This window comes from Agrobacterium sp. fls2-241-TYG-188a (assembly GCF_030209845.1).
This window is the reverse complement of record NZ_JARVRD010000001.1, coordinates 1,036,940-1,094,610: the sequence shown is the minus strand read 5'-3', so window position 1 is coordinate 1,094,610 and position 57,671 is coordinate 1,036,940. Positions and strand designations below refer to the sequence as shown.

Annotated in this window: 48 protein-coding genes and 1 pseudogene (2 of these 49 running past the window's edge); 30 read left to right on the top strand and 19 right to left on the bottom strand. The window is 56.6% G+C overall.

Annotation, left to right across the window (positions count from 1 at the left end):
• The 6 genes and pseudogenes from QRN85_RS04710 to QRN85_RS04685 all read left to right on the top strand — a co-directional run.
• Positions 1–414: the 3' portion of a branched-chain amino acid ABC transporter ATP-binding protein/permease gene (locus tag QRN85_RS04710; protein WP_112962179.1), read on the top strand. The gene continues 1,359 nt to the left of window position 1, outside the view; the window shows 414 of its 1,773 coding nt (coding positions 1,360–1,773); its start codon lies off the left edge, out of view; it ends in the stop codon at positions 412–414.
• Positions 411–917, top strand: a pseudogene (locus QRN85_RS04705) (ABC transporter ATP-binding protein); the annotation flags it as partial. The gene QRN85_RS04710 and the pseudogene QRN85_RS04705, both read left to right, overlap by 4 nt.
• A 458-nt stretch (positions 918–1,375) precedes the next feature.
• On the top strand, positions 1,376–2,743 hold the full coding sequence (locus QRN85_RS04700; protein WP_284757076.1) for an enoyl ACP reductase FabMG family protein: 1,368 nt from the start codon (positions 1,376–1,378) through the stop codon (positions 2,741–2,743).
• 228 nt (positions 2,744–2,971) lie between these two features.
• A complete protein-coding gene (locus tag QRN85_RS04695; RefSeq protein ID WP_284757077.1) occupies positions 2,972–5,182 on the top strand; it encodes an EAL domain-containing protein in 2,211 nt (736 codons plus the stop codon).
• A gap of 138 nt (positions 5,183–5,320) precedes the next feature.
• Positions 5,321–6,133 carry an amino acid ABC transporter substrate-binding protein gene (locus QRN85_RS04690; protein ID WP_284757078.1) on the top strand — a complete coding sequence of 271 codons (813 nt, stop codon included), beginning with the start codon at positions 5,321–5,323 and terminating at the stop codon, positions 6,131–6,133.
• Entirely contained in the window at positions 6,130–7,029 is a 900-nt protein-coding gene (locus tag QRN85_RS04685; protein WP_284757079.1) for an amino acid ABC transporter substrate-binding protein, read from the top strand. Before QRN85_RS04690 ends, QRN85_RS04685 begins: the two co-directional genes overlap by 4 nt.
• 70 nt (positions 7,030–7,099) lie before the next feature.
• On the opposite strand, the gene pcaF is transcribed toward QRN85_RS04685, so the two are convergent.
• The 3 genes from pcaF to QRN85_RS04670 are packed head-to-tail and all read right to left on the bottom strand — an operon-like array spanning position 7,100 to position 9,722.
• Positions 7,100–8,305, bottom strand: coding sequence for a 3-oxoadipyl-CoA thiolase (gene pcaF, locus QRN85_RS04680; RefSeq protein WP_112962183.1), 1,206 nt, complete (start codon positions 8,303–8,305; stop codon positions 7,100–7,102).
• Between the two features lie 11 nt (positions 8,306–8,316).
• Positions 8,317–9,018 (bottom strand): CoA transferase subunit B, encoded by a 702-nt coding sequence (locus QRN85_RS04675; RefSeq protein WP_502870745.1) that lies wholly within the window; start codon positions 9,016–9,018, stop codon positions 8,317–8,319.
• On the bottom strand, positions 9,015–9,722 hold the full coding sequence (locus tag QRN85_RS04670; protein WP_284757080.1) for a 3-oxoacid CoA-transferase subunit A: 708 nt from the start codon (positions 9,720–9,722) through the stop codon (positions 9,015–9,017). Before QRN85_RS04670 ends, QRN85_RS04675 begins: the two co-directional genes overlap by 4 nt.
• 128 nt (positions 9,723–9,850) lie before the next feature.
• On the opposite strand from QRN85_RS04670, the gene QRN85_RS04665 reads away from it, so the two are divergent.
• Complete coding sequence (locus QRN85_RS04665; protein WP_284757081.1) at positions 9,851–10,609, top strand: IclR family transcriptional regulator; 759 nt, start codon at positions 9,851–9,853, stop codon at positions 10,607–10,609.
• On the opposite strand, the gene QRN85_RS04660 is transcribed toward QRN85_RS04665, so the two are convergent.
• Positions 10,606–11,487, bottom strand: coding sequence for a helix-turn-helix domain-containing protein (locus QRN85_RS04660; RefSeq protein WP_284757082.1), 882 nt, complete (start codon positions 11,485–11,487; stop codon positions 10,606–10,608). The two genes, QRN85_RS04665 and QRN85_RS04660, sit on opposite strands and share 4 nt — an antisense overlap.
• Positions 11,488–11,608: 121 nt before the next feature.
• On the opposite strand from QRN85_RS04660, the gene pobA reads away from it, so the two are divergent.
• On the top strand, positions 11,609–12,781 hold the full coding sequence (pobA, locus tag QRN85_RS04655; RefSeq protein ID WP_284757083.1) for a 4-hydroxybenzoate 3-monooxygenase: 1,173 nt from the start codon (positions 11,609–11,611) through the stop codon (positions 12,779–12,781).
• On the opposite strand, the gene pcaQ is transcribed toward pobA, so the two are convergent.
• Positions 12,778–13,707: a pca operon transcription factor PcaQ gene (pcaQ, locus tag QRN85_RS04650; protein WP_284757084.1), complete on the bottom strand. Its 930-nt coding sequence runs from the start codon at positions 13,705–13,707 to the stop codon at positions 12,778–12,780. The genes pobA and pcaQ overlap by 4 nt on opposite strands.
• 91 nt (positions 13,708–13,798) lie before the next feature.
• Between pcaQ and pcaD the strand changes: the two genes are divergently transcribed.
• The 7 genes from pcaD to QRN85_RS04615 all read left to right on the top strand — a co-directional run bounded on the left by pcaD (position 13,799) and on the right by QRN85_RS04615 (position 18,464).
• The gene (pcaD, locus tag QRN85_RS04645) at positions 13,799–14,596 is read left to right on the top strand and encodes a 3-oxoadipate enol-lactonase (protein ID WP_284757085.1); all 798 of its coding nucleotides are present in this window, start codon (positions 13,799–13,801) and stop codon (positions 14,594–14,596) included.
• 3 nt (positions 14,597–14,599) lie between these two features.
• Entirely contained in the window at positions 14,600–15,016 is a 417-nt protein-coding gene (gene pcaC, locus QRN85_RS04640) for a 4-carboxymuconolactone decarboxylase (protein WP_284757086.1), read from the top strand.
• Positions 15,013–15,753 carry a protocatechuate 3,4-dioxygenase subunit beta gene (pcaH, locus tag QRN85_RS04635; RefSeq protein WP_284757087.1) on the top strand — a complete coding sequence of 247 codons (741 nt, stop codon included), beginning with the start codon at positions 15,013–15,015 and terminating at the stop codon, positions 15,751–15,753. Before pcaC ends, pcaH begins: the two co-directional genes overlap by 4 nt.
• Position 15,754: 1 nt before the next feature.
• Entirely contained in the window at positions 15,755–16,375 is a 621-nt protein-coding gene (pcaG, locus tag QRN85_RS04630) for a protocatechuate 3,4-dioxygenase subunit alpha (protein ID WP_113091862.1), read from the top strand.
• A gap of 7 nt (positions 16,376–16,382) precedes the next feature.
• A complete protein-coding gene (locus tag QRN85_RS04625) occupies positions 16,383–17,435 on the top strand; it encodes a 3-carboxy-cis,cis-muconate cycloisomerase (protein ID WP_284757088.1) in 1,053 nt (350 codons plus the stop codon).
• Between the two features lie 215 nt (positions 17,436–17,650).
• The gene (locus tag QRN85_RS04620) at positions 17,651–17,872 is read left to right on the top strand and encodes a hypothetical protein (RefSeq protein ID WP_062588141.1); all 222 of its coding nucleotides are present in this window, start codon (positions 17,651–17,653) and stop codon (positions 17,870–17,872) included.
• Between the two features lie 31 nt (positions 17,873–17,903).
• Entirely contained in the window at positions 17,904–18,464 is a 561-nt protein-coding gene (locus QRN85_RS04615) for a DJ-1/PfpI/YhbO family deglycase/protease (RefSeq protein ID WP_284757089.1), read from the top strand.
• A gap of 65 nt (positions 18,465–18,529) precedes the next feature.
• Here the strand turns inward: QRN85_RS04615 and QRN85_RS04610 are convergent, their stop codons facing one another.
• Positions 18,530–19,696 carry an isovaleryl-CoA dehydrogenase gene (locus QRN85_RS04610; protein ID WP_284757090.1) on the bottom strand — a complete coding sequence of 389 codons (1,167 nt, stop codon included), beginning with the start codon at positions 19,694–19,696 and terminating at the stop codon, positions 18,530–18,532.
• A gap of 776 nt (positions 19,697–20,472) precedes the next feature.
• Between QRN85_RS04610 and QRN85_RS04605 the strand changes: the two genes are divergently transcribed.
• The 6 genes from QRN85_RS04605 to QRN85_RS04580 all read left to right on the top strand — a co-directional run bounded on the left by QRN85_RS04605 (position 20,473) and on the right by QRN85_RS04580 (position 29,407).
• Complete coding sequence (locus tag QRN85_RS04605) at positions 20,473–21,153, top strand: sugar transferase (protein WP_284757091.1); 681 nt, start codon at positions 20,473–20,475, stop codon at positions 21,151–21,153.
• 127 nt (positions 21,154–21,280) lie between these two features.
• Positions 21,281–22,555: a polysaccharide biosynthesis/export family protein gene (locus QRN85_RS04600; protein ID WP_284757092.1), complete on the top strand. Its 1,275-nt coding sequence runs from the start codon at positions 21,281–21,283 to the stop codon at positions 22,553–22,555.
• Between the two features lie 7 nt (positions 22,556–22,562).
• Complete coding sequence (locus QRN85_RS04595; protein ID WP_284757093.1) at positions 22,563–23,834, top strand: O-antigen ligase family protein; 1,272 nt, start codon at positions 22,563–22,565, stop codon at positions 23,832–23,834.
• A 119-nt stretch (positions 23,835–23,953) separates the two neighbouring features.
• Complete coding sequence (locus tag QRN85_RS04590) at positions 23,954–24,715, top strand: ImuA family protein (protein WP_284757094.1); 762 nt, start codon at positions 23,954–23,956, stop codon at positions 24,713–24,715.
• Positions 24,630–26,147 carry a Y-family DNA polymerase gene (locus QRN85_RS04585; protein WP_284757095.1) on the top strand — a complete coding sequence of 506 codons (1,518 nt, stop codon included), beginning with the start codon at positions 24,630–24,632 and terminating at the stop codon, positions 26,145–26,147. Before QRN85_RS04590 ends, QRN85_RS04585 begins: the two co-directional genes overlap by 86 nt.
• The gene (locus QRN85_RS04580; RefSeq protein WP_284757096.1) at positions 26,144–29,407 is read left to right on the top strand and encodes an error-prone DNA polymerase; all 3,264 of its coding nucleotides are present in this window, start codon (positions 26,144–26,146) and stop codon (positions 29,405–29,407) included. Before QRN85_RS04585 ends, QRN85_RS04580 begins: the two co-directional genes overlap by 4 nt.
• A 25-nt stretch (positions 29,408–29,432) precedes the next feature.
• Here the strand turns inward: QRN85_RS04580 and QRN85_RS04575 are convergent, their stop codons facing one another.
• The 5 genes from QRN85_RS04575 to ytfQ all read right to left on the bottom strand — a co-directional run bounded on the left by QRN85_RS04575 (position 29,433) and on the right by ytfQ (position 34,754).
• Positions 29,433–30,164, bottom strand: coding sequence for a FadR/GntR family transcriptional regulator (locus QRN85_RS04575; protein WP_062588127.1), 732 nt, complete (start codon positions 30,162–30,164; stop codon positions 29,433–29,435).
• 18 nt (positions 30,165–30,182) lie between these two features.
• Complete coding sequence (gene yjfF, locus QRN85_RS04570) at positions 30,183–31,163, bottom strand: galactofuranose ABC transporter, permease protein YjfF (protein ID WP_113097956.1); 981 nt, start codon at positions 31,161–31,163, stop codon at positions 30,183–30,185.
• Positions 31,160–32,203, bottom strand: a complete 1,044-nt coding sequence (locus QRN85_RS04565; protein ID WP_062588125.1) for an ABC transporter permease — start codon at positions 32,201–32,203, stop codon at positions 31,160–31,162. The genes yjfF and QRN85_RS04565 overlap by 4 nt, the downstream gene beginning before the upstream one ends.
• Entirely contained in the window at positions 32,203–33,726 is a 1,524-nt protein-coding gene (locus QRN85_RS04560) for a sugar ABC transporter ATP-binding protein (protein WP_062588123.1), read from the bottom strand. Before QRN85_RS04560 ends, QRN85_RS04565 begins: the two co-directional genes overlap by 1 nt.
• A 68-nt stretch (positions 33,727–33,794) precedes the next feature.
• Positions 33,795–34,754, bottom strand: coding sequence for a galactofuranose ABC transporter, galactofuranose-binding protein YtfQ (ytfQ, locus tag QRN85_RS04555; RefSeq protein WP_062588121.1), 960 nt, complete (start codon positions 34,752–34,754; stop codon positions 33,795–33,797).
• A 488-nt stretch (positions 34,755–35,242) separates the two neighbouring features.
• Between ytfQ and QRN85_RS04550 the strand changes: the two genes are divergently transcribed.
• Positions 35,243–37,063 (top strand): IlvD/Edd family dehydratase, encoded by a 1,821-nt coding sequence (locus QRN85_RS04550; RefSeq protein WP_062588120.1) that lies wholly within the window; start codon positions 35,243–35,245, stop codon positions 37,061–37,063.
• Positions 37,064–37,171: 108 nt separating this feature from the next.
• On the opposite strand, the gene QRN85_RS04545 is transcribed toward QRN85_RS04550, so the two are convergent.
• A complete protein-coding gene (locus QRN85_RS04545) occupies positions 37,172–37,906 on the bottom strand; it encodes a metallophosphoesterase family protein (protein ID WP_284757097.1) in 735 nt (244 codons plus the stop codon).
• Between the two features lie 166 nt (positions 37,907–38,072).
• On the opposite strand from QRN85_RS04545, the gene QRN85_RS04540 reads away from it, so the two are divergent.
• Together QRN85_RS04540 and alkB are read left to right on the top strand one after the other, a co-directional pair.
• Complete coding sequence (locus QRN85_RS04540; protein WP_062588116.1) at positions 38,073–38,708, top strand: hypothetical protein; 636 nt, start codon at positions 38,073–38,075, stop codon at positions 38,706–38,708.
• Positions 38,708–39,352, top strand: a complete 645-nt coding sequence (gene alkB / locus QRN85_RS04535) for a DNA oxidative demethylase AlkB (protein WP_284757246.1) — start codon at positions 38,708–38,710, stop codon at positions 39,350–39,352. The genes QRN85_RS04540 and alkB overlap by 1 nt, the downstream gene beginning before the upstream one ends.
• On the opposite strand, the gene QRN85_RS04530 is transcribed toward alkB, so the two are convergent.
• The 5 genes from QRN85_RS04530 to QRN85_RS04510 form a co-directional block, all read right to left on the bottom strand.
• Positions 39,347–39,838, bottom strand: coding sequence for a hypothetical protein (locus QRN85_RS04530; RefSeq protein WP_062588114.1), 492 nt, complete (start codon positions 39,836–39,838; stop codon positions 39,347–39,349). The two genes, alkB and QRN85_RS04530, sit on opposite strands and share 6 nt — an antisense overlap.
• Positions 39,839–39,944: 106 nt before the next feature.
• On the bottom strand, positions 39,945–41,297 hold the full coding sequence (locus QRN85_RS04525; protein ID WP_062588112.1) for an HlyD family type I secretion periplasmic adaptor subunit: 1,353 nt from the start codon (positions 41,295–41,297) through the stop codon (positions 39,945–39,947).
• A 4-nt stretch (positions 41,298–41,301) separates the two neighbouring features.
• Complete coding sequence (locus tag QRN85_RS04520; RefSeq protein ID WP_284757098.1) at positions 41,302–43,449, bottom strand: type I secretion system permease/ATPase; 2,148 nt, start codon at positions 43,447–43,449, stop codon at positions 41,302–41,304.
• Between the two features lie 21 nt (positions 43,450–43,470).
• The gene (locus QRN85_RS04515) at positions 43,471–45,483 is read right to left on the bottom strand and encodes a hypothetical protein (protein WP_284757099.1); all 2,013 of its coding nucleotides are present in this window, start codon (positions 45,481–45,483) and stop codon (positions 43,471–43,473) included.
• 160 nt (positions 45,484–45,643) lie between these two features.
• Positions 45,644–46,612 carry a fibrinogen-binding protein gene (locus QRN85_RS04510; RefSeq protein ID WP_284757100.1) on the bottom strand — a complete coding sequence of 323 codons (969 nt, stop codon included), beginning with the start codon at positions 46,610–46,612 and terminating at the stop codon, positions 45,644–45,646.
• An 849-nt stretch (positions 46,613–47,461) separates the two neighbouring features.
• Here QRN85_RS04510 and QRN85_RS04505 point away from each other — a divergent pair.
• The 3 genes from QRN85_RS04505 (at position 47,462) to QRN85_RS04495 (ending at position 50,492) form a co-directional block, all read left to right on the top strand.
• A complete protein-coding gene (locus QRN85_RS04505) occupies positions 47,462–48,238 on the top strand; it encodes a helix-turn-helix domain-containing protein (protein ID WP_502870746.1) in 777 nt (258 codons plus the stop codon).
• A gap of 160 nt (positions 48,239–48,398) precedes the next feature.
• Positions 48,399–50,150, top strand: coding sequence for a methyl-accepting chemotaxis protein (locus QRN85_RS04500; protein ID WP_284757101.1), 1,752 nt, complete (start codon positions 48,399–48,401; stop codon positions 50,148–50,150).
• Positions 50,151–50,258: 108 nt separating this feature from the next.
• Positions 50,259–50,492, top strand: coding sequence for a DUF2171 domain-containing protein (locus tag QRN85_RS04495; protein ID WP_062588103.1), 234 nt, complete (start codon positions 50,259–50,261; stop codon positions 50,490–50,492).
• A 73-nt stretch (positions 50,493–50,565) separates the two neighbouring features.
• Here QRN85_RS04495 and QRN85_RS04490 read toward each other — a convergent pair whose 3' ends face one another.
• The gene (locus QRN85_RS04490) at positions 50,566–51,735 is read right to left on the bottom strand and encodes an acetyl-CoA acetyltransferase (protein ID WP_284757102.1); all 1,170 of its coding nucleotides are present in this window, start codon (positions 51,733–51,735) and stop codon (positions 50,566–50,568) included.
• A gap of 65 nt (positions 51,736–51,800) precedes the next feature.
• Positions 51,801–53,420: an ABC-F family ATP-binding cassette domain-containing protein gene (locus tag QRN85_RS04485; RefSeq protein ID WP_062588417.1), complete on the bottom strand. Its 1,620-nt coding sequence runs from the start codon at positions 53,418–53,420 to the stop codon at positions 51,801–51,803.
• Between the two features lie 149 nt (positions 53,421–53,569).
• On the opposite strand from QRN85_RS04485, the gene QRN85_RS04480 reads away from it, so the two are divergent.
• From QRN85_RS04480 to iolD, 3 genes are all read left to right on the top strand, one after another.
• Positions 53,570–54,385: a MurR/RpiR family transcriptional regulator gene (locus QRN85_RS04480; protein WP_062588099.1), complete on the top strand. Its 816-nt coding sequence runs from the start codon at positions 53,570–53,572 to the stop codon at positions 54,383–54,385.
• 115 nt (positions 54,386–54,500) lie between these two features.
• Entirely contained in the window at positions 54,501–56,426 is a 1,926-nt protein-coding gene (locus QRN85_RS04475; protein ID WP_284757248.1) for a bifunctional 5-dehydro-2-deoxygluconokinase/5-dehydro-2-deoxyphosphogluconate aldolase, read from the top strand.
• Positions 56,423–57,671: the 5' portion of a 3D-(3,5/4)-trihydroxycyclohexane-1,2-dione acylhydrolase (decyclizing) gene (iolD, locus tag QRN85_RS04470; protein WP_284757103.1), read on the top strand. Its footprint extends 575 nt past the window's final position; only the first 1,249 of its 1,824 coding nucleotides appear in the window; its start codon is at positions 56,423–56,425; its stop codon lies off the right edge, out of view. Before QRN85_RS04475 ends, iolD begins: the two co-directional genes overlap by 4 nt.

The window sequence follows — 57,671 nt, the reverse complement described above, 5'->3', positions numbered from 1 at the left end:
ATGCTGCGGCTGGAGCGGGCTGAAGAGGCCACGCTGCTTGCCGAGGCCGCAAGACAGGTCGAGCGGGTGGGTTTAGGCCCGCTGCTGCACAGACCCGCCGGGGATCTTGCCCTTGGTCAGATACGCATTCTGGAAATTGCGAGAGCGCTTGCTGCCGATCCGGCTCTGGTTCTGCTCGACGAGCCCGCAGCCGGCTTGCGACACGCTGAAAAACAGGAGCTTTCCGCACTGCTGTCGAAACTGCGCGAGGAGGGCGTAAGCGTCTTGCTCGTTGAACACGATATGGGTTTTGTGATGGGACTGGTCGATCAACTTGTGGTTCTGGATTTCGGCACACTGATTGCAGATGGAAAACCGCAGGACGTGAGAAATCACCCGGCCGTCATCGCTGCCTATCTTGGAGGTTCGGCATGACCAGTTCTCTGTTGGACATGAAAGACATCCGCGTATCCTATGGTCACGCCGAGGTTGTACAGGGCGTTTCACTGACGATGACGAGCGGGAGTATCGTCACGGTGATCGGCGCCAATGGCGCAGGAAAGACGACCCTGCTCAACGCCGCCATGGGCGTAATCCCCAGCAGCGGCACCATCCTTTATGACGGAAAGCCGGTTCCTGGGTCGGTCGAGGCACGCGTCGCATCGGGTTTTTGTCTGGTGCCGGAGCGTCGCGAACTTTTTTCCACAATGACTGTGGAGGACAATATCGAACTGGGCGGCTTTCTGCGCAGCCGGGCCGAGCGTGCCGAGACGAGTGCCGAACTTTACGAGCGTTTTCCAAGGCTTGCCGAACGCCGCAAACAGCTCGCCGGAACGCTTTCTGGCGGGGAGCGGCAGATGCTGGCGCTGGCCCGTGCCCTGATGAGCAGGCCGAGATTGCTCCTGCTGGATGAGCCTAGCCTAGGACTCGCGCCGAGGATCGTTGCCGATATCCTCAGGATTGTCTCCGAATTGCGCGACAGCGGCGTTTCAATCTTGCTCGTGGAGCAGAATGCCCGCGCTGCACTGGAGATTGCCGACTTCGGCTACCTCATGGAGTTGGGTGAAGTAAAGCTGTCGGGCACCGCGTCCGATTTGGCCAATAATCCGGCACTCATGGAAAGCTACCTTGGAACGGCAAATGCCGGGTGAACGGCATTTGTCATCAGCCATGATGCCGACGCGTCAGTGCTCTCAGGCGCTCACGCCCAATCGCGACCGTTTGAATGACTGGGCGGCTTGCGCTGCAACGCCAAGCGCCGCAAATGGCCTTCTCTTCACGTTTCGATATATTTCGTCATTTTAAATGACTTTCCATTCGTCGCTCCAGCGTTCATGAAGTACTCAGCAAATGTCGGGTACCTGCCCGATGCCAACTTATCTGAAGAACTGAGCACATGAAAAAACCGATCGCGCTGGAGAATATCTCCGAAAACACAGTGTTTCGAAAAGGCGATGTCTTTGTTCTGTTTGGCGAATTGTTCGGTCGCGGCTACGCAACCGGTCTTCTCGACCAGGCACGGAAAGCCGGAATGCAGATCGTGGGAATCACGGTCGGACGTCGTGATGAAAACAACGCGCTTCGTCCGCTGACTGCCGATGAACTCTCCGAGGCAGAGCAGAGACTGGGCGGAACCATCATCAATATTCCCGTGATGGCCGGCTTTGATCTCGATGCGCCAGCCGGTGGACCCACGCCGACGGATCTTCTTGCAGGTCTGACGCTGGAAAGCTGGGAACGCGAGAAGTTCGATTGGGATTACATCGATCAGTGTCAGGCTGTCGCAACGGACCGGTTCACTTCCTCTGTCACCAAGGTCGTGTCCGTTCTGGACGGGATGATTGAAGGCGGTCGCAATGTCTTCTTCGCCCACACGATGGCGGGTGGCATTCCCAAAGCGAAGGTTTTCCTCGTCGTTGCAAATCGCATCTACAAGGGCACCGGCGCACGCCACATGTCATCACAGGCGCTCATCGATAGCGATATGGGGAAACTCATTCTTCGCAACTTCGATGAGGTCTCTGCAAACACGTTCCGCCACCTCATCGATTTGAGTGCCGGTATTCGTGAACGCGTGGAAGCCGCTGGTGGTCAGGTGCGCTATACGGCCTATGGCTACCACGGCACGGGCATCCTCATTGGCGGTGAATACCGCTGGCAGACTTACACCAACTATACGCAGGGCTATGCCAAGATGCGGCTGGAGGGGATTGCCGAGGACGCATGGTCGAAGGGCGTGAAGGCGAGCGTCTATAACTGCCCTGAAATCCGTACGAACTCTTCCGATGTCTTCACAGGCATCGAGCTTCCACTCATCCCACTCCTGCTTGCCTTGAAAAAGGAAGGCGGCGGTGCCTGGGCCGATGCTCAGTGGAAGTCTTGCGAGGCTTTGCTTGGCGAAGGCCATACGCTGGATGAGGTCATGAAGAAGATCAGCACGCTGCAGGCCAGCGATGTCATGGTTCCGTTCTATGATTTCTCAGCATGGCCAATGCCGAACAGCCAGGCGCAGGCTGATCTCACCATTGGCACGTCCAATGAGATCACAGCCATGCATCGCGACAACAAGGCCATGATCAGCGACCATTTGAGTGCGTTGGTGGTTGAGGCGACAGGTCGGCTTATCTTCGGTGCCTCGTCCAATCCTCAGACTCCGGTGCAATGGCTCAACCATGACGTTGTCGCGCGTTGTCTCAACAGCGCCCATGCAGACATGCCGGCAGAAGGCGCCAATTCATCGTCTGCCCGGTTGCAGGTCGCCTGAAAAGATTTGCTGAAGTGAAAAGATGACTTTGGGAGTTGTTCGGCCTTTTAGGTTGTGCAGCTCCCAATTTGTTTTTTGCACTTGGTCAAATTCGGGATGTTTTAGACTTTGTTTTCTATGTCGACTATTGGTTGGGCCGCTGTGCGCTTTAACTGAAGCTTTTAAAGTGTCAGTTAAGGCATCGACTTCTATGGTCTTGCAACTACGGAAAAAGGTTGCAGGCCAAAGATGGTCGATGATGCGGACAGGTTTGAGAGGGAGGCTGGCGAGCAAATTGCCGGTCAGGGTCGTCTTGTTTGGTATCATTCCCTTTTCTGGAAAATAAATGTCTTTCTCGTTTCCAGTGTCGTGCTTGCCTATGTCGTGGGCGCAACGATCGGCTGGGTCATGGTCGAGCGCGATTCTCTTGAGCAGTGGCGCAGGCAGGCGGCACAGAATGCTCAGGTCACCAGCTCTGCCATTCGTTCCATTTACACCTTCATAGCGATCGACAGCGCCGATGATGGCCAGATCACCAAGATCATCAGCGAGAGGCCCATCGGCGACGATGCGTCTATTCTGGACACGGGTTTCAACCCATCTGATGTGCTGGGCCTTGCGGCTTCGCAGACCAAGAACAACATCTGGCTGTTCCAGAAAACGCCCGGCCCTGAGGCCTTCACAAGCTCTGCAGAAGCGTTCGGTTCAAGCAATGGACTTGCACTGTCGCTTCCCGCCAGCGCAGATCCGTCTCTCTTCTTCGTTGGATTTGCTGATGTCGGTGACGTCACACATTTCGTCGCCTATGTTCCGGTGATCAATCTTATCGGTGAACTGCAAGGGGCCTTGGTCACGACAATTGGTGAGGCGGATGCCTTGCAGGAGAGCCAAAACAAGCTTCTGCGGAATTCCTTTTTGCTGCTGCTGACAATCCTCATCCTCACGGGTGTTACGGTCACGCTCATCATGCGCAAGGTCTTCAGGCCGGTTCCCGATCTCATTGGTGCGTTGAGCCGTATTGCGCGTGATGATACGCGCTCGGTCACGCCATTTCAGGATCGCCATGATGAAATCGGTCATTTTGCAGTCGCCATTGAGACGCTGCGAGAGGCTGTTGTGGAGCGCGAGCATCTGCGTCAGGTGCGGGACGTTGCAAAGCATATGGAACACCTGGCGCATCACGATGCCCTGACCGGATTGCCAAACAGGACCTTCTTCAACAAGAAGCTTGAGGAAATGATAGCGAAATCTCGGGAAACCAGCTTTCGCTTCAATCTCATGGTCCTGGATCTAGACCGTTTCAAATCCATCAATGATGGCCTAGGGCACGCGAGTGGAGATGCACTGCTCGTTTCCTTTGCGGAACGTCTGCTTTTGCTGATGAAGCCGGGCGATATCGCGGCGCGATTGGGCGGGGATGAATTCGCGATTCTGCAGATCGTTCGCAAGGATTCGCTGGTTGAAGCAAGCAAGCTTGCTTCGGCGATTATCCGATCCGTCGGCAGACCTTTCATCTTGCTGGGACGCGAGGTCACTGTCGGAACAAGTCTTGGCATCTGCACGGAAACATCATTTGATCTGGATATTTCGGAACCGTTGAAACGGGCGGATATTGCGCTTTACGCGGCAAAGTCCGAAGGGCGGGGAACATTCCGGTTTTTCAAACAGGGCATGGAGATGTCCGGCGAGCGCGGCCATGTTTTGCAGCATGATCTGGACGCAGCCTTGCGAGATGGGCAATTCGAACTGCACTATCAACCGATCTTCTCGGTTGATAGCCTCGAACCTGCGGGTTTTGAAGCGCTGTTGAGATGGCGTCACCCGCAACTTGGCTGGGTTTCTCCGGCAGACTTCGTTCCTGTCGCCGAAAAAACCGGACAGATCGTTCAGATTGGCGAATGGGTTTTGAACAAAGCCTGCTCAGATATTGCGCGGCTACCGACAGATACGTTTCTGGCGGTCAATGTTTCCCCCCTCCAACTGCAGCAGGGCGATTTTCCCAGGAAATTAAAATCCCTTTTGGCCACTCATGGGGTGCCGCCAAGCCGCCTTGAACTGGAACTGACCGAAAGCGAGAGAATTTGCGCTGGCGAATGCGAAGAAACCCTTGAAGCGCTTTATTCCATGGGTGTCGGCTTCGCACTGGATGATTTCGGGACGGGCTATTCGGGCATCAGTTACCTGCTTTCACTGCCCGTTACCAAAATCAAGATTGATCGCAGCTTCGTCATGGATGTGGAATATCGAGCCGACAGCCGGATCGTGATCCAAAATCTTCTGAGGCTTGCGAACGGTCTAGGCCTGAAGACCACTGCTGAGGGTATCGAAACTGAAAACCAGCTCGAATTCCTGAAGGAATCAGGTTGCGGGTTGGCTCAGGGTTATCTCCTCGGTCGTCCGTCCAAAATAGAAGACATTCAGAATACTTATAGCAATCTTTATCCCCGGAAGGTGTCATAACGAGGAGCATTTAACGTGCATTATCTTCCACTTAGGCGTCTTAAATCGATTTGTTCAAGTCTCGCATATGGCAGCTTGCTGTCCGCTTTTTTTCTCACCGCTTTTACGACGGCCTCATCTGCCCAAGATACGGACACGTTGGCCAAGATCGCCCGCACCAAAACGATAACCATTGGATATCGGGAAGACGAAGTTCCCTTCGCTTACAAATCGTCTGACGGTTCGGCTGTCGGCTACTCGGTAGACCTGTGCAATCTGATAGCGGAGCACGTGCGCGCGCAACTCAAGCTCGATACGTTGAACATCAACTATGCCGTCGCCACGCCAGCGACCCGTTTTCTGCTTGTGAAGTCCGGAAAGATCGATCTGGAATGCAGCGCTACCACCAACAACGCCGAGCGACGTGAGCAGGTGTCCTTTTCCTACCCACATTTCATCACGGCCACACGTTTCGTCGCGAAAAAGGCAAGCGGCCTGCAAAGCATCAAGGATCTTGCAGGCAGAACCGTGGCATCAACGACAGGCACTGTTAATGTCGAGCAACTGCAGGATCTCAATCGGGCGGACAAGCTCAATATTTCCGTTTTGCTTGCACGCCAGAATTCGGATGGTTTTGCTTTCGTGGAGAATGACAAGGCATCTGCATTCGTGATGGACGGCGTCCTCCTGGCGGCACAGGTGGCCTTCTCCAAAGCACCGGATGCTTACGTCATTTCAGCAGATACATTCGGGCCTCCAGAGCCATATGGAATTCTGATGCGCAAGGACGATGCTGCGTTCAAATCAATCGTCAATGACGCATTGAAGACCATATTCGTGAGCGGGCAGATCGATCAGATCTATGAAAAATGGTTCATGTCGCCCTTGCCGCAGGATGGTCGCAACTTCAATTTGCCGATGTCGGCAGAACTCAAGGCTGCCTTTCGCGAGCCTGCGGAGTATCTACAATGAGACAGGCACTCTCCATATTTCTTATGGTCTGCGCCTTGGGCCTGGCTGTCTCAGTTGAGGCCATCGCTGCGGATTTCACGACGCCAACCTTGCAACGCATCAAGGAAACGGGGAAAATCAGGATCGGATATGGACAGACCGCGCCATTCTCCTTTCCCTCAGGCAATGGCGAGGTGATGGGTTATTCGATTGATCTGTGTCGTCGCGTTGCGGAGAAACTGCGTGCGCGGTTGAACATGGATTCGATCGAGATCGAGTTTCTACCAAGAACCCCCAGCAATCGCATACAATTGTTGAAAGAGGGCACGATCGACATCGAGTGCAATTCCAGCACAAATACTGCCGAGCGGCGCAAAAGCGTCATCTTTGCCGTCAGCCACTTCTACGGTGCCACCCGCTATGTCTCGCTTGCGAAGAACAATCTCAAAACGCTTGCAGACTTGAAGGGCCGTTCTGTCAGTGTGGCTCTTGGAACTGTCAATGTCAGTGAGATCAACGAAGCAAATCGTTCCAAAAGGCTCAATATCTCGGTCGTGCCGGTAGAATCGCTACAGGCGGCCTTTGACATGGTGGCTGATGGGCAGGTGTCTGCCTTTGCGATGGATGAAGTCCTGCTGAGCACAATGATCGCGCGATCAGCACATCCGGACGACTACGCTATCTCGGATGAATTCGTGACAGAGCTGCAGCCCATTGGTTTTATGATGCGGCTGGGTGATACCGAATTTGCGGCCGCGGTAAACGAAGCCCTCGGTGAGATCTACAGAAGCCCGGAGATGGTCGATATCTACAACAAGTGGTTCGAGCAACCTGTTCCAGCGCTCGGAGTAAAGCTTGGAATTCCAATGAGCGACGTTCTCAAGCAGGCATTGGCAGATCCAAAGCCAATTGAGTAAGGGCGGGTTTTACATGGTGATGCATTTGGGAAGCAGCCGAAGCGGCCTCCCAAATGCGGCGGTGTGAAACTCAGGCCTTTTCAAGTGCAATGGCGATGCCTTGACCAACGCCAATGCACATGGTGGCCAGAGCCTTGCTTTTGCCGGTCAAAGACAGCTCCAGAGCTGCGGTGCCTGCTATGCGGGCCCCGCTCATGCCAAGCGGATGACCAAGCGCGATCGCACCGCCATTGATGTTGGCGCGTGCGTCGTCGTCGGCAATACCGAGCTGGCGAAGCGTCGCCAACCCTTGCGAGGCAAAAGCTTCGTTCAACTCGATGATGTCGAGTGCGTCTGCGGTCCAACCCAGACGGTCCAGAAGTTTCTGTGAAGCCGGAGCAGGACCGATGCCCATGACGCGCGGTGGTACGCCAGCCGTCGCGCCGCCGGAAATTCTGGCAAGCGGCGTTAGGCCATATTTCTTCACCGCTGCTGCGGACGCAATGATCAGGGCGGCGGCGCCGTCGTTTACACCGGATGCATTACCCGCCGTAACGGTGGCTCCATCCATGCGGTTCACGGGTTTCAATTTGGCCAACGCCTCGACGCTGGTTTCGCGCGGATGCTCATCCTTTGAAACAATGACCGGCTCGCCCTTGCGCTGCGGAATGGTGACAGTGGTGATTTCCTTTGCCAGTCGTCCATTGGCCTGCGCTGCGGCTGCCTTCTGCTGACTCCTGACCGCAAAGGCATCCTGATCTTCACGGGAGACTGCGTAGTCAATTGCAACATTGTCACCCGTTTCCGGCATGGAATCTACGCCGTAGAGGGCCTTCATGGCCGGATTGACGAAGCGCCAACCGATCGTGGTGTCGTAAATTTCGGCATTCCGGGAAAAGGCCGTTTCTGCCTTCGGCATGACGAAGGGTGCCCGGCTCATGCTTTCCACGCCCCCGGCAATCATAAGCTCGGCTTCGCCGGACTTGATGGCGCGGGCGGCGGTGATGACGGCGTCCATTCCAGAGCCGCAAAGCCGGTTCATCGTTGTGCCGGTGATGCCGACGGGAAGCCCGGCGAGCAGAAGGGACATGCGGGCCACATTTCGATTGTCCTCTCCCGCCTGGTTGGCGCAACCGAAGATGACATCGTCGATGGCGTCCCAGTCGATGGAGGCGTTGCGTTCCATCAGCGCCTTTAGCGGAACAGCGCCCAGGTCATCCGCCCGAACGGAGGAGAGGGCACCGCCGAAACGGCCGATGGGAGTGCGAATATAGTCGCAGATAAAAACGTCGGTCATGTATTTACGCCTCAGAGTTCGGGAGCGATAAGATCGGCGACAGCGCCATCGGTGCGGAGCTTTGCACCCGTCATTGCCTGCAAATCCTCAAATGTCATGCCCGGCAATTTCTCCCTCAGCACGAAGTGTCCGTCTTTTACATCAACCACGGCATGGCTGGTGTAGATCCGCGTGATGCAGGCAACACCGGTCAGAGGGAAGGCGCATTTTTCAACCAGCTTCGGCTCGCCCTTCTTCGTCACATGCTCGGTAATGACGAAGACCTGCTTGGCGCCGTGAACCAGATCCATTGCGCCGCCAACGGCGGGCACTCCTTTCGATCCGACGCGCCAATTGGCGAGATCGCCATTCTGCGCAACCTGATAGGCGCCGAGGATGGCAACATCCAGATGACCGCCGCGAACCATCGCGAAACTGTCGGCATGATGGAAGAAAGCTGCACCGGGTTTCAGGGTAACGGCTTTCTTGCCGGCATTGATGAGGTCCCAGTCTTCCTCGCCTTCCGGCGGCGCTTCTCCAAAATTCAGAACGCCGTTTTCGGTATGGAAAATCGCTTCGCGGCCGGGTGGCTGATAGCGGGCAACCATTTCCGGAAAGCCGATCCCCAGATTGACATAGGCACCATCGGCAATGTCCTGCGCTGCACGCCATGCGATCTGTGCGTTGGAAAGCTTGATGTCTTCAAAGGTGTTGAGAGCGATTGTATCGGTCATACGTAGGCCACTCCTGCGCGGATCAGGACTTCTTCCTGCTGTGGATCTGCTATCTCGACGACGCCATCGACGAATATGCCGGGCGTAACCACCTGTTCCGGATCGATTTCGCCGGCGGGCTGAAGCCGGGAAACCTGCGCTATCGTGGTCTTGGCGGCCATGCACATCAGCGGATTGAAGTTGCGACCGGCCTTTCGGTAGGTCAGGTTGCCGTGAGTGTCGCCCAAATGCGCCTTCACGATCGCAAAATCCGCTTTGAGCCAGCGCTCCTGCACGTAAGGCCGACCATCGAATTCGGCAATCGGCTTGCCTTCGGCAAGCTCGGTACCATAGGCGGTTGGCGTGTAGAAAGCGGGAATTCCAGCGCCGCCTGCACGGATCCGCTCTGCCAGAGTGCCCTGCGGCACCAGTTCCAGTTCGATCTGGCCAGCGAGATAGCGGTCGGTAAAGGCACGTGGATCGGATGAACGCGGGAAGGAGCAAATCATCTTGGCGACCATGCCGGCATCGATCATCGCGGCAATGCCGATACGACCGTTGCCTGCATTGTTGTTGATGACGGTGAGGTTCTTTGATCCCTTGTCGATCAGCGCATGAATGAGTTCGATTGGTGCACCGGAGCCCCCGAAGCCACCAATCATCACCGTTGCGCCGTCACCGATCGCAGAGACAGCATCCGCTGCGCTCTTGATTGTCTTGTCCATGAAGCCCTCCTCGACGGCCCTCTGTCTGCTCAGCATTGGCAAAGAGGTAAAGCGGAACAGCGCTCGACTGCAACTGGTTTGTGCGTTATATAAACTTTGTTCGTATATCGCACATCTGAGAGGCTGAAATGGTGAGTGAACGCGACCTGATGGGTGGACTTGCCAAGGGGCTGAAAGTGATCGAAGCGTTCAGTGCCGAACATCCGCGCCTTTCGATTTCACAGGCTGCAGAGATTGCAGGCCTTGATCGGGCCACCACCCGCCGATGTCTTTTAACCTTGGCGGAGCTTGGCTATGCCGCTTACGACGGCAAATATTTCACCGTCACGCCCAAGGTGCTGCGGCTTGGAACAGGCTGCCTGGCAACCATGCCACTGCCGCGCATCGTCCAGCCCCTGCTGGACGATTTGTCGATACGGATCGAACAAAGCACCTCGGTATCCATCCTAGACGAAACGGAAATAGTCTATGTCGCCCGAGCGGCGCAGCGCAGGGTCATGTCCATTGCCCTCATGCCCGGCTCCCGCCTTCCTGCCTATTGTACCTCCATGGGCCGTGTGGCGCTTGCCGCGCTGGATGCTGAAAAACGCAGAGCCTTGCTGGAAAAGTCTCATCTGGAAGCGCGAACGGAAAGAACGATCACGGACATCGATGCGCTGATGGCCGAGCTTGAGGCGACGAGCGCACGGGGCTACGCCATTATCGATCAGGAAGTCGAGATCGGCCTGCGTTCGATCGCCGTGCCGTTGCAAAACCTGCGTGGGCAAACCGTTGCAGCGTTGAATGTTGGTCTGTCGGTGACCTCGGCCAGCATGGAAGATCTGGTGAACACCTATCTGCCGCCGCTTCTGGCCGTTCAGGCGGATCTGCGCAGAATGCTGGTTTAAGCCTCGGGCGAAGGCGTGGCAGCGAACTTCGATTGCTCCGCGCTGCGCCATGCACCCGGCGTCATGCCTGTTTCCCTGACAAAAAACCTTGAGAAATAGGACGGGTCGACAAATCCCAGACCTGTTGCCACCATCTGCACCGTCGAGACCGTGAAAAGCAGCTCTTGCTGGGCGATTTCCAGCTGTCTTCGGGCGATGAGGCGTTGGAGGCTTGTTCCGCATTGCTGCCTGACGAGGCGGTTGAGGTGCGTCTGAGACATGCCGAGTTGCTGCGCGTAAAAGGCAGCACTCTTGTGGTCCCGAATATGACGCTCGATGAGGTTGAGCAGCATCTCGAACCGATTGCCGTTTCGGTCCGTTCCCGTTTGTTGAGCGGACGCCCTGTCGATCCGACAGAGATGCGCGATGAGGCTTGCAATCTGTCCCTCAATCATGGCGTCCCGGGCCAGACGATTGCCCGCAAATTCCTGGGAGATCAGTTCACAAGCCTTGACGACATCTCCAAGTGCATCATGGCCTTCAAGCGGGATGAGAACCGGGCGCGCCAGATGCTGGCGCGTGACCGTCTGCAACAGGGTCGATAGCGCAGAGGGGATAAGCGTGATGATGAGGCCCGCTATGTCCCGGGAAAAGCGGAACCCATGTTCGAAGCCCGGCGGCACGATGATGACGGCTGGCGGCTGAATGGGCGTTACTGCGCCTTCCAGAGTGGCATCACCATCTCCACCCGAAATATAGAGTATCTGGAGGAAGCTCTCATGCCTGTGCAGGCCAATTTCGAAGCGGTGCAGACTGCTGCGTGAGAACAGGGTTTCGCAGTGAAAACGGAACAGGCTCTGTGGTCCGGTACTCTCACCATAGAGCTTGTCTCTGGACATTTGCGCTACCCTGCACTTCAAATCATGGTCGGATAGTGCAATTTCTGCTCTGAAATGTCCATTGAAACCACGCTCCGTGGCCGTCATTTCTGCTCCCGGGAGTGTTGTGCAGGAGGGTTTAATGCGCACGAAAGTCGTTATCATCGGTTCCGGCCCGTCGGGTCTGCTGTTGGGTCAGATCCTGACCCGCGCTGGAGTCAGCAACGTCATCATTGATCGCGTCGGCAAGGAATACATTCTCGGGAGAGTTCGCGCCGGGGTGCTGGAAGAGGGGCTGGTCAAGCTTCTTGAAAATGCCGGCGTCGCAGACAGGCTCCATAAGGAAGGCCTGCCGCATGACGGCTTCTCGCTGGCCTTTGACGGTCGCGATCACCGCATTGATCTCTTTGATCTGACAGGCGGACAGCGTGTCATGGTGTACGGCCAGACGGAAGTGACCCACGACCTGATGGACGCCCGTGAGCGTGATGGCTCATTGACCATTTATGATGCGGAAAACGTTCAGCCGCATGATTTTTCCGGCAAGAAGTCCTATGTCACCTATCAGAAGGACGGCGTAACGCATCGCATCGATTGTGATTTCATCGCGGGTTGCGATGGCTTCCACGGTGTCAGCCGGAAAGCTGTCCCACAGGGTGCCATTCGTGAATATGAGCGTGTCTATCCCTTCGGTTGGCTGGGTATTCTGGCAGAGGTGCCGCCGGTCAATCATGAACTGATCTATGCGAACCATCCGCGCGGATTTGCTCTGTGTTCCATGCGCTCCAACACGCGCAGCCGCTATTACGTGCAGTGCCCTCTGGATGACAAGATCGAGGACTGGAGCGACGACCGCTTCTGGGACGAGATCCGGCGTCGCCTGCCAGCGCATCATGCAGAGGCAATGAAGACCGCGCCATCCTTCGAAAAGTCGATCGCGCCTCTGCGTTCCTTCGTTGCAGAACCCATGCGGTTCGGAAGCCTGTTCCTTGCCGGAGATGCAGCGCATATCGTACCGCCCACCGGTGCAAAGGGTCTCAACCTCGCCGCCAGTGACGTTCACTATCTCAGCCAGGGCTTGATCGAATATTACAATGAAGGCTCGCAGGCCGGACTTGATGCCTATTCGGGACGGGCATTGGACAGAGTGTGGAAAGCGGTTCGCTTCTCCTGGTGGATGACGACGATGATGCACCGTTTCCCGGATACGGGCGACTTCGGCCAGAAGATCCAGGAAGCCGAACTCGATTACCTCGTGCATTCCCGTGCCGCAGCGACGTCGCTGGCCGAAAACTATGTGGGTCTGCCCTACTAGGTTTTTGCGGATGCAAGCGATTCCGCGGTTTCGCGGATCGTTTGCATCAACAGAAGAAGCGGAAGCGATGGTTGCGTATCGGCGCGCATGGTCAGGCCGACTGGGCCGCTTGTGTCGCCCGTGTCGAGCGGTAGAACCACGAGCGTGCCATCGGCAATATCTGCAGCCACGACGCCTTCTGAAATAATCCAGATGGCGTCGCTGTTTCGCAAGAACGCCCTGCCAAACGCATCGGATACGGTTTCAATGCGTTTCGGCAAGGCGCCCACCCCGCGGGCGATCAGAAATTGCTCGACGACCGGGCCGATGACGGAGTTGCGCGTCGGCGTCAAAATCGGAAACTCGCTCAGCCTTTCGTAGATAGCTGTTCCTTCGCGCAACAGTGGATGGTTGGCGCGGACGACGAAGCGTACTTTTTCGGAATAGAGATGTTCGAAGGAAAAGCCGGTCATTTTTTCAGGCGCGGCCAGACGTCCAACAACGAGGTCGAGTTCTCCCACCCGCAATTGTTCGAGCAAAACCGCGTTTTCGCCCGTGACAATCTTGACCGTGCTGCCCGTATCTTCCCGCAGGAAAGTGCTCATCACGTCAGGCATGATCCTGACGGATACGGTCGGGAGCGCGCCTATCCGGACGGGTGTCCCGGTATTTGCAGCATCTTGCGACACGGAATCGACCGCCTGTCTCAAGGCGGTCATCGTCGCACCGGCGTGCTTGAGAAAGATTTCGCCGTAACGGCTCAGCTTGATACTCCGGCCGTCGCGCTCGAAAAGTGCCACTCCAAGCACGTCTTCCAGTTCCCTGATGGTCTTCGTCACAGCCGGTTGGCTTATATGCAAGGATGCAGCGGCCCTGACGACGCTTTTCTGTCGCGCGATCTCGACGAAAGTCTGGATATGACGAAATTTGACCCGGGTATCGACCATATTTTATAATCTGTGAGTTATGGATGATTGCAATAATCTCATTTTACTTAACCGGATCGACATTGCAATATCGTTGTCAGGAGGAAGCGCCATGCAATTTCTGATGTCTGGCTCTCAGACTATTCATTACAAGACAGTCGGCCTTGATGGCAAAAGACCCGTCATTGTCTTCATCAATTCTCTCGGTACGGATTTCCGCATCTGGGAGCAGGTGATGGCGGAACTTGGCGATTCATACGCCTATGTCCTGCACGACAAGCGCGGGCATGGCCTGTCGGATACCGGAAATACGCCTTACAGCATCGATGATTACGTTGATGATATCGAAGCCTTGCTGGCGCATCTGTCCGTGCGACGTGCCATTATATGGGGCCTGTCCATCGGAGGGTTGATCGCGCAGCGGCTATGCGACCGTCGATCCGACCTGGTAAGCGCGCTCGTGCTCAGCAATACCGCGCACAAGATTGGCACTCCTGCGATGTGGAATGACCGTATCGCCAAGGTTGAGCAGGACGGACTCTTCGCCATGGTCGACGGTGTCATGGAGCGGTGGTTCACTCCGGCTTTCCGCTCGCCAGACAATGCCGCCTATCTGGGCGCGAAAAACATGCTCGCCCGTCAGGATGCCCGGGGCTATGCGGGAAGCTGTGCTGCCATTCGCGACGCCGATTATACTCAGGTCGTCGCGGCATTCGATGTGCCGACCCTTTGCGTTGCCGGTGATGGCGACGGGTCTACGCCCCCGGAGCTTGTTGCAACGCTTTCCTCGCTCATTCCCGGCAGTCGGTTGGAGATCATCGAGGGCTGCGGTCACATTCCCTGTGTCGAGCAGCCTTGCGCCTATGCGGCTGCCGTCCATACATTCCTGAAATCATTGCCGGAGCTTTGACCCATGGCCGATGCCAACAAGACAAACAGGTTCGAGGGCGGGATGAAGACCCGTCGTGAGGTCCTTGGAAATGCCCATGTGGATCGCGCGCAGGCTGCCTCGACACCCTTCGACCAACCGTTTCAAACGCTGATCACCGAGTCCGCATGGGGTACAGTCTGGGCAGGGAGCCACTGGACCAAGCGAGAGCGTTCGATGGTCACCATCGCACTGCTTGCCGCGCTCGGACATGATGAGGAGGTGGCCATGCATGTTCGTGCCACCGCAAACACCGGCGCGACCGAAGAAGATATTCGCGAAGCTTTGATGCATGTCGCGATATATGCGGGTGTTCCCGCAGCCAACCACGCTTTCAAGATTGCGAAGAACGCACTCGCCGAGATGCGAGCCGCCTCTCCGCGTGAGGAGGAGAAGAAATGACCAACAGACCGCCAGAAACCGGACCATTTTTTGCCAGAGATCGCAGCATTCACCCGCCAGCCTATGCCCCGGCGTATAAAACCTCGATCCTGCGGTCGCCGCAGCGGGCGCTGATCTCGCTGGAAGGAACGAAGAGCGAAATTACCGGCCCAGTCTTCGGCCACAATATGCTCAATCCCTTGGATAACGACCTTATCCTCAATTACGCCCGTCCGGGTGAAATGCCTATCGGACCCAGAATCCTCGTACACGGACGTGTTCTGGACGAACGGGGCAGGGGTGTCGATGGGGCGCTGGTTGAGTTCTGGCAGGCGAATGCCGGCGGACGCTACCGTCACAAAAAGGAAACCTATCTGGCTGCCGTCGATCCGAATTTCGGTGGCGTAGGTCGAACGATCACCGATGCCGATGGCAATTACTGGTTCAAGACGATTTTGCCTGGTGCCTATCCATGGCCCAATGGTGTCAATGACTGGCGCCCGGCGCATATTCACTTTTCCATTTTCGGTCACGGTTTTGCCCAGCGTTTGATCACGCAGATGTATTTCGAGGGTGACCCGATGATCTGGCAGTGTCTAATTGTGAAAACGATCCCGGACAAGGCGGCCATTGAGCGGCTGGTCGCTGCTCTTGACATGAACGCGGCCCTTCCGATGGACATGCGCGCCTACAAATTCGACATTGTTCTGAGGGGACGCCGTTCCACCCTGTTTGAAAATCGCATGGAGGGCAACTGAGATGGTTCAACCGCTTCACTACCTTAAGGAAAGCGCTTCCCAGACCGCTGGTCCCTATGTCCACATCGGTTGCACGCCGAATTTTGTGGGTATCGAAGGCATCTTCTCGGAGGATCTGGGTTCCGGCGCGCTCTACAATGCCAATGCAAAGGGCGAGCGGATCTCCATCCGTGGCACCGTTTACGATGGGGGCGGCAATCCTCTCAAGGACGCTTTGATCGAAATCTGGCAAGCGGACGCGCAGGGTCTCTATAACAGCCCTAGCGAAACGCGTGGCGCTGCCGATCCAAATTTCAGGGGCTGGGGCCGCTCGCCGGGCAACATGGATACCGGTGAGTTCATCTTCGAGACGATCAAGCCTGGAAAAGTGCCGTTCAATAATGGCGAGTGGATGGCTCCGCACATCACCTTCTGGGTCGTGGCACGTGGCATCAATATCGGCCTTCAGACCCGCATGTATTTTCCGGAAGAGGCGGACGCAAATGCTGTCGATCCGGTTCTGGCCCGGGTGGAGCATAAACCAAGGCTTGCAACCTTGATCGCGAAGAAGGAAGAAGGAAACATCTATCGCTTCGACATCCATCTTCAGGGTGATGCCGAGACAGTCTTCTTCGATATTTGAGATCAAAATGAGCTTTTCCCCTTTTGAACATCCGGTGCTGGGCGGCCTTTTCGGTGATGTGGAGATCGCAGAACTGTTCTCTGCAGAGGCCGACGTTGCGGCAATGCTGCGGTTTGAAACCGCACTTGCCGCCGCGCAGGCGTCAGCCGGCATCATTTCAGAAGGGGAGGCGGCCAGTATTTCTCAAGGACTGGCCAAGGTTGATATCGATTACGCCGCGTTGCGAAACGGCGTAGCGAAAGATGGTGTCGTCATTCCCGAGCTTGTTCGCCAATTGCGGGCAGCCGTCGAAAAAACTGTCGCACCAAAGGTGCATTTCGGCGCAACCAGTCAGGATGTCATCGATACGAGCCTGATGCTGCGCCTCAAGGCTGCCGCGTTCATCCTCGGCACACGGCTGTCGTCCTGCATCGCCGGCATGGAGGGGCTGATCAAACGCGACGGCTCCAAGCCCTTGATGGGCTATACAAGAATGCAGGCAGCAATACCGATTACGGTTGCGGACAGGGTCGTCAGCTGGCAGGCGCCGCTGTGCCGACATGAAGAGCGGCTGCATCTGCTCCTGGAAAAGAACTTCGCAATCCAGCTGGGTGGCGCTGCAGGAACACTGGATTCCCTGGGTGATAAAGCCGCAGATGTTCGCGCGGAACTCGCCAGAAGGCTTGACCTGGCAGAAAGCGTCCAGTGGCATAGCCAGCGCGATGGCATCGCTGATTTCGCCCATTTTCTGACGCTTGTTACCGGCACGCTTGGCAAGTTCGGTCAGGACATTGCGCTTCTTGCTCAAACCGGCTCCGGCATTCGCCTTTCGGGCGGTGGTGGTTCGTCGGCCATGCCGCACAAGCAAAATCCCGTTGTGGCCGAAACCCTGGTGGCGCTTGCTCGCTTCAACGCGGTGCAGGTTTCTGCAATACATCAAGCCATGGTCCACGAGCAGGAAAGATCCGGTGCGGCGTGGATGCTGGAATGGTTGGTCCTTCCGCAAATGGTGGCCGCTACGGGTAGCGCGCTTCTGTCGGCCGAGCGCCTCATATTGCAGATCGAAGCCCTGGGCAGCTAATCGGCTTCCTCCCACATCTCCAGATTTTTTTAGGAACCATTCTCCAAAGGGCACGTTCATTTGGCAGGAGAGCCACCGTGTCAAACGGACATGATGGCGCTGGAGAACATCAGGATTTTTCCGTTTTCTTCTGATGGCCAACGAAATGGCAGACGAGCTTCTTACCCATCCGGTGCGCTCTCCGACACAAGTTCCTTCCGCCCAAGGAGACCACGATGGAAAAGACCGAAACGCGCAAGCTTGCGGAAGAATATATGCTGCTTGGCGGTACGCGTCAGGTGATGATCGACGATAACAAGACCTTCATCCGCCAATATGAGAACGAACCCGATGAAGCCGAGCGCTTCTGGCAGGAACGTATAGCCAGCCTCGAGCAGGCACGCAGGGAGGATGTCGAATTCTTTCTTCCATCCGTCAATTCAGACGAAGCGAACTGATATTCCAGACAATCAAGCAAAGGAGAAAGCCATGACAGCTATCAACGCTGCTAAAATCGTGATTCTTGCAACAGACGGTTACGAACGTTCCGAACTTCGGGTGCCCTACGAGGAACTGAAGAAGAGGGGGGCTGACGTAAAGATCGCGTCGGTCGAAAACGGCGAAATCAAGAGCTGGGACGAGAAGGACTGGGGCGACAGCATTAAGGTCGATATGTTGGCAAAGGACGTCAACATCGAAGATTTCGACGCCCTGGTACTGCCCGGCGGCCAGATCAACCCCGACGTCTTGCGTGCCAGCGATGACGCCATGCGTGTCGTCCGCCAGTTCGTCAAATCCGGCAAGGTCGTCGCAGCCATCTGCCACGCACCCTGGTTGCTGATTGAAGCTGATGCCGTCAAGGGCCGTCAGGTCACATCCTACGGCTCCATAAAGACTGACGTCATGAATGCCGGCGGTCTGTGGAAGGACGAGAAGGTCGTTACCGACAAGGGCATCATCACTTCGCGCTCCCCAGACGACCTTGATGCATTTGTTGCAAAGATTGTCGAAGAGGTTGAAGAGGGCCGCCACGAGCGCCACGCAGCCTGATCCGGCACAAGAGTTAGAAAGGCCGCCATCCTTTGGCGGCCTTTTTCATGCGTTGGTGGGGGCCATCATGGTGCCTGTTGTTCCATGAGTTCGCGCCCGATCAGCATTCTGCGAATTTCCGATGTGCCCGCGCCGATCTCCATCAGCTTGGCGTCGCGGAACATTCGGCTGACAGGCGTTTCATTCATAAACCCCGTTCCACCCATCGCCTGCACGGCCTGATGCGCGACGACCATCGCCTGTTCCGATGCGTAGAGTACGCAGGCTGCAGCATCCTGTCTGGTTACCCTGCCTGCGTCGCAGGCGCGGGCGACTTCATACATATAGGCACGCGCGGTATTGAGCGCGGTATACATGTCCGCGATTTTGCCCTGCATGAGCTGGAAACTGCCGATGCTCTGCCCAAACTGTTTCCTGCTTTTAAGATAGGGCATGATTTCGTCCAGACAGGCCGCCATGATCCCGGTGCCGATGCCGGAAAGAACGACGCGCTCGTAATCCAGCCCTGACATCAGGACGCGAACGCCCTTGCCCTCTTGGCCAAGGACATTCTCGATGGGGACCTCGACATTGTCGAAAACCAGCTCGGCGGTATTCGACCCGCGCATTCCAAGCTTGTCGAAATGCGGACTGGTCGAAAAACCCTTCATGGTCTTTTCAACGATGAAGGCGGTGATGCCGCGGCTGCCTGCGCCGGGGTCGGTTTTTGCGTAGACCACCAGCGTGTCGGCATCCGGCCCGTTGGTAATCCAGTATTTCGTCCCATTCAGCCGGAAATGATCCCCGTGTTTCTCCGCGCGCAAAGCCATTGAAACCACGTCGGAGCCCGAACCCGCTTCCGACATTGCCAAAGCACCCACATGAGCACCGGAAACCAGCTTGGGAAGATATCGTTGCCTCTGGTCGTCGTTACCGTTGAGTTTGATCTGGTTGACGCAAAGATTTGAGTGCGCGCCATAACTCAGGCTTACTGATGCCGAGGCGCGGGCAATCTCTTCGACAGCGACCGTGTGGGCCAGATATCCCATGTCAGCTCCGCCATAGGCCTCCGGCACCGTTATGCCCAAAAGCCCGAGCTCGCCCATCTCTTCCCAAAGCTCGTGCGGGAAGAGATTTGCCTTGTCTATGCCAGCCGCAAGTGGCTTGACGCGGTCCTGCGCGAAGCGGTGCACCACATCGCGCAGTGCGCCGATGTCTTCACCCAGGTCGAAGCTCATCGCGTTGACGAACATGCATGGTTCCTCCCAGTTTATCGAGCCTACCGATCACTCTCCTCAGTGATCGATCGGCCAGTCGTTGGCGGCAGCGCTCCTGCGGTCCGCCTGCTTATGCTATCCGAAGTGAGTATGAGCTCGAGTTGCCCATTTGTCGCCACCGCCGGGATATATCTAACGTCTGAGCTTACGCGGAATCACGCAAACGTCACTGTTTGAATCGATTATATTCGCCTATCAGAATTCGTTGAACATAATTGAGAGCTATGCAAAAGCGTTTTGCCACTATTTCGCCTTATTTGCGTCACGATTGCGTCCATTTTCTCCCCTCAATCAACCTAATTTACAGACGAGATTAATTTTTCTTCATAAAAATACAGACATTCCTTGTCATTTTGAGTGTGCGTCGCCGCAATTTTATTGCGGTGCACAATGGTCCAATATGCTTAAAATGCGTCCCTTATGTCGCCTTCGCACTGCAAATATGCATGGCTCTATAGAATGCTATAAGATTAAATGAGTTTTAATTGAGCATCGAATACATGCCAAAACCTAAACAAGGTGTGAGGGTTTCGCTGGCACCACGGTGTTGTTCTTCAGTAGATCGGTTTTTATACTGAATTCACTTCTTTTGTGATTATTTCTGGTTGCCTCACCCAAAAGAACTAAGGCGGCACGCCTCACAAAAAATTCAAAAGCACCAAATTGTCGTCACAGCATTGCTATCTGATGATACTCGAAATGACGCGCCCAACGGGTACCGACCATCGCAAAACATAAATGGAGTCCTCTCTATGAAGTCCGCGACTCGATCGGCTGTTTCGCCGCTTAGTAGCTCAGATGAATTCGATGTGAGCTTTCCGATCGGAGGAATCGCTAAACGCAGCTTTGACGTTTCGTCAGCACTGCTAGCACTCCTCGTACTTAGCCCGATCTTTTTGATGATCATGGCTTTGGTTAAATTCACCGACCGCGGTCCGGCCTTTTATGGTCATCGCCGCGTCGGGCATAACGGACGTATGTTCCATTGCCTCAAGTTCCGCACCATGGTGATGAACGGCGATGACGTCCTGCGACACTATCTTGCTGCCAATCCAGAAGCAGCGGAAGAGTGGAAGACGACACGCAAACTCAAGAACGATCCTCGGGTAACATCGATCGGATCTGTCCTGCGCAAGCTGAGCCTGGACGAGCTGCCACAGCTCATCAACATCATTCGTGGTGAGATGAGTGTCGTGGGTCCTCGTCCTGTCGTTGATGAAGAGCTGAACTATTACGAAAGTGCAGCTTCTTATTACCTCAGCACCCGACCGGGCCTGACCGGCCTGTGGCAGATCAGTGGTCGTAACGACGTGTCCTACAAGGAACGCGTGGACTTCGATACGCAATATGTGCGCAACTGGTCCATGATGCAGGACGTGTCCATCATCGTTAAAACCATTCCGGCTGTGTGCATGTCACGCGGCAGCTATTGAACCAAATTCATAGTTCGGCGTTTTGTGGCATTAAGTTATTGCGGCCGCCATTGGGTGGCATTTGCGACCAGCCTTAAAAGCTGGTCGTAAACCGGCTGTAACGACAGCTGTAATTATGGAGTTCAATATGGTTGGCGTTGCCACCGGTTTTTCATTGAATCTTGCCCTGCGCAAAATTCCTGCGCTTGTTATCGCGGCCACGCTGGTCGCAACCTCACCCTTGACTGCCTTTGCTCAGCAGGACAAGCAATACAGGCTGGGCACCGCAGACAAGCTGCGTATCCGTGTTGCAGAATGGCAGCCTGCAGATGGTACCATCCGCAACTGGGAAGCCATCAACGGCGATTATTCTGTCGGCGCTTCCGGGTCCCTTTCGCTACCTTTTATCGGCGAGCTTGATGTTGCTGGCAAAACGGCAGGTGAAGTCGGCTCTGAAATCGGGGCACAGCTTCAGAGCAAGTTTGCCCTTCGCAATCTTCCCTCAGCTTCCGTCGAGGTCTCGCAATTCCGACCCGTCTTCCTGACCGGCGATGTGCAGACGCCGGGTGAATACCCCTATGCGCCTAATCTCACGGTATTGAAGGCAGTCAGCCTTTCTGGTGGCCTGCGCCGTTCCGAGGCTGGGCAGCGTTTTGCTCGCGATTTCATCAACGCCCGTGGCGACGCTGTTGTTTACGATGACCAGCGCGGCCGTCTTCTTGCACGCCAAGCCCGTCTGCGCGCCGAGGTCAGGGGTGACAAGGAAATCACCAAGACACCTGAACTGGAAAAGATTCTCAACATTGATGCGCTTCTTGAGAGCGAAACTGCTCTCATGAAATCGCGGACGGAGCGCTATACGCTTCAGTTGAAAGCCTTGACGGATCTCCGGCAGCTTTTGGAAACAGAAGTCGAATCCCTTCAGAAAAAGGCCGAAACTCAAAACAGACAGTTGCAGCTGGCCAATGAGGACCGTGAAAAGGTCAACCGGCTGAATGAACAGGGTCTCGCGCTTGCACAACGTCGGATCTCAGCCGAGGAACGTGCCGCAGAAGTGGAATCCACCCTTCTCGATATCGATACGTCGGCGCTGCGCGCCAAGCAGGATATCAACAAGGCGACCCAGGACGAAATCAACCTGCGCAACGATTGGGACGCCCAGCGTTCCAAGGAATTGCAGGATACCGAGGCCGAACTGCAGAAGCTGAACCTGCAGCTTGGCACCAGCCGGGAACTGATGTCTGAAGCTCTGGCGCAATCTGCCGAGGCGCTACGCTTCGATCCTTCGGGCAAATCTGCCAGCATCAACTACGTCATCGTGCGTGAAGAGGATGGCAAGGCGAAGGAAATCAAGGCTGATGAAAACACGCCGATCCAGCCTGGCGACGTAATCAAGGTGTCATCAGATGTTCTGATGCAGTGAGGCCAAGATGCGGATTGCCAAATCGGCCTTGATCGATCCGAATAAAAACGGCCTTTACGGAACGGCGGCAGTCGCGCTGTCGTTCTTCGTCTTTGCCTATTCGTCCAAATTCGGTCAGGTTTCCATTCTTGCCTATTACGCCATGTGGTTTCCGCTCGTCGTGGTGGATTACCGTCGGGTACTTGGCAACTACACCAGATATCTCTGGATTTTCGCTTTCGGCATTCTGGCCGTTCTGTCCAGTTTCTGGTCGGATGCCATGTCCGTTACGATGCGCGCGTCCATTCAGTACCTAACGCATATTGTTTGCGCCCTGATCGCCATGAGAGTGATCTCGATTACGACGCTCACACGCGGCGCGCTGATTGGCATCGTCCTGGTGCTTCTCTATTCCCTGCTTTTCGGACTCTATCTCTTCGATGCTTTGGACGGGACCGTCAGCTTTGTCGGCGCCTTCTCCTCCAAAAACCAGCTTGGCTTCTTTGCGTCACTGGGCGTGATCTTTGCAGTGTCGTCCGTGCTGGTGCTGCGTCAGCGTGACATTCTCTGGCTGGGCGTTGCGGGCGTCGCTGGTCTCATCTCGGCCTATTGCCTGCTGGCATCGCAATCGGCGACGTCGGTTATCACCACAGTCGCAGTGGTTGCCCTCATCATAGGCTTCATGCCCATGGGCATGTTGTCTCCTGCCAATCGCAAGATGATATTTCTGGCGCTCGTCGGTGTGGGGGCTCTTCTCGTTGTGGCGTCGCTGCAATTTGGTCTGCTCGATGCTGTGCTTGGCATATTTGGCAAGGATTCCACCCTGACAGGGCGTACCTATCTTTGGCAGCAGGGCATCGAAGCGGCCAAAGACGCACCCATTCTCGGCGTAGGATATCAAGGCTTCTGGGTCGTCGGCTTTTTTGATGCCGAACGCCTGTGGGATGATTTCTTCATCACCACCCGCAGCGGATTCCACTTCCACAATACCTATATCGAAACGGTGGTGGAGAACGGCTTTGTTGGACTGATATTGCTGTTGATCCTGCTTTATGGGACCCTCCTAGGGCATCTGCGATCCATTCTCGTCAAGAAGAACGATCCTCAAGGATTGGTCCTCTTTGCTCTCTGTGCACTGTTTGTGGTGCGGTCTTTCGTTGAGATCGATGTCACATATCCCTATCAGGTCGGTACATTCCTCTTGTACTACGCAGCAGGCAAGCTGACCCTGCCGCGGCGGGCACCGGCAAGGGCAGGGCTATTATCGCAGGTCGAGATGCGGCCCGTGGCCGGTCCGTAATTCCTCATTTAAGTTCCTCCACAGACTCTTCCATGACTCTTGTTGACTCTTTGCTGAAATTGGAACAAAAAGTGAACAGTTATATCTTTTAGCGTGAATGTCTTGAAAAGTCTTGTGTCATGCATAAACGCGCCGAACAGCTTGTTGTCGAGGAATTGCGGGAAAGGCTGGAGCGGATCACGCACGGTCCGGCCCGCCATCATGAAATCCTGCCCTTTGGCATTCCCCCGATCGATAATCATTTGCCGGGTGGGGGCCTCAAGCTCGGTAGCCTGCATGAGGTGAGCGGTGGTGGAAACGGTGCGGTAGACGGTGCTGCTTCAGCCCTGTTTTCAGCCGGCATCGCGGCACGTGTCAAAGGCAAGATCCTGTGGTGTGTGACAAGGCCTGATCTGTTCATGCCGGCGCTGGCTCAGGCCGGGCTGTCGCAAAACCGGCTGATCATGGTGGAATGCCGCGATGAGAAAGGCGTGCTGGATTGTTTTGAAGAGGGGCTGCGTTGCAACGGCTTCGGTGCGGTCATTGGCGAGATGTCGAAACTGCCGATGAACATGTCGCGGCGTCTGCAACTGGCCGCAGAAAGCTCCGGCGTCGTCGGCCTTGCGATCCGCCGCTGGCGGCATCCCTCCGGTGCAGCCGAGTTCGGACAACCAACGGCCGCGGTTACGCGCTGGCGTGTTTCTGTTCGCCCATCCACACCGCTGCCCGTGCGGGGGGTTGGGAGGGCGCGCTGGTTTCTGGAGCTTGTGCGCTGTCGTGGCGGTGAATGTGCCGATTTTGAAGTGGAAGCCTGTGATGCAAAGGGTCGTCTCGCTTTACCTGCCGACATGGTCGACGGATCGATACCGCAGGGCGCTTGGCAAGCAGGCGCCACCGGTTGACCAGCCCGTCGTCATGATTGGCCGCCAGGGCAACCGCCGTGTCGTGATGGCGCAGGATGCGGCGGCCTCTGCTGCGGGCCTGCGTCTCGGCATGCCGGCCAGCAAGGCGCAGGCTATCGTTTCCGGCCTGATCGTGGAGGAACTGAAGGCAGCCGAAGATGCAAGAGCACTGCGTGATCTTGCCCTGTGGTTCCTGCGAATTTACGCGCCCATCGTTTCGCCTGATCCACCTGCCGGCCTTGTGCTGGATACGACGGGTGCAGACCATCTGCATGGCAATGAACACCTCATGCTGACAGGCATGATAAACCGTCTGCACGGCATCGGCTTTGCCGCGCGTGCAGCCATTGCCGACAGTTGGGGTGCCGCCCATGCCCTTGCCCGCTTCGGGCGGGATCAGATCACCATCGTGCCGGAACATGGTGCCGGTCAAGCAATCGCACATCTTCCTTTGGCTGCACTTCGCCTTGAAGACAGGATAATAAGAGATTTGAAAGTGCTTGGTTTTCGCACGGTCACGGAACTGATGACGACCGCGCGCGCGCCGCTGACCCTGCGGTTCGGACCGGAAGTGGGGCGCAGGCTGGATCAGGCCCACGGTTTTCTGTCGGAACCGATAGAGCCTGTGCGCGTGCCGGAACTTGTCGAAGCATTCCGCTTCTTTGCAGAGCCCATTTCTGCTGCCGAAACCATTGCCCGCTATACCGAAAAACTGGTCCGCCAGCTCTGTCAGGATCTGGAAAAGCGTGGGCTGGGTGCGCGCCGTGTGGATCTTTTGCTGCATCGTGTCGATAGCGGCTTGCAAGCCATTCGCGCCGGAACGTCCAGGCCGGTTCGTGATGTCAAACAGTTGACGCGCCTGTTGGCGGACCGGATCGATACCATCAATCCCGGCTTCGGCATCGAGAAAATGGTTCTGACGGCAACCCATGCGGAAGCGCTTGTGGTGGGGCAGACCCGCTCCACGCTGCTGGATGACGCAAGGGCCGATATCGGAGAAACGGTCGATGTCATCATCAATCGCGGCCACCGGGTCTATCGTTACGCCGCCGTGGCGAGCGACGTGCCGGAGCGTTCCGTTCAGAAAGTTTCCGTTCAGGCTACCGATGATTGTCTTGGCTGGCCGGATCACTGGCCGCGACCGGTACGGCTTCTTGCCAGGCCTGAGCCAATTCAAACCATGGCGCTCCTGCCGGATCACCCGCCCAGGAGCTTTACATGGCGCGGTGTCCGGCGTGTTGTGAAACGGGCCGATGGGCCGGAGCGCGTCTTTGGTGAATGGTGGAAGCGGGACCGCGAACAGGCTGCGGTTCGCGATTATTTCACGGTGGAAGATGAGGTCGGCGAAAGGTTCTGGATCTTCCGCTCCGGCGATGGTGAGCACGCCAATACCGGCTCGCAAGGCTGGTTCATGCATGGGCTGTTCGGATGAACAACGATCTTCGTTATGCCGAGCTTCAGGTCACCACGCATTTTTCTTTTCTGCGTGGCGTCAGTTCCTGCGAGGATCTGTTCGCCCAGGCCAAGGCTCTTGGCATTGAAGCGCTGGGCGTGGTGGATCGCAATACGCTTACCGGCATTCCCCGGGCCTTTGAAGCTTCGGAAAAATTCGGCGTCCGGCTGGTCATCGGCTGCAGGCTTGACCTGGAAGACGATATCTCGGTCTTGGTCTATCCAACCGATCGGGCGGCCTATGGTCGGCTATGCCGCTTGCTGACCCATGGGAAGAAAGAGGCAGCAAAGGGAAAGTGCGATCTGAAATGGCGCGATCTCGTCACCTACGGGGAGGGGCTACTCGTTATTCTGCTGCCTGATCTTGCGGATGAAGGGCTGTCCGGGCGGTTGCGACGCCTGAAGGCGGATTTCGGGGATCGGGCCTATGTGGCAATGAGCCTGCGCCGTCGCCCCAATGACCACATGCGGCTCCACGAGCTTTCCCTTATGGCGCAGCATGTAGGCGTTGCGACCGTTGTGACCAATGACGTGTTGTTTCATGAGCCGGAACGCCGCATGTTGCAGGATGTGGTGACCTGCATCCGCCATAACTGCACCATTGACGATGCCGGTTTCCGGCGGGAGCGCCACGCAGACCGTTATCTGAAGCCTCCGCAGGAAATGCATCGGCTGTTTTCGGCCTATCCGGATGCCTTGAGACGGACGCTGGAGATTGTACGACGCTGCAATTTTTCGCTGAAAGAACTGAAATATCAATATCCGGAAGAAAATATCCTGCCGGGAATGGGCGCACAGGAAGCGCTTGAGAAATATGTCTGGGATGAGGTGCCGGGGCGCTATCCCGATGGCGTGCCTGAAAAGGTGGAAAAGAGCCTCAGACATGAATTGGCGATCATCGCACGAAAGAAATACGCTCCCTATTTTCTGACGGTCAATGCAATCGTCCGTCAGGCACGCAAGATGAATATTCTGTGCCAGGGGCGTGGTTCTGCCGCCAATTCCGCCGTGTGCTATGTTCTTGGCATCACTGCCATCGATCCGAAGGAAAGCGATCTTCTGTTTGAACGTTTCGTCTCGGAAGACCGCAATGAGCCACCGGATATCGACGTCGATTTCGAGCATCAGAGACGCGAAGAGATCATTCAATGGATCTACAATCATTACGGCCACGACAAGGCAGCGCTGTGCTCCGTCATCAGCCGCTACCGCGGCAAGGGTGCCATTCGTGATGTCGGCAAGGTGTTGGGCCTGCCGGAAGACCTGACCAAGCTCATGTCCTCGCAAATCTGGTGGTGGACCGAGGATGCGGGTGAGAAGGAAGCCAAGGACCTCAACATCAATCTCGATGACCGCCGGGTGAAGCTGGCCTTCGACCTTGCCCGCCAACTCATCGGCACGCCTCGCCACCACAGCCAGCATCCGGGCGGCTTCGTGCTGACCCATGACAGGCTGGATGAGCTCGTTCCCATCCTGCCAGCCGCCATGGATAATCGCCGCATCATCGAATGGGATAAGGACGATATCGATGTCGTCGATTTCATGAAGATGGATTGTCTGGCTCTCGGCATGTTGTCCTGTATGCGCCGTGCCTTCGATATGCTGGAGGAGCGGGAGGGCAAGCGATACGAGCTTGTCACGGTGCCGCAGAACGATCAGAAAACCTACGACATGATCTGCAAGGCCGATACGATCGGCACGTTCCAGATCGAAAGCCGGGCGCAAATGTCCATGCTGCCGCGGCTCAGGCCTCGGGAACTCTACGACCTCGTTATCCAGGTGGCGATCGTTCGGCCCGGTCCCATTCAGGGTAACATGGTGCATCCCTATCTCAAGCGCAGACAGGAAAGAGCACAAGGCAAGCAAATCATCTATGAGCATCCAAAACTTGAAAAAGTCCTGTGGAAGACACTCGGTGTTCCGCTGTTTCAGGAACATGCCATGCGGCTTGCCATCGATTGCGCGGGGTTTACACCCAATGACGCGGATCAGCTCAGAAGAGCGATGGCGACATTCAAGAATGTCGGGACGATTGCCAATTTCGAAAAGCAACTGGTCAGCGGGCTCATCGAAAACGGCTTTCCTGAAGAGTTTGCAAAACGACTTTTCGAGCAGATCAAAGGTTTCGGCAGCTACGGCTTTCCCGAAAGCCACGCAGCGTCGTTTGCGCTGATCGCTTACGCATCCGCCTGGGTGAAATGCCATCACCCGGATATCTTTTGCGTCGCTCTCCTGAATTCCCAGCCCATGGGTTTCTATGCACCTGCGCAGCTTGTGCGCGATGCACGCGACCACGGTGTCGTCGTGCGCCCTGTCTGCATCAACCACAGCCGGTGGGATTGCAGGCTTGAGGAAGAGATGGGTCACAACCGCAATGCCGTGCGGCTGGGTATGCGGCTGGTCAAGGGCCTGTCCAACGCTCACGCTGCCGCCATCGTTGCGTGCCGGGAGGACCGACCTTTCGTTTCCATTGACGATCTATGGCGCAGGGCGGGCATTCCCGCCAGCGCCTTGGTCTGCCTTGCGGAAGCGGATGCGTTCCTGCCATTCCTTGGGCTGTCTCGCCGTCAGGCGCTCTGGGCCATCAAGGCGTTGCGGGACGAGCCACTGCCCCTGTTTGCCGCCGCTGCCGCCAGTCGCAACAGCGTCATTGCGGAACTGAACGAGCCTGACGTTGCGTTGCGCCCCATGACGGCTGGGGGAGAGGTGGTGCAGGATTACGGCCATATGGGGCTTAGCCTGCGCCAGCATCCACTGTCTTTTCTGCGGGAGGATCTTTCGCGGCGGCGCATCGCCACCTGCGAGCAAGCGGCCAACGCGCGCGATGGAACATGGCTGGAAGTGGCGGGTCTTGTTCTGGTGCGTCAAAGGCCGGGCTCGGCAAAGGGTGTCATCTTCATGACGCTGGAAGACGAGACGGGCATTGCCAATGCCGTGGTCTGGGTCAAGACCTTCGAAAAATACCGTCCTGTCATCCTGTCTGCGGGAATGGTCGGAATTTATGGAAAGATCCAGCGTGAAGGAGAAGTCGTGCATCTGGTGGCGCGTCGCGTGACGGATCTTTCGGAGGCGCTGAGAAGCGTGGGCGAAAGGGAAGGGCCGTTTCCGCTGCCTCACGGGCGCGGCGATGAGTTCCATCGTGGAAGCCCGTCTCCAGACCGGCGTGGCCTGCCAAGACGGTCTGAAATTCCTGCGGATACAGAGGCGCATATCACGGTCAAGGGCCGCAATTTTCATTGAGGCTCATTGGCGCAATCGCGTTAGACTAACCCAAGATCGCGTTCTTGATCCGGTCCTTGCCCACCAGAATGACCTGCCGCATGGCCTTGATGGCAGCTGCTTCATCACGGGCAGCGATGGCGTGGACGATACGCAGATGGTTGGACGCAATCTCCGAAATCGTCTCCGGCGAGGATGCGGGTGACGACAGCTGGAACGAGATGGCAAGGGCCGCTTCGATCAGGCCACTGGCCGAGCGCATGAACGGATTGCCGGAAATGCGCGCCACGGCCAGGTGAAACTCCAGATCGACCTTGGCGATGCTTTCCGGCGTATGGTTCACATTGTCAAACCGCGCAGCAATCGCATAAAGCGAGACGATATCCTCGCTCGAAGCATGGCGCGCAGCGGCCGCGGCTGCCGCCGGCTCCAGTGCCAGCCTGATGTCAGCCAGATGCGTGATGAATTCCGGGTCCAGCCCCGCATCGCACCGCCAGCCCAGAACGTCGGGATCGAAGAAATTCCAGCTGGATTTCTCAAGGACGCGGGTGCCGACCTTGGCCTTGGCTTCAACCAGCCGCTTGGCCGCCAGCGTCTTCATGGTTTCGCGCAGAACGGTGCGTGAGACGCCAAAGCGCAGCGAAAGCTCCGCATCATTGGGCAGAAGCGACCCCTCAGGGATGCGGCCCGAAACGATGGCGCTGCCAAGCTCCGCGACGACATGCGCGTGGCTGCTGCGTCGCTTACGTCCCGTGATCGTCGTTTCCAGCAGCCCCAACAAATGCCTCCGCTCGGTTTACGCCGGATGTCCCCCGGCAAGCCTTCTGTTTGAATACCAGATGATTGTGCGTTGCAACACGATGAATATGAACAATAGTACGCCGATGACGATTTTCGTCCACCAGGATGAAAGCGTTCCTTCAAAAACGATATAGGTCTGGATCAGGCCCTGGATCAGCAGGCCGATGAAGGTGCCAGCCACAAGGCCGGTGCCACCCGTCAGAAGCGTTCCGCCGATTACGACGGCGGCGATTGCGTCAAGCTCCATGCCGACGGTTGCCAGCGAATAGCCGGACGAGGTGTAGAGTGTGTAGACGATACCAGCGAGGCCTGAGAGAAAGCCGGACAGGGCATAAATGCCGATGATCGTCTTTCCAATGGGAACGCCCATCAATTCCGCCGATTGCTGGTTTCCGCCAAGGGCATAGATATTGGCGCCAAATCGTGTGCGGCTTGCCAGGAATATTCCGACCGCAAACACGATCAGCATCACAATGGCCAGCGCCGTTAGCCGTCCACCGCCTGGAAAACGGAAATAGAAACCCTGTATCGCATCGATGACCGGATGAGAGATCGGCACTGACTCCGTCGAGATAAGGTAGGCGGCGCCACGGGCGAGAAACATGCCGGCCAGCGTCACCACGAAAGGCGGTATAGACAGGAACCGGATCATTGCGCCCATCAGGCAGCCAAAGAGGGTGGAAATGACGAGCACAGCGGCAAAGGCCACCAGCGGATGCACATTATACGTTCCCACCAGCACGGCCACGAAAACGCTGGCGAAGGCAATGACGGAGCCAATCGAGAGATCGATACCGCCGGACAGAATGACGAAGGTCATGCCGACAGAGGCTATGCCGAGAAAGGCGTTGTCTGTCAGGAGATTGCCAACAACCCGCGTTGAAAACATGCCGGGATATTGCATGACGCACAGGGCATAGGCGACGATAAAGACGGCAAGCGTTGTCAGAAACGGAAGATTGCGGGTGTGTATCATCGCGCGGCTTCCTTGTTGTTGGCGGCCTTGGTTGCGGGCGCGGTGTTGTGTGGCTTGCGCGATCTGGCAAAGCCGATGACGGTGCCGATTGCAGGCGACTGAAGTGTCAGCACGACGATGATGATGCCCGCCTTGATGATGAGGTTGAACTCCGGTGGAAACCCGGAAACCAGAATGCCGGTGTTGATGGTCTGGATGATGAGTGCGCCGATCAGCGAAGCGGTAATGGAAAAACGCCCGCCGTTCAGCGATGTCCCGCCAATGACGACAGCGAGAATGGCGTCGAGTTCCAGCCACAGCCCGGCATTATTGGCGTCCGCACCGCGTATGTCGGCCGTCACGATCATGCCGGCAACGGCCGCGCAAAGGCCTGACACGGCATAGACGAAGAACAGCAGGAAACGGGCGCGCACGCCAGCCAGGGCAGCGGCACGGCGGTTTACACCCGTCGCTTCGATGAGAAAGCCGAGTGCCGATTTTCGCACCAGTGTGCCGATCAGAAGTGCTGTCAGAACCCAGATGACGATTGGCATCGGTATGCCCGCCAAAGAGCCGGAGCCGAGCGCGGAAAAGCTGTCATTGTTGAATGTCAGGATCACGCCTTCGGTGATCAGCTGTGCGATGCCGCGCCCCGCCACCATCAGGATCAGCGTTGCGATAATGGGCTGAATGTCGAGTATGGCAACCAGAATGCCGTTCCAGATGCCGCAGGCAATGCCGACCGCCAGCGATATGGCGATGACCGTTGGAATGGAGTGCCCGCCGCTGATCAAGGTCGCGGCAACCGCGCCGCATATGGCGATGACGGCACCGATGGAAAGGTCGATGCCCTTGGTTGCAATCACCAGCGTCATGCCGATTGTCAGCAGTGCCACCGGTGCTGCACGCACCAGAATATCGATGATACTGCCATAGAGCCTACCGTTCTGGAACGACAGATTCAGGAAACCGGGCGAGATCGCCGCGATTGCGGCAAGAATGATGATCAGCGCGGCAAGCTGGGGCGCCAGCCTCTTCAGGCGGTGAGTGATGGTCTTCATCACGCTGCCTCCGTTCTGGCTGCGCTGGCAATGGCCTGCATGATGTTATCGGCCGTCACATCGTCTCCCTTGAGTTCCGCCACATGCTTGCGGTCCGAAAGCACGATGACGCGGTGCGCGACAGCCGTCAGCTCTTCCAGCTCCGAGGAAATGACGATCAGAGACATGCCCTGCGAACAGAGCCGCTCGATCATTTTCAGAATTTCCGCATGGGCACCGATATCGATGCCGCGTGTCGGCTCGTCCAGAATGAGGAGCCTTGGGTCGGTCGCCAGCCAACGCGCCAGAATTGCCTTCTGCTGGTTGCCGCCGGACAGAAACTTGATGGGCCTCTCACGGTCGGCCGGGCGGATATCGAGCGATTTGATGAAGCCGTCCGCCAGTGCAGCCTTCTGCTTGTGGGACAAGGGCCGCATCCAGCCCTGGCGGGCCTGCAGCGCAAGGGCGATGTTATCAGCGACCGAAAAATCGCCGATGATGCCATCCGTCTTGCGTTCCTCGGGGCAAAAGCCGAAGCCGTTTTCGATCGCTGCTTCCGGCGAGGTAATGGCCACGGTTTTGCCGTCGATACTGGCCTGTCCGCCATCCGGTCTGTCTATGCCGAAAAGCAGGAACGCGGTCTCACTGCGCCCGGAACCGAGCAATCCGGCGATCCCAACAACTTCGCCGGGCCGCACATCGAGATCGAAGGGTTCGACACTGCCGCGCTTTCCGTATCCCTGAAAGCGTATGGGCGCTTCACCCTCCACGACCGTTGCTTCCGGGGCATGGCGATCATGGGTGACACTTTGAAGCTCACGGCCCAGCATCATCGATATGAGCTCACCTCTGGGCAATTCGGAAATCTTGCGCGTGCCGACCAGCTTGCCGTTGCGCAAAACCGTTACGCGGTCGGCGATATCGTACACTTGATTGAGGAAGTGCGTGATGATGACAATGCCAAGCCCTTCGGCGCGCAACTGCCGCAACACGGTAAACAGCATTTCCACTTCATGATTGTCGAGGCTGGCCGTCGGCTCATCGAGGACGAGCACCTTGCCGGAGAGATCGACGGCACGCGCAATCGCGATGATCTGACGGATCGCAACCGAATAGCTGGAGAGAAGAGCATCGACATTGATGCTGAGTCCATAACGCGCAAGCAGCGCCTGAGACCGGACGCGCATTTCGCGTCTATCGATCAGGCCGAAGCGGCGTGGTTGCCTGCCCAAAAACAGGTTTTCGGCAACCGTAAGGTTCTCGAGAAGATTGACCTCCTGATAGACGGTGCCGATGCCGAGATCCTGTGCCTCTGCCACCGTTGTCGGAGAGATTTCCGCGCCGTCGAGGCGGATCGTGCCCCGGTCGCGGTGGTACACACCGGTCAGTATCTTGATGAGGGTCGATTTTCCCGCGCCGTTTTCACCGAGAAGCGCGTGCACTTCGCCACGGTTGAGGGATATGTCGACATTGTCCAGAGCGGGTATGCCAAGGAAGGATTTTCCAATGGCGCGCGCTTCCAGAAGTGGGCTGGTTTCGGACATGTTGGTTTCCTGCACGGTATGTTGGTGGGAACGACGCTTGCGCGCCGTTCCCGAAGCCGGAAAATGGCTTAGTAGCCAAGTCCCTTCTTCTCCTCGTAAACCTTCATCGGATTATCGGAGGCCGTGTAGAGTTTGGATTCCGTCTGGATCCACTTTGGTGGCTCTTTCTTGTCCTTCAGATACGCATCCAGCGCGTCGAAGGCAGGGCCGGCCATGTTCGGTGTTAGTTCCACGGTCGCATTGGCTTCGCCAGCGGCCATGGCCTTGAAGATATCCGGAACGGCATCGATGGAAACGACCTTGATGTCGGTGCCGGGCTTCAGGCCCGCTTCCTTGATGGCCTGGATTGCGCCGACAGCCATGTCATCATTATGGGCATAAACCGCGCAGATGTCCTTGCCGCCGCCTTCTGCCTTGATGAAGCTTTCCATGACTTCCTTGCCCTTGGTGCGGGTAAAGTCGCCGGTCTGCGAGCGAACGATCTTGATATTTGCGTGGGAGGCAATGCCTTCCTCAAAACCCTTCTTGCGGTTGATGGCAGGCGAAGAACCGGTCGTTCCCTGCAGTTCTACAACCTTGCAATCCTTGGAGCCTACATCCTTGGCCAGCCATTCCCCGGCAACCTTGCCTTCGTGAACCTGGTCCGAGGTGACAGCGGTCAGGTAAAGGCTGTCTGGAGCCTCAATCTGGCGGTCGAGAAGAATGACGGGGATCTTCTCTTCCTTGGCTTCTTTCAGCACCGCATCCCAGCCGGTTGCGACAACCGGTGCAATGAAGATTGCATCCACGCCCTGCGCGATGAAGCCGCGAACAGCCTTGATCTGGTTTTCCTGCTTCTGCTGGGCGTCCGCGAACTTCAGGGTTACGCCGCGCTTTTCAGCCTGCTGCCTGGTGACTGTGGTTTCAGCCGCGCGCCAACCGGATTCGGAGCCGATCTGCGAGAAGCCGACGGTCAGAGATTGAGCGGAAACGCCTGATGCCAGACACACGGAAAATGCGACGGTAACCGCCGCGAGTGCTTTTTTCATCTTATATCCTCCCAGAGATGAATTCGGCTATGACGGGGCGATATGAGCATATAGTATGATATTTGAAAAGAGACTTTTGAGCGATTTCTTAAGTTGATACGCGCATTACGCCTTAGGAAACGGGAATTTCTTGTGAATTAACAATAAAAACAGCGGATAAAATAAATTTATCTGACCGGACGGATCGCTCTGAGGCTTTACTTGACAAGCCATTCCCCGGCAAAATAGTAATATGAATACCGCGCGATGCCGAAGCAGGGATGATCAGGGCCCGATGTTTCGGAGGAAGTGGAACGAGAAGATTCAGGGTGGAAATTCGTGACAGTAGTCATCGACTTTGTTGAAGGGGCAGGTTCTGTGTCGGACTGTCCTCGGGTTTGGCTGCCGCGCGCTGCCGACCGCCAGAATTTTTTCTCTGCCGCTCACCACAAGGTCGTCGCAATCCTGTTGTCGTACCCATTCGCCACTTTCGGCTGGAGACCAAAATCATGAAAGACCAGAACAATCTTCCCGCAACACAGGCAAAGGGCGGTAAGCTGCGTTCGCGCGCCTGGTTCGATAATCCTGCCAACGCGGATATGACGGCGCTCTATCTTGAGCGCTACATGAATTTCGGCCTCAGCCAGGCGGAATTGCAGTCCGACCGTCCGATCATCGGCATTGCACAGACCGGCTCCGATCTTTCTCCCTGCAACCGCCACCACCTTGAGCTTGCCAATCGCCTGCGTGAAGGCATTCGCGAAGCCGGTGGTATCGCCATCGAATTCCCGGTTCACCCTATCCAGGAAACCGGCAAGCGCCCGACTGCTGGTCTCGACCGTAACCTTGCCTATCTCGGTCTCGTAGAAGTTCTCTACGGCTACCCGCTCGATGGCGTCGTTCTGACCATCGGCTGTGACAAGACGACGCCTGCCTGTCTTATGGCGGCGGCCACCGTCAACATTCCCTCCATCGCCCTGTCTGTCGGCCCCATGCTGAACGGCTGGTTCCGCGGCGAACGCACCGGCTCCGGCACAATCGTCTGGAAGGCGCGCGAACTTCTGGCGAAGGGCGAGATCGACTATCAGGGCTTCGTCAAGCTGGTTGCCTCCTCGGCGCCGTCGACAGGCTATTGCAACACCATGGGCACCGCCACCACCATGAACTCGCTTGCCGAGGCTCTTGGTATGCAGCTGCCGGGCTCTGCCGCTATTCCCGCCCCATACCGCGATCGTCAGGAAATCTCCTACCTGACCGGCCTTCGCATCGTTGAAATGGTCCGCGAAGACCTCAAGCCTTCCGACATCATGACAAAGGATGCGTTCATCAACGCCATCCGCGTCAACTCGGCAATCGGCGGTTCGACAAATGCGCCGATCCACCTGAATGGTCTGGCGCGCCACCTCGACGTCGAACTGACGGTCGATGACTGGCAGACCTACGGCGAAGAGGTGCCATTGCTGGTCAACCTTCAGCCAGCCGGTGAATATCTCGGTGAAGACTATTATCACGCAGGCGGTGTTCCCGCCGTCGTCAACCAGTTGATGACCCAGGGTCTCATCATGGAAGACGCCATGACGGTGAACGGCAAGACGATTGGTGAAAACTGCCGCGGCGCGATCATCGAGGACGAGAAGGTTATCCGTCCGTTCGATCAGCCGCTCAAGGAGCGTGCAGGTTTCCGCGTTCTGCGTGGCAACCTCTTCTCTTCCGCCATCATGAAGACAAGTGTGATCTCGCCGGAATTCCGCGAACGCTACTTGTCGAACCCCAACGACCCGGAAGCCTTCGAAGGCAAGGCCGTCGTGTTCGATGGTCCCGAGGATTACCACCACCGCATCGATGACCCGTCGCTCGGCATTGACGCAAACACGGTTCTGTTCATGCGTGGCGCCGGTCCAATCGGTTATCCGGGTGCGGCGGAAGTCGTCAACATGCGCGCGCCGGACTACCTCTTGAAGCAGGGCATCACATCGCTGCCATGCATTGGCGACGGTCGCCAGTCCGGCACGTCAGGCAGCCCGTCCATCCTCAATGCATCGCCCGAGGCGGCAGCTGGTGGCGGTCTGGCAATCCTTCAGACCGGCGACAAGGTTCGTATCGATGTTGGCAAGGGCAAGGCGGACATCCTGATTTCTGCCGAGGAACTGGCCAAGCGTTACGAAGCGCTTGCGGCTGAAGGCGGATACAAATTCCCGGATCACCAGACGCCATGGCAGGAAATCCAGCGCAGCCTCGTCGGCCAGATGGAGACCGGTGCGGTTCTGGAATCTGCGGTCAAGTATCAGCGCATTGCCCAGACAAAGGGTCTGCCGCGCGACAACCACTAAACATGGCCATATGAACAAGAAACCACCGTCTGTTTATCAGGCGGTGGTTTTGTTTTGTACGACGTTTCATTTCGCGATCCGTATGACACGGAGCAAGTGAGGCTGTATCTACTCGGCGTGCATAACGGTTATCTCGCCGCTTCGGGTAATCTTCGCCGCAGACAATCGCCCCGTCATGAAGGCACCTGTGTCGACGTTCAGCCTGTTGTCGCTCAACGATACGGTACGGACCGGGGTGTGCCCGTGCACGGTCAAAAACAGGTTTTCACTTCCGGGTCTGGTCTGCTCCTTGGGGCGGATCCAGAGAAGATGCCGGTCGTCCTGTCGCTGCAGCGGCACGCCATTGACGACGCCTGCGTGAACGAAACAGAAGCCGGGCACCGCAAGCAGCGATGGCAGGGATGCCATGAAGGATATGTGCTCGCCCGGTATCTTTTCGGCAAGCAGTGCTTTACGCGCCTTCATCTCTTCGGGAAGCTGCCTGATGCCATAGGATTGCAGGGTTTCGATACCGCCAAATTGAAGCCAGACGTGATCGTTGCGCGGTTCATCGAGAAAATCGAGCATGATCTGCTCATGATTCCCGGCCAGGCAAAATCGCTCGAAATCCCCCGACATTGGCGTCATCAGCTCATTTATGACCTCGCAGGACTTTGGCCCGCGGTCCACATAGTCACCGAGCATCACAATCCATTTGGAACCGTGATGATTGGCCGCGTCGCTCAAGATCTTTTCTTGAAGCGGCAGGAGAAGATCGTAGCAGCCATGCACGTCGCCGATCGCGTAAATGATGTCGGGTCTTTCGCGAGAAAACAACTTACGGCGCATTTCCAGCGTGTTCATCGTTTGGGCGAACCTCCTTGAATGTTGAGGGCGTGGCGACGGCTGCTGACAGGATATGGAGCATTGTACTTAACGCGGTATTTACGATGGACCATGTCGGACGCTTTCCCTAAAATCGTCTTTATTCCCATGTGTTCTGGTTACCTGTTCAGGGCTGGGAGGAAAAATGCCGCTGCAAAACCGTGTTGATCCGTTTGGCGATATTCTCGACCTCCCATTGCGCGGCATGTTCACCGGCAATCGTGGAATTCTTCATGACCCTCACACCAGAACGCTGACGGCTAAACGCTGGACATCAAAGGCATGGCTTGTCTGCAGTTGCAATTACAAGAATGTGCGTCGAGAAGTGATGGCGACGAGAAGCTGGACGGAGCTTTTCTTCTTCGACGAGGCAACGGCACTGGCCGCTGGACATCGCCCATGTTTCCTCTGCCGCAAGCCGGATGCAGACCGTTTTCGTGCCTGCTGGGCTGCCGGTAACGCTGTGCCTTTGCCGAGTGCCGGGGATATTGATACTGTCTTGCACAGGGAGCGGCTGCAGGCGCGCCGCAAGCGGGTCAACATGCTTCTGTCTCCCTTGGATGACCTGCCCGACGGAACGATGATTGCAGCGGCAGGCACAGCCTTTCTCGTTGCCCGAGGCCAGGCTTTTCGCTGGACTGCCAAGGGATATGAGCGGACCGCAACGCTGCCTTTCGTAGATGGCCTGCTGACGCCACCATCCGTGTTGCGCACTTTGCAGGCGGGTTATCGGCCGCTCATTCATTCATCACTTTCCTCTTTCTTGGAGCTGCAGGCATGATGGACGACCTTTTTGGTGGCCTCGACACCACCAACGAAGAGATGGCCGATGGTGCGGTGTTGCTTCGCCGGTTTGCGCTCGACAAAGCCGATGACCTGCTTACTGACATCGGCACCGTCATGTCTGCCGCACCCTTGCGTCACATGGTAACGCCCGGTGGATTCACGATGTCTGTCGGTATGACGAATTGCGGGCAATTCGGCTGGGTAACGGACAGGCGGGGATACCGCTACCAGAACACCGACCCCTTGAGCGGGCAGCCATGGCCAGCCATGCCGGAGGTGATGGTATCGTTAGCGGTCGGCGCGGCGAAACAAGCCGGATATCCGGATTTCAAGCCGGATGCCTGCCTCATCAACCGCTATGAGCCGGGCGCGAAAATGTCGCTCCATCAGGACAAGGACGAGAAGGATTTCAGCAATCCCATCGTGTCGGTTTCGCTGGGCCTGCCCGCAACCTTCCAGTTCGGCGGGTTGAGCCGTAAGGATGCGGTGCGCAAATACCCGCTTGTTCACGGCGATGTCGTGGTCTGGGGTGGCTCGTCGCGGCTGTTTTACCACGGAATATTGCCTTTGAAGGAAGGCACCCACGAAAAGACAGGTCGTGCCCGCTTTAACCTGACGTTCCGGCGCGCCGTCCTATAACGCGCCAGAAACGTATTTGCTTTCCTTGATGAAGATCCACATGTCCTTGCTGATATCAGCGATTTCAGCGATGGATTGTTCGAGCATCGATATTTCGGCAGCATCTACGGGCTCGACCTTGCCGTAACGCACCCGCTTGTCGTCTTCCACCAGCCGCATCAACTGGGTGCTGGAAATGTCGCCATTTTCATCGAAGGCATAAATGCAGTGATTGTATTTGTTGCGCATTCTGGACTGTTTTTTAAGGCGCGCCATGGTGCCGAGTATCGTCTTGCGATCAGCCGTAGGCGTCGAGCGAAGCTTCGCCAGACGCTCCACCAGATCAATGCGCGCGCGGGTGGTGTTCAACGTAAGAAAGACGATGACGGCGGCTTCTTTCTCTACCCTTAAAAGATGGGCGATGATGTAGATGAGAAGGCTTTCCGTATTCGTCCAGACATAGTTCAGACGGCCAACCAGCAACAAGACGTCAGACATGGCTGCCATTCGATCCTCCACCCAAAGCCTGACGTCATCATACTATGCCGGACCTAAAGACCATAAGCTTTTCTGATCCTCACGCCAATCGGGCGGAGACGGCCTTACGTGTCCGTCAACGCTCCTTGAAGGCGCGCGACATGCTGTCTGCAATCGGCTTGGTCAGATACTCGAAGAAGGTGCGCTCGGATGTCTGGATCAGCACATCGGCGGGCATTCCGGGAACAGGATGAAAGCCGTGAACCTTTGCAATTTCCGCATCCGAAATCTGGACCCGGACAATGTAGACATCCTTGACCTGCATCCCGGCATTTTCCTCGATACTGTCTGCCGAGACATAGAACACCTTGCCCTCCAGCACCGGGGTCGTGCGCCGGTCCAATGCGGAGAGGCGGATGGCTGCGGTCTGCCCCTCATGCAACTGGTCGATGGATGTCTTGAGTACTTGAGCTTCCAGTATCAGTGGAACATGGGCGGGCAGAATTTCCATGATGGGTTTGCCAGTCGTGATGACCCCGCCTGCCGTATGATAATAGGAGCGAATAACGGTGCCGTTGACGGGCGAGCGGATAACCGTTCGCTCCAGCACCTGCGATGCTTCGCGCAATTGCTGCCGCACACCGTCCAGATCGGCTTCAGCCGTTTCCAGGGCGTCCAGCGCGGCCTGCTTGCTGGAATTGATGGCAATGATCGCTTCCTGGCGGAACTTTGCAATTTCGGCTTCGCTCTGGTTCATTTCGCCGTCCAGACGCGAAATATCGCCCATTGCGTCGGCGATGGCGCGTTCAAGCGCCAGCATGTCCGTCTTGCGGATCACCCCGTCCTGCGCAAGCTTGGCCTTGGAGTTGCGTTCCTGCTCCAGCAGTGATTGCTGGCGTTCGAAGGATGCTTTCTGCCCCTGGTAACCGGTGAAGCGGAAACCGAGCGACTTGATATTCTTTTCGACGAGATTGAGCTGTTCCTCAAGCTTGATCTGCTTGCTGTGGAACACGACATTCTGGCTCTGGATGATGGCGTTGACATCAGGGTCGCTGGCTTCCGCCATCACGATTTCAGGCACCTTGAACGTCTTTTCGCCCTGCGCCTCTGCCCGCAAACGTGAAACGATGGTTTCAAGCCGAAGTCGCTTGAGATTGATCATCCGTTGATTGGAAAGCGCTGCCGTCTTGTCGAGCACCACAAGAACATCGCCCTCTTTTACGACCTCACCTTCGCTGACCATCATTTCCTTGATGATGCCGCCTTCCAGATGCTGGACGATCTTGTTGTTTCCTGTCGCCACGAAGCTGCCCTGGGCGATGATGGCCGAGGCCAGCGGCGCTGTTCCGGCCCAGTAACCAAATCCACCGAAGGAGGCGAAGAGAACGGTGAGCCCCGTCAGGCTATAGGTGCGGATGGAGCGGGGCACATCGCTGTACCACTCCAGCTGACCGGTTTCGGGCTGTTTCTTTTTGCTACCGAAAATCATTGCCTTATCCCTCTATCTGCGAAGATTGGCCGTTCTGGGGACCGCGATTGCCGGAAAGGGCCTTCAAGACCTCCATCCGCTCGCCGAACATCGCGACCGATCCGTCTTTCAAAATCATGATCTTGTCGACGCACTGAAGGAGGGCAGGGCGCTGGGTAATCGTTACGGTGGTGATGCCTTGAGTCTTGGCGTGCAGCAGGGCTTTCGCAAGGGCTTGCTCACCCTGTGTGTCGAGGTTGGAGTTAGGCTCATCCAGCACTACGAATTTGGGGTCGCCGAAGAATGCGCGGGCCAACGCTATGCGCTGCTTTTGCCCGCCGGATAGCGGTGCTCCGTCAGCTGCCACGACGGTTTCGTAGCCCTGCGGAAAACCTGCAATCAGTTCATGCACATCGGCCAGCACAGCGGCTTCGTAAATCTGGCGGTCTTCGACATCGTCGCGCATCCGGCAGATATTGGCCTTGATGGTGCCGGGAAACAGCTGAACATCCTGTGGCAGATATCCGATGCTTTCCCCGAATTGCCGCTGGTCCCAGTTGCGCAAATCCATCAGGTCCAGGCGGACATTGCCCGATGTGGGAAGAATGGAGCCGACCAGCATCTTGCCAAGCGTTGTCTTGCCGGATCCCGAATTGCCGATGATAGCCAGAGACTCGCCCTTCTTGAGTGAGAAGGAGATACCGTTGAGGATCACCTTTTTCTGTGGAGGAGGCACAAAGAGGATGCGCTCCACATCCAGACGTCCTTCCGGATTGGGCAGCCGAAGACGGGGGAAATTCAAGGGAGAATTGATGAGGAGTTGCTTGATGCGGCCATAGGCAGAAGCGGATTTGTTGAACTGATGCCAGCCTTCGATAGCGCCCTCGATTGGCGCAAGCGCTCGGCCCGAGACAATGGAGGCCGCAATCACCATCCCGCCCGTCAGTTCTCCGGCGAGCGAAAGATGCGCTCCCCATCCCAGAAGGGCGATCTGGGTAATCATGCGGCAGGCTTTGGAAACGCCAGAGAACATGATGTTACGGTCCTGTGCCGAAACATGGGAGCGTAGCGAGCCTGCGGTTTCTCGCCCCCACATCTTTACGGCTTCCGGTATCATGGCGAGTGCATTGATGATCTGCGAATTGCGCGACATGGAGTCGAGGTGAAAATTTGCGCGGCTGACGAAGCCATTGGCTTCCGCGAAGTGCTTTGCGGTAAACTTCTGGTTCAACCACGCAATGATGAAGAGCACCGCGCAGCACGCCATGATGATGATGCCCAGATGCGGATGGACGAGATAGACGACCAGCACGAACAAAGGCATCAGCGGCGCGTCGAGGAACGCGATCAGCGTTCCCGAGGTCAGGAATGAGCGAAGCTGCTGCAGGTCCTGCAGTGTCTGGTAATCCTTGCCGCTGCCGTGCAGGGATGCCCGTGCAGCAGCGCTGAGAATGGGTGCGCCGAGTTGTACCTCCAGCTCCACCGCTGTCCGCATCAGAATGAAGCGACGGATGGAATCCATGAAGGCCTGCAACAAAACCGCGCCTATGACGGCAATGGTCAGCATGACAAGCGTGTCCATGGACCGGCTGGTCAAAACGCGGTCGGAAATCTGGAAGAGATAAAGGGGGATCGCGAGCAGCAGAATATTGATGGCGATCGTAAACAACATGACGATGACCATGTTGCGCCGAACAGCGGCGATGCCCTTTGCCAGACTGGCTGCAAAATTTACCGGTTCGCTGCGTTTGTGAAAGCCGTGCCTGTTTCCACCGCCGCCACCGCCACCTCCACCGCCGAGATCGGGTTCCTTGCCGTTGCCGCCCCCACCGGTGGTCGGCCTTCGTTCGTTTTCGCGGATCGGCCCATTGTCGTTTTCAATGGTTTTGATGAAGGGCAGATCCGGGCTGGATTTGAGATCGATTTTTTCGGCGGGTGCGTCGCGCATCGTCGGTTCACTGACGGCGGGCGTCGTCTCGGCAGCAGAGGCTTTCGGTTCATCTCCTGCTTCGTGCTTTGCCGTCGCTGCTGAAAGCTGGCGCAGATTATCGACTGCTTCGTTGATCGCTGCGATGCAGGCGTCGGTCAGGTCGCTTTCGACATCACCTTCCCGTTTGCCGGAAAGGTCGAGAATGCGCCCGTTCTCGATCTTGTTTCTTGAGATATGATCCATGTTTCAGTCCCCCAGAGCCTGTCAGGCGACAGCTGTTTGCATGACATCGACGGGATGGGCCTGCGACCAGGAAAGGTCGTGCCCCGCATTGATGACGGTCTCTGCAGGTTGATCTGTTGCGCTATCGTCGTGCAGAAAGGCGATGACTTCATTGGCCAGGGCTGCCGTTTGCCGCGGCGTCCCTTCGTTGTCGATAAGTCCGCCCTGTATCAGCACCGCGTCCGAATAGAGTTGCCCACCGACATAGGTCGAGCCGCCGAAACTGTCGTAGTCGGTGATCTGGGCGATGTTGATAACGGCATTGCTTCCGGTGTCGATACTGATGGAAGCGCCCTCATTGTCGGCGAGTAACTTGGCCGCAGCCTGTGTCACATCGTCGGAGTCGCCCAGCACGCTGACCTGTTTGACATAGGTGACGTCATAGAGATTGCCGCTGATATAGAGGACGTTCAGTCCGGCATAACCGGCGAAATTGGCATCGGTCGCCAGCCCGTCCGGCATGTTCGGGTCTCGCTCGTTGATCGCCTTTGCCGTCTCGACCATATAGTCCGGCATGTCCTCGAAACGATCATTGGCGCCGACATTGTGGATGGTCGCCTCGTTCCACAGCAGGTTGTTGCTCGACTGGACCGTTGCGCCTTCCGCGGCGCCGGACAGTGCCCGTACCGTGTCATTGTCATAGAGGATCGCTATCTGCGCGATCATATTCATGTCGAGGACGTTGCCGCCAACAATCACGAGGTCATATTGAAGACCGATGCCGAGGAAACTTATGAGATCTATTGCCGCGTTGCCGCCGGTCAGAACACTTATGTCGACACCGGAAGTGGTCACGGTGATGGTGTCGTTGTCGGATACGAAATGATATTGCTCGATCCAGTGGACGAAGGAGACATCTCCCTCGACATAGCTCACGCGCCATGCTGTCGGGAAGATCGGTTCGCCTTCAGCGCTTTCTGTCTCGCTTGTGTCGGAATCCGCGCCGAGATCGGTGCGCTGGAAGTCTGCAATATTGTTCGCGACGGTCTGCGCATGATTTTCCTGGGTGAAAGATGCGTCTATGTCGTCATTGTCGCTGTAAACATATGACTGGGTGATGGCGTCGATCTGATGGTAGTCGCCCATCACGGCAAGGACCGGGGTCATGACACCCGTATTCACCACCGACACGATATTGGCGACGACATTGGCCCCGGCCTCCACTTCCAAGCTGTTTCCCGCTTCGGCCTCGCTGTGCTGCGGTGTGTCGCTTTCTTCAGGCTCCGCTGCCGGTTTGGCAAGGCCGCGATCAGGCATGTAATCGTCGACGTCAGGCAGCTCATCCACCAGCTGTCCGTTGACATAGGTTCCGGTCAGGGAATGGTCGGCGATGACGACGTCCTGGTCTGCGCCTGTGTCCATGGAGGAGACATGATTGTCTCTGGCATGGGTAATGAAGTCGTGCGCATCCTTCGCAATGGCCTGCAATCCTTCATAGGTGTCGGTGCGGTGATGGTCTGCGAAAGGCGTAAAGCGACCCGCATCATCGTAAAATTCCATCGTCCGTTCTGTCACGAATGTCGTGTCGCGTGGGGCGCGAGGCGTATCGGTCATGTTGAGATCGTCATCGTCTTCAAGCAGTGTCATCTGGGAGACGTGCGCGATGACGGAGCCCGGCCCCGTGTAAACGACGAGCCTGGGCTGCTCTTCCAGTTCGTCGAGCTGGCCAGGCATCTGGTAATGGCTGCCGACAAGGTCCTGATCGCCATTGCGCGAGAGCATGCGCATCGCGTCATCGAAGGACATTGCGTGTCGGGCGCGGCCGCCCATGAAATCGAAATCGCCAGCGCGATATTTCACGCCCGGATCGAAATCCTGGAGCTTTGTGTCATCGATTAGAAAACCGGCCGCGACATCGTCAGACGGCGGAAGCACCGCATCTGGACGCAGGCCAGTACCTTGCATGTAGTGCGCCCTCATGCGTGCTTCATCGATTTCCATGTCGAAAAAGCCGATGAAATGGGCGATCATGTCGGAAATCTTGTCGGTATACATGCTGTGTCCCTCCTCTTCAGCCCCGGAGCGACAATGCCATCACCGTGTGCGCCGGTCTGGCGTAAGGGGGTGTTGTCATCCGCGGGGATTGCCGGCTGTCCAAACCGGAAACTGCACCGGCGCCAGCCGGTGCAGTTCTTGCCATCCAGAGAGTAGGGGCTCAGGAGCCCGCGTCTTCGCCTACACTGTCCGAGTTGCCCCCGATGACGCTGCCTTCGAAGGAGTTGGTAAGAAGGTTTGCACCCTGTACCAGTTCCAGATGGTAGCCGGAGTTTGCCAGGATCGAGGAAGCGTTTGCGTTGCTGCTGCCTGCAGCATCATCGCCGGCCTTGAGATCCCAACCCTTGCCGTCCATGTCCATACCTTCGGCGCCGTGCGCTGTGCCGCCGGTGGTAGTCAGGTCGTTCATGGCGTCCTGGTTGTTCATCTGCACGTTGTAGGCCGAGTCCTGGTCAGCAAGGTGGCTGGCCTGCACAAGGCTGAATGCCGAGTCGTTTCCATCGCCGTTCAGCGAGTTGTTGAGGATGTTGTCGACATTGAGCGAGAAGGAGAAGTCATCGCCAAGATTGAACGCGATGTCACCGCCCGCAACGCCAAGATTGCCGATGTCCTTGACGTCTTCGATGGTGGCGAAATCATCATCAGACTTCGAGAAGCTTTCGTTGAAGCTGTCCGTCGTCGTCTTGGTGTCGGTATCGGCACTCGAATAGCTGGACGTCTTGGTGTCCGTGTCTGTGTGCGTGATGACGGTCGTGTCGTTGTCGCTATAGGACTTGCTGTCATAGCTCCAGTCGTAGTCGGTCTTCACATTGGTGTCGGCGTCGTTGATGTTGGTCGTCTTGTTGTTCGAATTCGTATCGTTGTCGCTGTAGGTATTGGTCTTGCTGTCGTAGTCCCAGTCGTAGCTGTTGTCGCGATTGTCGCCATTGTCGGTCGCGACCTGGATCTTGGCGTCGACGTCGAGGCTCTGGCTGTTGTCCGTGTAGGTGTTGTCGCGGTTGCCGCCGTTGCCAACGCCGACATTGCTGTCGTCCACGTCACTGTCATTGGTGGATGTGTTGGCAAAGCCTTCGGAAAGTGCGCCGATCTTGGTGATGTCGTCGCCAGCTGGCTGTGGATAATTTCCCATTTCAATTCCCTCCGAGAAAGTTCGGAGCAGCTTTCGAAATCCCTCTCATCTCAAACGGGATTTTATTCGCGCTTACTCCGAGTGTTCATCCAATGCAGACGTACTTCCAACATTTCGTCTGCGGTGAGCGGCCCGCTTGTCAGGCCGTGGTTTTTTGGGAGATGCACAAGACGCGGTTACGAACATGCGCATATCCAGTTCCGCAGTCGGCAAGACTGCAGAGTGTCAGGTCTGTCTGTTTGAGTACGTTGTTTTCGGCCTGCCATCCGGACGCAAACACAAGGGATGATCGGGTCGAACCGGTTGCTGTCAGTTGCAACGGCGCTGAATGTGTCCGAGATGCGGAAAGGTTTCCAGTTGCTAAATGGGATTAAGCAGAGAGGGATGCGGCTGCGTGCATCGGGGATGCTAATTAAATTGCGTAGGTTGTTGCACGTTGGTTGAAGGTTTCCCGTTCAGACCCGACAAACGTCAACCTGGCGGGTTAAAAAATGCAATGAGGTATTCAGAAACCGCGAAAATTTTCAGAATAAAACTCAACCCTAGTTAGTCTACGTCGTCACAAGCAAAATCGATGGATGTATAAAAACCCATCTTTATTTGCGTTTTGCCAGAAAAAGCGAGTAAATCCATGCGTCATATTCGTCCGGATATGTTGCTTCCGATTCACTAATCCGTTTGGGCAATTTATTTTAGTGTTTTTTTGTATTAGTTCTTATGATTAATAAATAACTAACGCATAATAGCTTAGCTCGGAGAAGTGGAAACGCTCATTCAGCAAGGTATTCCACACTCTCGGCGCGCTTGTGAAAGAACACAGTATCTGCGTAACGCTCGAGGGAGGCGTATATGTTCATGGTCGCATCACGCGTACTAGACGGAAAGAGCAGCAACAGTGCATTGGGGGTTGGCGGGAAGATCATTGTCGTTGCCAATGCGGATCTTTTTTCCGAATGTCTCGTCGAGGCATTAGCCAAGAAGTTTCCCGCCTGCAACGTCATGTCCTCGCCTTTTTCGGCGCCTTTGCCGGACATACCCATTGGAGATGTCAAGCTTGTTCTCATCTACAAGCTCTCGGGAACACAGCTGGAACGAATGCTGACGGAGGTTCGCACCAAGCACCCCGATGCACAGATCGCCCTGGTGATCGATGCGATAGAGATGATCGAAGGATACCTCAAGCAACTGGTGGGCACGCGCATCATAGACGGCGTTCTTCCACTCAATCTGCGGCTTGATGTCTTCATGGCGGCGGTCGACCTTCTGATAAAAGGCGGTGAGCACTTCCCATCGGCTTTGCTGGGGAAACTCACCTCTGGGCCGGAAATATCAAGCCGCACCGTGCAGGATACACCATCGATCGTTGCCAATCGTGCGGATGCGTTGGCGGCCCGCAACAATGAGTTCTGCGCTTTGACGACGAGGGAGGTGCAGATACTCGACCTGCTCTGCAAGGGAACGCAGAATAAGATCATAGCCGACCGGCTGCATCTTTCCGAAAATACCGTGAAGGTTCATGTCCGTAATATCTACAAGAAGATGAATGTGAGAAACCGGACTGAAGCTGCTTCACGATTCTTCAACAAAGAAGCAATGCAAGGCAGTGGAGATCGATGGAAAAACTGAGGGCATAAAGTAGCCACGCAGCGTGGGTGTATCGTTAACTATCGTCTTGTAAGAAATATTAACTCTGTTTCGGATTTCAGCTTTGACGCGAACTTAGATTTACCTGTCGTTTTATAAATCCGTCTAGCTTTTCCGCACAACACAAGATCGGAAAACGACGATGAATACCATGCTGCGGCAAAAAGAGACCTTCAAGATCGATCGGCAGGCCGAATTCAGTGCCAAGCTTTCTGCCGCGCACGCGAAAATCGAGAAGAAATTTCTTGATGGCGGAGCGGTTCTTGTCTCGGTGATGGACATTCTCGGCAATCTTATCGGCATTCTCGACGGGATGACGGGAACGATCGACGGAAAGATGGCCCGCGACACGCTTGAAGGCCTGCGTCAGACCATCAACGATCTGGCCCAGTTGCCAAAAACGGAAGAAGAACGCCAGGCGGCGTTCAACAATCTTGCCGATATGTGTTCTCTGACCGGAGAACATATTGATGAGATCCATGAGACGATCAGATATCTGAAGACCTTCGCTGTCACGGTTAAGATCACCGGTGCTGGCCTTACGGAATTTGCCGGATTTGCTGATGAAATCCGCGAACGTATACAATCCGGTTCGGACGAAGTCGGTCGCTTTGCCAAAAATCTCGAAGAAATGCATCAACAGTTGATAAAGGCGCGGTCCTTTTCAACAGACACGCTTTCCGATTTCCATTCGACCATTCCGCAGATCATCGAAAGCCTCAATGAGAATTCAGGGCTGATCGAAAAGCAGCATCGCGAAATGGCCGATATCGCGGCACAGGCCAAAAAGATTGCACAGACGGTCCAGGGCAAAATTGGATCTGTCCTGTCCTCGCTGCAGATTGGCGACATTACGCGTCAGCGTATCGAGCACATTCAAAGCACGCTAGAGATGCTTGAGGAATTCGCCTCTTCCAGTGAAGGTAAAGCGCTTGACGCAGCGGAGCTTGCGGTTCTGCAGGAAGCCGTCCTGCAGCTTGCAGGTGCCCAGATGGATGAGACCGCCGCTGATTTTCACCGGGATTGCTCCAAGATTTTTGCCAGCATTTCCAGCTTCGCGGATGATGCTGCCCGGATTTTGTCTTTACGTGACGAGCTGATCGACAAGACCCGCAACGGTGACAGCAACATTCTGGCTCTGATGGAGAAGGGCATTGTCGACGCCACCAATCTTGTCGGTCGCGTCCAGGGCAGCAGCGCTGATGCAGACGATGTCGTCATGTCCGTCACCAATAGCGCCAAGGAACTGTCGCGCGGCATCGAGATCTTGCGGTCCATCAAAATCGACATTCACTATATGGCGCTGAACTCCAACCTGCGCTGTTCCAAGCTTGGCGATGCAGGGCGGTCTGTCAACGTTGTCAGCGGTGAGATGCGCATCTTTGCAGCCAAGCTTGAAACGCCCGCAGATGCGATCGTGGAAGAGCTGGAAAAGGTTGAGACAGCCACGGCGCAGCTCGCAAAAGGCGGAGTAACGACGGATATGGCATCGCCTCTGAATGAGGCTTTGCAGACCATCCGCCACGCCAAGTCACAGATGGACTCCGGCGTGGAAGCGCTGGCGCAAGAAGGGCAGGCGGTTTTCAGCCGTATCAGCGCCGCGGTCGTCACGCTTGATTTCGAAAGCGAGCTCGGCTCCACCTTCAATGAATGCTGCCAGATTGCAGCGCAGCTCTCGGAAGGTTTCGAGGCAGACGTTTCCCGGTTCTCGGACAAGATCGAAGGCTTTAGCCACCGCGTCTACAAGCTTTACACGATGTCGCAGGAGCGGGACATTCACGCGCGCTTCCTGCCGTCTCATGTTTCGAATTCATCTTCCAGCGCATCGGCCGTCTCGAATAGCCAGTCATCGGCGTCTGATGACGATGATCTTTTTGCCGACGCCCTTTTCTAGGCGACGGTGATCCTGCCGGACTAAGTCTTCGCGCGAAAAAACTGGAACGAAAACCGGGCATTTCCATTTCCTCCTCGCAAGTTGAAAAACACACAGGAGGAAACAGAAATGATTTCTGGTGACAAAATTCGCGAGCATATGGAAGTCCGTTCGGCTGATGGCAGCCACGTCGGCACTGTTGACCACATGGAAGGTCAGAACCGTATCAAGCTGACCAAGACCGACGCTGACGACGGCAAGCATCACCTCATCCCGCTTGATTGGGTCGACCACGTCGACGCCCACGTTCACCTCAGCAAATCTGCTGCGGATGTGCGCAGCGGTTGGGAAACAATGAACTAGTCTTGCCAGTTCTACCCCAAAATGCGGTCTTTGAGGCCGCATTTTTTATGCGCGGATTTGCGAGAAACTCGCCTCATTTGACGCGTTCCAGAATTGAAACGTAGTTGGCGACCGCCGTTCCACCCATGTTGAATACCCCTGCAAGGCTTGCATCGGGAACTTGCATATCACCCGCTTGCCCGGCCAGTTGCATTGCAGCCATGATGTGCATGGATACCCCGGTTGCCCCGATGGGGTGGCCCTTTGCCTTAAGCCCTCCAGACGGGTTAACGGGAAGGCGACCGTCCTTTCGCGTAATCCCTTCACGGACAACCCGGTGCCCTTCACCGGGCTTGGATAAGCCCATGGCTTCATATTCGATGAGTTCGGCAATGGTGAAACAATCATGTGTTTCCACCAGAGAGAGATCGAATATATCCAATCCCGCTTTTTCCAGCGAGGCCGCCCATGCGCGACGGGCTCCCTCGAAGGCAAGGGGGTCTCGATGGCTGAGTGCAATGATGTCATTGACCTGGGTGCGCGCCTTGAAGCCTATGGCGCGTTGCAGGGTGGCCGCTACCTCCTCATCCGCCAGAATGATTGAGGCTGCCCCATCGGAAATCAGGGAGCAGTCGGTACGACGAAGCGGGGCGGCTACATAGGGATTCTTCTCCGAAACCGTATTGCAAAACGCGAACCCGAAGTCCTTTTGCATATGGGCGAAGGGATTGCTGACGCCGTTGGCGTGGTTCTTCGCCGCAATCATTGCCAGCTCTTCGGACCGATCCCCATAGCGTTGAAAGTAGGTCTGGGCGATACGCCCGAACTGGCCCGCAAACCCGCCAGGTATATCGCCTTCCTCTGCGCGGTAGCTGGCGGAAAGCAGGATATCTCCAACCTGATCGGTCGGCAGCGCGGTCATTTTTTCCGCACCGACCACCAAGGCGATGCGGCCACGACCGGCTTCGATGAAATCCATGGCACTGTAGATGGCAGCGGAGCCTGTGGCGCAGGCATTTTCAAAGCGCACGGCAGGCGTATGCGCCAGCCTTTCGTCGCTCATGGCGACAAGAGCGGCCTGAAAATCCTGCCGGGAGAAGCCGTTGTTCATGACCCCGACAAAGATGCCATCGATATCGGTGACCTCTATGCCCGCATGGGCCACAGCCGGTGCCACAACGGAGGCCATGAGCTGCTCCGTATTCTCCAGCGGGGACTTGCCGAACTGTCCATGCGCCCAGCCGACGATCTGCGCCTTACCCATTCTTCTCTCCTCCCGAACCCTGCCACTCTCTCCAGAACAGGGCTTAGCGTTGAAGCATGGGTCAGTTATAGCAGCCCAGGAGCCTCCGCGCCTGTTCTTTCGACATATTCCGTGTAGCCGCCGCCATATTGATGAATGCCATCCGGCGTCAGTTCCAGCACGCGGTTTGAAAGGGCTGCCAGAAAATGGCGGTCGTGCGAGACGAAGAGCATGGTGCCTTCGTATTCTGCGAGCGCCTTGATCAGCATTTCCTTGGTGTCGAGATCGAGGTGGTTGGTCGGTTCGTCCAGTACGAGGAAATTTGGCGGGTCGAACAGCATGGCAGCCATGACGAGGCGCGCCTTTTCACCGCCCGAGAGAACGCGACATTTCTTGTCGACATCGTCACCAGAAAAGCCGAAGCAGCCGCACAGCGCCCGCAACGGGGCCTGCCCCGCCTTCGGAAACCGCTGCTCCAGCCACTGCAGGATCGTTGCTTCACCATCAAGAAGATCCATCGAGTGCTGCGCAAAATAGCCCAGCTTCACGCTTGCGCCGACATTGACGCTGCCGACATCGGGTTCGGCTGTTCCGGCAATCAGTTTCAACAGCGTGGACTTGCCCGCACCGTTGACGCCCATGATGCACCACCGCTCCTTGCGGCGGATCATGAAGTCCAGACCTTCGTAAATCGTCCGCTGGCCATAGGCCTTATGCACCTGCTTCAGCGAAACGACATCTTCGCCCGAGCGCGGTGGCGTCTGGAATTCGAAAGCAACGGTCTGTCTGCGCTTTGGGGGCTCTACGCGGTCGATCTTCTCCAGTTTCTTGACCCGGCTCTGTACCTGCGAGGCATGGGACGCGCGGGCCTTGAAACGTTCGATGAACTTGATTTCCTTGGCAAGCATGGCCTGCTGGCGCTCGAACTGTGCCTGTTGCTGCTTTTCGTTCTGGGCGCGCTGCTGCTCGTAAAAGCCATAGTCGCCGGTGTAGCTCGTCAGCGATCCCGCATCGATTTCGATGATCTTGTTGACGATACGGTTCATGAACTCGCGGTCATGCGAGGTCATCAGAAGCGCGCCGTCGTAGGTCTTGAGGAAGTTTTCAAGCCAGATGAGGCTCTCGATGTCCAGATGGTTGCTCGGTTCGTCAAGCAGCATGACGTCGGGCCGCATCAGGAGAATGCGGGCCAGCGCCACACGCATCTTCCAGCCGCCGGAGAGCTTGCCGACATCGCCATCCATCATCTCCTGCGTAAAGCTGAGGCCAGCAAGCACTTCGCGCGCGCGGCCTTCCAGCGAATAGCCGTCCAGTTCCTCGTAGCGGGCCTGAACTTCGCCGTACCGCTCGATGATCTCATCCATCTGATCCAGCTGGTCGGGATCGACCATCCGCGCTTCAAGCTCACGCAGCTCGGTAGCGACCGCGCTGACCGGGCCTGCCCCTTCCATGGCTTCGGCAACCGCGCTGCGCCCCGCCATTTCTCCGACGTCCTGATTGAAGTAGCCGATGGAAACGTGCTTTTCCGCCGCAACCTGACCTTCGTCCGGCATCTCCTCGCCGGTAATCATGCGAAACAGCGTCGTCTTGCCAGCGCCGTTGGGGCCGACGAGGCCGACCTTCTCACCCTTGTTGAGTGCTGCCGACGCCTCGATGAAGAGGATGCGATGGCTGGCGGATTTGCTGATGTTTTCGATGCGGATCATGGAGGAGTAACCGATAAGCTGGAGGTTTGGCGTCCCTATGCCATGCCGTGCCAATGCTGTCATCAGGTGAATCATCATGGAATGCTTGTGAAATATTTTGGAATGGATATTCCATATTGGCAGCAGTTCGGGTGAATGAGGGAGATGACATGAGCGCAAACGCAATTCCGGCCACGGTAGAAGCTTTTCAGGAACGTTTGTTGGAGGTGACGGACAGCCTGCCGAAACGTCTGCGTCAGTGCGCCGACTATGTCGCCGCTCATGCTGACCGCATTGCCGTTTCCACCGTTGCCGAGCTGGCGGAGAGTGCAGGCGTGCAGCCATCCGCCATCATGCGCTTCAGCCAGATCATGGGCTTTTCCGGCTATTCGGAGATGCAGCGCCTGTTTCGCGAGCATTATACCGGCGGTTGGCCGGACTATACGACGCGGCTCAGCAACTTGCGTGACAATGGAGAGGATGGCGGCGCCCTGTTGCTGGCTGAATTCGTCGATGCTGGCCGTGCATCGCTTGAAAATGTGCTGAAAACAGTCGATCCGCAGGAGTTCGAGACCGCGATCCGGGTTCTTTCAGAGGCAAATACCATTCACGTCGTCGGCCTTCGCCGGTCTTTTCCTGTAGCAAGCTATCTTGCCTATGCCTTTGAGAAGATGGGTGTTCCGGCCATGCTCCATGCATCGGTCGGACAATTGCACAATCAAAGCGCGATCCGTTACGGCGACGTGGTGCTGGCGATTACCTTCTCGCCCTACTCGGTGGAAACGATGGATCTCGTCTCGTCCAGCCTTGCCCGGAGAATTCCCGTCGTTGCGATCACGGATACAGCCGTAAGCCCGATGCGCAAGCTGGGGGCGACCATCCTTGCGGTGTCAGAGGTGGATTTCGGCGCGTTCCGCTCCCTTTCGGCAACATTATGCGTTGCGATCGCGCTGGCTGTCGGCGTGGGTACGCATCGCCAAAATTGAATATTTATGTTGAAACAGAAAAAAATGGAATTTATAGTCCAAAAATAGACTGAACGGAAACGACTGAGGAGCGTCGTTTCCAGTTCGGAACCCGCGTCAGCGCGATTGGAGGACGATCGTGAAAAAGCTTGATCTCATTACGATAGGCCGCTCGTCGGTCGATCTCTACGGCGCGCAGGTTGGCGGCCGGCTGGAGGATATGTCCTCCTTCAACAAATATATTGGTGGTTCCCCCACCAACATTGCGGCGGGCGGTGCTCGCCTGGGTCTGAAAACGGCCGTCATCACCCGCGTGGGCGATGAGCATATGGGCCGTTTCATTCGAGAGCAGCTGATACGCGAAGGTGTCGATACCACAGGCGTGAAGACCGACCCGGAACGCCTGACCGCGCTCGTCCTTCTCGGCATCCGCGACCAGTCGCAATTTCCGCTTATTTTCTACCGCGAGAATTGCGCAGACATGGCGCTCTGCGAGGACGACATCGATCCTGCGTTCATTGCGGATGCTGCTTGCGTCTGCGCAACGGGGACGCATCTTTCGCACCCGCGCACAGAAGCCGCCGTTCTCAAGGCTCTGCGGCTGGCACGTGAAGGCGGGGCAAGAACGGCGCTCGATATCGATTATCGTCCGAACCTCTGGGGCGTGGCCGGTCACGGCGACGGCGAGAGCCGGTTCGTGGAATCGCAGAAGGTCACGGCAAAGCTCCAATCAACCCTGCATCTGTTCGATCTCATCGTCGGGACGGAGGAAGAGTTTCATATTGCCGGTGGCTCTACGGATACGCTGGAGGCCCTGAAGGCCGTCCGCAACGTCTCGAAAGCCACGCTTGTGTGCAAACGCGGACCGATGGGCGCTGTGGTGTTTCCCGACGAAATTCCAGCCAGTCTTGATGATGGCGAGTCCGGGGAAGGCTTTCCGATTGAGGTTTTCAACGTGCTTGGCGCCGGTGACGGCTTCATGGCTGGCCTGTTTCGCGGCTGGCTGCGGGGCGAGGACTGGCCGACAACGCTGAAATACGCCAATGCCTGCGGCGCCTTTGCCGTGTCTCGTCATGGCTGCACGCCCGCCTATCCAAGCTGGGAAGAGCTTCAATACTTCTTCCGCACCGGCATTAAAAACAAGGCGCTGCGCAAGGACGAGGCGCTGGATCAGGTGCATTGGGCCACCAACCGCAAGGGTGACTGGAACACCATGCGCGTGTTCGCCTTCGATCACCGGATGCAGCTGGAAGCCATGGCGGATGAGGCGGGTGTCGAACATTCCAGAATCGGTGAGTTCAAGAAGCTGTGCCTGAAAGCAGCGCTTTATGTTTCCGGTAACGAGGCGGGCTACGGCATTCTGTGTGATAGCCGTCTGGGCCGTGACGCGCTTTATGAAGCCAACGGCACAGGTCTTTGGGTTGGGAGGCCCGTCGAATGGCCGGGCTCCCGACCGCTGACGCTTGAGCCGGAGCTTGGCCTCGATTTTGGCGGCTTGGGCGAGTGGCCGGCGACGAATGTCGTGAAGGTCCTGTGTTTCTATCATCCGCAAGACGCGCAAGAACTGTGCAAGCAGCAGGAAGATACCGTGCTGCGCCTGTTTCAGGCCGCACGCCGCAACAGGCTGGAGCTTCTTTTAGAGGTCATACCATCAAAGGTCGCGGTGGTTGACGATCAGACGACGGCGAGCATCATCGACCGTTTCTATGAGATCGGAGTGTATCCGGACTGGTGGAAGCTTGAGCCGATGAAAACCGAAGCCGCATGGAAAAATGCAGTCGACGCGGTCAAGCGCAATGACCCCTATACGCGAGGGATCGTTGTACTGGGGCTGGATGCACCACAGGCGGAGCTGGAGGAAAGTTTCAAGCTTGCGGCGGGCTTTGATCTGGTCAAAGGTTTTGCGGTCGGGCGGACGATTTTTGCGGATGCGGCGCGGGCGTGGCTTTCGGGCAGCATCAATGACGGGGAGGCGGTAAGCCAGATGGCCGACCGTTACAACGCGCTATGCCAGATCTGGGATAAGGCGCGGGCCGCCGGGAAAAAGGGAGAGGCAGCGTGACGACAATACGTTTGACGGCAGCGCAGGCGATGGTCCGGTATCTCGCCGCGCAGATGAACGAGCATGGCGAGACATTTATCGCAGGTGTCTGGGCAATTTTCGGCCATGGCAATGTCGCAGGGATGGGCGAGGCACTATATGGCATCCGCGATGAGCTGACGACCTATCGAGGCCAGAACGAGCAATCCATGGCTCACGCGGCAATTGCCTATGCAAAGCAGCTCGGGCGTCGCCGCGCCATGGCGGTAACATCCTCCATCGGCCCGGGTGCAACCAATATGGTGACGGCTGCTGCGCTTGCCCATGTCAATCGCCTGCCGGTCCTGTTTATTCCCGGAGATGTGTTCGCCAATCGCGGGCCAGACCCGGTGTTGCAACAGATCGAGGATTTCGGTGACGGCACGATTTCGGCCAATGATTGCTTCAAGCCGGTCAGCCGATATTTCGACCGCATCATGCGTCCTGAACAGCTTTTGACGGCCTTGCCGCGCGCCATGCGGACCATGACGGACCCGGCCGATTGCGGCCCCGTTACGCTTGCCTTCTGCCAGGACGTACAGGCGGAAGCCTTCGATTATCCCGTCAGCTTTTTCGAAAAGAAAATCTGGCATCAACGCCGCCCCGAGCCGGATCTTGGCGAATTCGAAGCAGCCGTTGCAGCCTTGAAATCCGCATCCCATCCGGTCATCGTTGCCGGTGGCGGCGTGCATTTTTCCGGCGCGACCGAGGCGCTGAAAAGCTTTGCCGAACGTCACCGCATTCCTGTGGTGGAAACGCAGGCTGGTAAATCTGCTCTTGCCTGGGACCATGATCTGAACTTCGGTCCGGTCGGCGTGACCGGTGCCGATAGCGCCAATGCCATTGCCGAGAAGGCCGATCTTGTCTTCGGCGTCGGAACGCGGTTCCAGGATTTCACGACGGGTTCCTGGGCTCTGTTCAAGAACCCTTCCGCCAGGCTTCTGGCGCTCAACGTTCAGCCCTATGACAGCGCCAAGCACAATGCCATCAGCCTGACCGCAGATGCCAGAGTGGGCCTTGAGAAGCTTTCCAAAGCCTTGGGCGACCACAGCTTTGAAGCGCCAGAGGCCGGTCTGAAGCAGGCATGGTTTGCCAAGGCTGACGCCGTGACGGCGGCGCCCAAGGATGGCAACAGCCTGCCCACCGATATGCAGGTGATAGGCGCTGTGCAGCGTGCATCGCGGGAAAATACGGTTGTCATGTGTGCTGCGGGCACCATGCCCGGAG

Bases quoted from the DNA above. Each gene is read 5' to 3' on its own strand.
- QRN85_RS04700 (WP_284757076.1), top strand. From the start codon at position 1,376: ATGAAAAAACCGATCGCGCTGGAGAATATCTCCGAAAACACAGTGTTT.
- QRN85_RS04695 (WP_284757077.1), top strand. From the start codon at position 2,972: ATGGTCGATGATGCGGACAGGTTTGAGAGGGAGGCTGGCGAGCAAATT.
- QRN85_RS04685 (WP_284757079.1), top strand. From the start codon at position 6,130: ATGAGACAGGCACTCTCCATATTTCTTATGGTCTGCGCCTTGGGCCTG.
- pcaF (WP_112962183.1), bottom strand. From the start codon at position 8,305: ATGACCGACGTTTTTATCTGCGACTATATTCGCACTCCCATCGGCCGT.
- QRN85_RS04675 (WP_502870745.1), bottom strand. From the start codon at position 9,018: ATGACCGATACAATCGCTCTCAACACCTTTGAAGACATCAAGCTTTCC.
- QRN85_RS04670 (WP_284757080.1), bottom strand. From the start codon at position 9,722: ATGGACAAGACAATCAAGAGCGCAGCGGATGCTGTCTCTGCGATCGGT.
- QRN85_RS04665 (WP_284757081.1), top strand. From the start codon at position 9,851: ATGGTGAGTGAACGCGACCTGATGGGTGGACTTGCCAAGGGGCTGAAA.
- QRN85_RS04660 (WP_284757082.1), bottom strand. From the start codon at position 11,487: ATGTCCAGAGACAAGCTCTATGGTGAGAGTACCGGACCACAGAGCCTG.
- pobA (WP_284757083.1), top strand. From the start codon at position 11,609: ATGCGCACGAAAGTCGTTATCATCGGTTCCGGCCCGTCGGGTCTGCTG.
- pcaQ (WP_284757084.1), bottom strand. From the start codon at position 13,707: ATGGTCGATACCCGGGTCAAATTTCGTCATATCCAGACTTTCGTCGAG.
- pcaD (WP_284757085.1), top strand. From the start codon at position 13,799: ATGCAATTTCTGATGTCTGGCTCTCAGACTATTCATTACAAGACAGTC.
- pcaC (WP_284757086.1), top strand. From the start codon at position 14,600: ATGGCCGATGCCAACAAGACAAACAGGTTCGAGGGCGGGATGAAGACC.
- pcaH (WP_284757087.1), top strand. From the start codon at position 15,013: ATGACCAACAGACCGCCAGAAACCGGACCATTTTTTGCCAGAGATCGC.
- pcaG (WP_113091862.1), top strand. From the start codon at position 15,755: ATGGTTCAACCGCTTCACTACCTTAAGGAAAGCGCTTCCCAGACCGCT.
- QRN85_RS04625 (WP_284757088.1), top strand. From the start codon at position 16,383: ATGAGCTTTTCCCCTTTTGAACATCCGGTGCTGGGCGGCCTTTTCGGT.
- QRN85_RS04620 (WP_062588141.1), top strand. From the start codon at position 17,651: ATGGAAAAGACCGAAACGCGCAAGCTTGCGGAAGAATATATGCTGCTT.
- QRN85_RS04615 (WP_284757089.1), top strand. From the start codon at position 17,904: ATGACAGCTATCAACGCTGCTAAAATCGTGATTCTTGCAACAGACGGT.
- QRN85_RS04610 (WP_284757090.1), bottom strand. From the start codon at position 19,696: ATGTTCGTCAACGCGATGAGCTTCGACCTGGGTGAAGACATCGGCGCA.
- QRN85_RS04605 (WP_284757091.1), top strand. From the start codon at position 20,473: ATGAAGTCCGCGACTCGATCGGCTGTTTCGCCGCTTAGTAGCTCAGAT.
- QRN85_RS04600 (WP_284757092.1), top strand. From the start codon at position 21,281: ATGGTTGGCGTTGCCACCGGTTTTTCATTGAATCTTGCCCTGCGCAAA.
- QRN85_RS04595 (WP_284757093.1), top strand. From the start codon at position 22,563: ATGCGGATTGCCAAATCGGCCTTGATCGATCCGAATAAAAACGGCCTT.
- QRN85_RS04590 (WP_284757094.1), top strand. From the start codon at position 23,954: ATGCATAAACGCGCCGAACAGCTTGTTGTCGAGGAATTGCGGGAAAGG.
- QRN85_RS04585 (WP_284757095.1), top strand. From the start codon at position 24,630: ATGCAAAGGGTCGTCTCGCTTTACCTGCCGACATGGTCGACGGATCGA.
- QRN85_RS04580 (WP_284757096.1), top strand. From the start codon at position 26,144: ATGAACAACGATCTTCGTTATGCCGAGCTTCAGGTCACCACGCATTTT.
- yjfF (WP_113097956.1), bottom strand. From the start codon at position 31,163: ATGATACACACCCGCAATCTTCCGTTTCTGACAACGCTTGCCGTCTTT.
- QRN85_RS04565 (WP_062588125.1), bottom strand. From the start codon at position 32,203: ATGAAGACCATCACTCACCGCCTGAAGAGGCTGGCGCCCCAGCTTGCC.
- QRN85_RS04560 (WP_062588123.1), bottom strand. From the start codon at position 33,726: ATGTCCGAAACCAGCCCACTTCTGGAAGCGCGCGCCATTGGAAAATCC.
- ytfQ (WP_062588121.1), bottom strand. From the start codon at position 34,754: ATGAAAAAAGCACTCGCGGCGGTTACCGTCGCATTTTCCGTGTGTCTG.
- QRN85_RS04550 (WP_062588120.1), top strand. From the start codon at position 35,243: ATGAAAGACCAGAACAATCTTCCCGCAACACAGGCAAAGGGCGGTAAG.
- QRN85_RS04545 (WP_284757097.1), bottom strand. From the start codon at position 37,906: ATGAACACGCTGGAAATGCGCCGTAAGTTGTTTTCTCGCGAAAGACCC.
- QRN85_RS04540 (WP_062588116.1), top strand. From the start codon at position 38,073: ATGCCGCTGCAAAACCGTGTTGATCCGTTTGGCGATATTCTCGACCTC.
- alkB (WP_284757246.1), top strand. From the start codon at position 38,708: ATGGACGACCTTTTTGGTGGCCTCGACACCACCAACGAAGAGATGGCC.
- QRN85_RS04530 (WP_062588114.1), bottom strand. From the start codon at position 39,838: ATGGCAGCCATGTCTGACGTCTTGTTGCTGGTTGGCCGTCTGAACTAT.
- QRN85_RS04525 (WP_062588112.1), bottom strand. From the start codon at position 41,297: ATGATTTTCGGTAGCAAAAAGAAACAGCCCGAAACCGGTCAGCTGGAG.
- QRN85_RS04520 (WP_284757098.1), bottom strand. From the start codon at position 43,449: ATGGATCATATCTCAAGAAACAAGATCGAGAACGGGCGCATTCTCGAC.
- QRN85_RS04515 (WP_284757099.1), bottom strand. From the start codon at position 45,483: ATGTATACCGACAAGATTTCCGACATGATCGCCCATTTCATCGGCTTT.
- QRN85_RS04510 (WP_284757100.1), bottom strand. From the start codon at position 46,612: ATGGGAAATTATCCACAGCCAGCTGGCGACGACATCACCAAGATCGGC.
- QRN85_RS04505 (WP_502870746.1), top strand. From the start codon at position 47,462: ATGTTCATGGTCGCATCACGCGTACTAGACGGAAAGAGCAGCAACAGT.
- QRN85_RS04500 (WP_284757101.1), top strand. From the start codon at position 48,399: ATGAATACCATGCTGCGGCAAAAAGAGACCTTCAAGATCGATCGGCAG.
- QRN85_RS04495 (WP_062588103.1), top strand. From the start codon at position 50,259: ATGATTTCTGGTGACAAAATTCGCGAGCATATGGAAGTCCGTTCGGCT.
- QRN85_RS04490 (WP_284757102.1), bottom strand. From the start codon at position 51,735: ATGGGTAAGGCGCAGATCGTCGGCTGGGCGCATGGACAGTTCGGCAAG.
- QRN85_RS04485 (WP_062588417.1), bottom strand. From the start codon at position 53,420: ATGATCCGCATCGAAAACATCAGCAAATCCGCCAGCCATCGCATCCTC.
- QRN85_RS04480 (WP_062588099.1), top strand. From the start codon at position 53,570: ATGAGCGCAAACGCAATTCCGGCCACGGTAGAAGCTTTTCAGGAACGT.